The organism is Pseudonocardia kunmingensis, assembly GCF_006716445.1.
Taxonomy (GTDB): domain Bacteria; phylum Actinomycetota; class Actinomycetes; order Mycobacteriales; family Pseudonocardiaceae; genus Pseudonocardia; species Pseudonocardia kunmingensis.
The window spans coordinates 2,950,042-3,004,604 of sequence record NZ_VFPA01000001.1 but is presented as its reverse complement, the minus strand read 5'-3'; the positions used below and the strand labels follow the sequence as shown (position 1 = coordinate 3,004,604).

At 73.5% G+C, this 54,563-nt stretch carries 61 protein-coding genes (1 of these 61 running past the window's edge); 36 read left to right on the top strand and 25 right to left on the bottom strand.

What is annotated here, in order from left to right; all coding sequences use genetic code 11:
* The first annotated feature begins 172 nt into the window (after nt 1–172).
* The 5 genes from rpsF (at nt 173) to dnaB (ending at nt 3,756) form a co-directional block, all read left to right on the top strand.
* The gene (gene rpsF / locus FB558_RS14345; protein ID WP_142052887.1) at nt 173–514 is read left to right on the top strand and encodes a 30S ribosomal protein S6; all 342 of its coding nucleotides are present in this window, start codon (nt 173–175) and stop codon (nt 512–514) included.
* Between the two features lie 13 nt (nt 515–527).
* The gene (locus FB558_RS14340; RefSeq protein WP_142052884.1) at nt 528–1,058 is read left to right on the top strand and encodes a single-stranded DNA-binding protein; all 531 of its coding nucleotides are present in this window, start codon (nt 528–530) and stop codon (nt 1,056–1,058) included.
* A 57-nt stretch (nt 1,059–1,115) separates the two neighbouring features.
* On the top strand, nt 1,116–1,352 hold the full coding sequence (gene rpsR, locus FB558_RS14335) for a 30S ribosomal protein S18 (RefSeq protein ID WP_094923024.1): 237 nt from the start codon (nt 1,116–1,118) through the stop codon (nt 1,350–1,352).
* Nucleotides 1,353–1,366: 14 nt separating this feature from the next.
* Nucleotides 1,367–1,816 carry a 50S ribosomal protein L9 gene (rplI, locus tag FB558_RS14330; protein WP_142052881.1) on the top strand — a complete coding sequence of 150 codons (450 nt, stop codon included), beginning with the start codon at nt 1,367–1,369 and terminating at the stop codon, nt 1,814–1,816.
* A gap of 536 nt (nt 1,817–2,352) precedes the next feature.
* Nucleotides 2,353–3,756 carry a replicative DNA helicase gene (gene dnaB / locus FB558_RS14325; RefSeq protein ID WP_142052878.1) on the top strand — a complete coding sequence of 468 codons (1,404 nt, stop codon included), beginning with the start codon at nt 2,353–2,355 and terminating at the stop codon, nt 3,754–3,756.
* A 95-nt stretch (nt 3,757–3,851) separates the two neighbouring features.
* On the opposite strand, the gene FB558_RS14320 is transcribed toward dnaB, so the two are convergent.
* Nucleotides 3,852–4,238 (bottom strand): hypothetical protein, encoded by a 387-nt coding sequence (locus tag FB558_RS14320; RefSeq protein ID WP_142052875.1) that lies wholly within the window; start codon nt 4,236–4,238, stop codon nt 3,852–3,854.
* A 101-nt stretch (nt 4,239–4,339) separates the two neighbouring features.
* Here FB558_RS14320 and FB558_RS14315 point away from each other — a divergent pair, with 101 nt between their 5' ends.
* Nucleotides 4,340–4,768 (top strand): MarR family winged helix-turn-helix transcriptional regulator, encoded by a 429-nt coding sequence (locus FB558_RS14315; RefSeq protein WP_142054204.1) that lies wholly within the window; start codon nt 4,340–4,342, stop codon nt 4,766–4,768.
* Here FB558_RS14315 and FB558_RS14310 read toward each other — a convergent pair.
* Together FB558_RS14310 and FB558_RS14305 are read right to left on the bottom strand one after the other, a co-directional pair.
* A complete protein-coding gene (locus FB558_RS14310) occupies nt 4,734–5,339 on the bottom strand; it encodes a maleylpyruvate isomerase family mycothiol-dependent enzyme (protein ID WP_142052872.1) in 606 nt (201 codons plus the stop codon). The two genes, FB558_RS14315 and FB558_RS14310, sit on opposite strands and share 35 nt — an antisense overlap.
* A 57-nt stretch (nt 5,340–5,396) precedes the next feature.
* Nucleotides 5,397–6,431 (bottom strand): RNA polymerase subunit sigma-70, encoded by a 1,035-nt coding sequence (locus FB558_RS14305; protein WP_246106424.1) that lies wholly within the window; start codon nt 6,429–6,431, stop codon nt 5,397–5,399.
* A gap of 206 nt (nt 6,432–6,637) precedes the next feature.
* Here FB558_RS14305 and FB558_RS14300 point away from each other — a divergent pair, with 206 nt between their 5' ends.
* Nucleotides 6,638–8,596 (top strand): elongation factor G, encoded by a 1,959-nt coding sequence (locus FB558_RS14300; protein ID WP_142052869.1) that lies wholly within the window; start codon nt 6,638–6,640, stop codon nt 8,594–8,596.
* Here the strand turns inward: FB558_RS14300 and pcaD are convergent.
* Genes pcaD through FB558_RS14285 form a run of 3 tightly spaced genes read right to left on the bottom strand, consistent with a single transcriptional unit; the run spans nt 8,562 to nt 10,929 of the window.
* A complete protein-coding gene (pcaD, locus tag FB558_RS14295) occupies nt 8,562–9,326 on the bottom strand; it encodes a 3-oxoadipate enol-lactonase (protein WP_142052866.1) in 765 nt (254 codons plus the stop codon). The two genes, FB558_RS14300 and pcaD, sit on opposite strands and share 35 nt — an antisense overlap.
* The gene (locus FB558_RS14290) at nt 9,323–10,126 is read right to left on the bottom strand and encodes a CoA-transferase subunit beta (RefSeq protein ID WP_142052863.1); all 804 of its coding nucleotides are present in this window, start codon (nt 10,124–10,126) and stop codon (nt 9,323–9,325) included. Before FB558_RS14290 ends, pcaD begins: the two co-directional genes overlap by 4 nt.
* The gene (locus FB558_RS14285; RefSeq protein WP_142052860.1) at nt 10,123–10,929 is read right to left on the bottom strand and encodes a CoA transferase subunit A; all 807 of its coding nucleotides are present in this window, start codon (nt 10,927–10,929) and stop codon (nt 10,123–10,125) included. Before FB558_RS14285 ends, FB558_RS14290 begins: the two co-directional genes overlap by 4 nt.
* A gap of 91 nt (nt 10,930–11,020) precedes the next feature.
* Here FB558_RS14285 and FB558_RS14280 point away from each other — a divergent pair, with 91 nt between their 5' ends.
* Both FB558_RS14280 and FB558_RS14275 read left to right on the top strand, forming a co-directional pair.
* Nucleotides 11,021–11,962: an aldo/keto reductase gene (locus FB558_RS14280; protein WP_142052857.1), complete on the top strand. Its 942-nt coding sequence runs from the start codon at nt 11,021–11,023 to the stop codon at nt 11,960–11,962.
* A gap of 464 nt (nt 11,963–12,426) precedes the next feature.
* The gene (locus FB558_RS14275; protein WP_142052854.1) at nt 12,427–12,792 is read left to right on the top strand and encodes a hypothetical protein; all 366 of its coding nucleotides are present in this window, start codon (nt 12,427–12,429) and stop codon (nt 12,790–12,792) included.
* A gap of 34 nt (nt 12,793–12,826) precedes the next feature.
* On the opposite strand, the gene FB558_RS14270 is transcribed toward FB558_RS14275, so the two are convergent.
* Complete coding sequence (locus tag FB558_RS14270) at nt 12,827–14,143, bottom strand: amidohydrolase family protein (RefSeq protein ID WP_142052851.1); 1,317 nt, start codon at nt 14,141–14,143, stop codon at nt 12,827–12,829.
* Nucleotides 14,140–14,778, bottom strand: coding sequence for an NYN domain-containing protein (locus FB558_RS14265; RefSeq protein ID WP_142052848.1), 639 nt, complete (start codon nt 14,776–14,778; stop codon nt 14,140–14,142). Before FB558_RS14265 ends, FB558_RS14270 begins: the two co-directional genes overlap by 4 nt.
* Before the next feature lie 32 nt (nt 14,779–14,810).
* Between FB558_RS14265 and FB558_RS14260 the strand changes: the two genes are divergently transcribed.
* On the top strand, nt 14,811–15,239 hold the full coding sequence (locus FB558_RS14260; RefSeq protein WP_142052845.1) for a DUF4440 domain-containing protein: 429 nt from the start codon (nt 14,811–14,813) through the stop codon (nt 15,237–15,239).
* 34 nt (nt 15,240–15,273) lie between these two features.
* A complete protein-coding gene (gene paaI / locus FB558_RS14255) occupies nt 15,274–15,657 on the top strand; it encodes a hydroxyphenylacetyl-CoA thioesterase PaaI (RefSeq protein ID WP_142054200.1) in 384 nt (127 codons plus the stop codon).
* A 50-nt stretch (nt 15,658–15,707) separates the two neighbouring features.
* Here the strand turns inward: paaI and trmB are convergent, their stop codons facing one another.
* From trmB to FB558_RS14240, 3 genes are all read right to left on the bottom strand, one after another.
* Nucleotides 15,708–16,388 carry a tRNA (guanosine(46)-N7)-methyltransferase TrmB gene (gene trmB, locus FB558_RS14250; protein ID WP_246106531.1) on the bottom strand — a complete coding sequence of 227 codons (681 nt, stop codon included), beginning with the start codon at nt 16,386–16,388 and terminating at the stop codon, nt 15,708–15,710.
* Between the two features lie 118 nt (nt 16,389–16,506).
* Complete coding sequence (locus FB558_RS14245; protein WP_142052839.1) at nt 16,507–17,526, bottom strand: glycosyltransferase family 2 protein; 1,020 nt, start codon at nt 17,524–17,526, stop codon at nt 16,507–16,509.
* Nucleotides 17,527–17,560: 34 nt separating this feature from the next.
* The gene (locus tag FB558_RS14240; RefSeq protein ID WP_246106423.1) at nt 17,561–18,442 is read right to left on the bottom strand and encodes a glycosyltransferase family 2 protein; all 882 of its coding nucleotides are present in this window, start codon (nt 18,440–18,442) and stop codon (nt 17,561–17,563) included.
* A 585-nt stretch (nt 18,443–19,027) separates the two neighbouring features.
* On the opposite strand from FB558_RS14240, the gene FB558_RS14235 reads away from it, so the two are divergent.
* The 5 genes from FB558_RS14235 to FB558_RS14215 all read left to right on the top strand — a co-directional run bounded on the left by FB558_RS14235 (nt 19,028) and on the right by FB558_RS14215 (nt 23,484).
* Nucleotides 19,028–19,813: a hypothetical protein gene (locus FB558_RS14235; RefSeq protein ID WP_142052833.1), complete on the top strand. Its 786-nt coding sequence runs from the start codon at nt 19,028–19,030 to the stop codon at nt 19,811–19,813.
* A complete protein-coding gene (locus tag FB558_RS14230) occupies nt 19,806–20,054 on the top strand; it encodes a hypothetical protein (protein ID WP_142052830.1) in 249 nt (82 codons plus the stop codon). The genes FB558_RS14235 and FB558_RS14230 overlap by 8 nt, the downstream gene beginning before the upstream one ends.
* Before the next feature lie 9 nt (nt 20,055–20,063).
* Nucleotides 20,064–21,575 carry a TldD/PmbA family protein gene (locus FB558_RS14225; protein WP_142052827.1) on the top strand — a complete coding sequence of 504 codons (1,512 nt, stop codon included), beginning with the start codon at nt 20,064–20,066 and terminating at the stop codon, nt 21,573–21,575.
* On the top strand, nt 21,572–22,960 hold the full coding sequence (locus FB558_RS14220) for a metallopeptidase TldD-related protein (RefSeq protein ID WP_142052824.1): 1,389 nt from the start codon (nt 21,572–21,574) through the stop codon (nt 22,958–22,960). Before FB558_RS14225 ends, FB558_RS14220 begins: the two co-directional genes overlap by 4 nt.
* Before the next feature lie 242 nt (nt 22,961–23,202).
* Entirely contained in the window at nt 23,203–23,484 is a 282-nt protein-coding gene (locus tag FB558_RS14215) for a hypothetical protein (RefSeq protein ID WP_246106422.1), read from the top strand.
* A gap of 11 nt (nt 23,485–23,495) precedes the next feature.
* Here the strand turns inward: FB558_RS14215 and FB558_RS14210 are convergent, their stop codons facing one another.
* Nucleotides 23,496–24,287: a class I SAM-dependent methyltransferase gene (locus FB558_RS14210; protein WP_142052818.1), complete on the bottom strand. Its 792-nt coding sequence runs from the start codon at nt 24,285–24,287 to the stop codon at nt 23,496–23,498.
* Between the two features lie 66 nt (nt 24,288–24,353).
* On the opposite strand from FB558_RS14210, the gene FB558_RS14205 reads away from it, so the two are divergent.
* A complete protein-coding gene (locus FB558_RS14205; protein WP_170231301.1) occupies nt 24,354–25,238 on the top strand; it encodes an aminoglycoside phosphotransferase family protein in 885 nt (294 codons plus the stop codon).
* 12 nt (nt 25,239–25,250) lie between these two features.
* Here FB558_RS14205 and FB558_RS14200 read toward each other — a convergent pair whose 3' ends face one another.
* The 3 genes from FB558_RS14200 to FB558_RS45185 form a co-directional block, all read right to left on the bottom strand.
* Nucleotides 25,251–25,709 carry a carboxymuconolactone decarboxylase family protein gene (locus FB558_RS14200; protein WP_170231300.1) on the bottom strand — a complete coding sequence of 153 codons (459 nt, stop codon included), beginning with the start codon at nt 25,707–25,709 and terminating at the stop codon, nt 25,251–25,253.
* Nucleotides 25,706–26,614 carry an RNA polymerase sigma factor SigJ gene (gene sigJ, locus FB558_RS14195; protein WP_211366394.1) on the bottom strand — a complete coding sequence of 303 codons (909 nt, stop codon included), beginning with the start codon at nt 26,612–26,614 and terminating at the stop codon, nt 25,706–25,708. The genes FB558_RS14200 and sigJ overlap by 4 nt, the downstream gene beginning before the upstream one ends.
* A 150-nt stretch (nt 26,615–26,764) precedes the next feature.
* Complete coding sequence (locus FB558_RS45185) at nt 26,765–27,319, bottom strand: TetR/AcrR family transcriptional regulator (RefSeq protein ID WP_281288598.1); 555 nt, start codon at nt 27,317–27,319, stop codon at nt 26,765–26,767.
* A gap of 95 nt (nt 27,320–27,414) precedes the next feature.
* Between FB558_RS45185 and FB558_RS14185 the strand changes: the two genes are divergently transcribed.
* On the top strand, nt 27,415–28,956 hold the full coding sequence (locus FB558_RS14185; protein ID WP_211366392.1) for an MFS transporter: 1,542 nt from the start codon (nt 27,415–27,417) through the stop codon (nt 28,954–28,956).
* 87 nt (nt 28,957–29,043) lie between these two features.
* On the opposite strand, the gene FB558_RS14180 is transcribed toward FB558_RS14185, so the two are convergent.
* Together FB558_RS14180 and FB558_RS14175 are read right to left on the bottom strand one after the other, a co-directional pair.
* A complete protein-coding gene (locus FB558_RS14180; protein ID WP_142052809.1) occupies nt 29,044–29,700 on the bottom strand; it encodes a TetR/AcrR family transcriptional regulator in 657 nt (218 codons plus the stop codon).
* A gap of 49 nt (nt 29,701–29,749) precedes the next feature.
* On the bottom strand, nt 29,750–30,217 hold the full coding sequence (locus FB558_RS14175; protein ID WP_211366390.1) for a hypothetical protein: 468 nt from the start codon (nt 30,215–30,217) through the stop codon (nt 29,750–29,752).
* A 355-nt stretch (nt 30,218–30,572) separates the two neighbouring features.
* Between FB558_RS14175 and FB558_RS14170 the strand changes: the two genes are divergently transcribed.
* The 3 genes from FB558_RS14170 (at nt 30,573) to FB558_RS14160 (ending at nt 34,821) form a co-directional block, all read left to right on the top strand.
* A complete protein-coding gene (locus FB558_RS14170) occupies nt 30,573–32,396 on the top strand; it encodes a phosphoenolpyruvate carboxykinase (GTP) (RefSeq protein ID WP_142052806.1) in 1,824 nt (607 codons plus the stop codon).
* Nucleotides 32,397–32,497: 101 nt separating this feature from the next.
* Complete coding sequence (locus FB558_RS14165; RefSeq protein ID WP_142052803.1) at nt 32,498–32,680, top strand: DUF3311 domain-containing protein; 183 nt, start codon at nt 32,498–32,500, stop codon at nt 32,678–32,680.
* A 263-nt stretch (nt 32,681–32,943) separates the two neighbouring features.
* Nucleotides 32,944–34,821 carry a hypothetical protein gene (locus FB558_RS14160; RefSeq protein WP_142052800.1) on the top strand — a complete coding sequence of 626 codons (1,878 nt, stop codon included), beginning with the start codon at nt 32,944–32,946 and terminating at the stop codon, nt 34,819–34,821.
* Nucleotides 34,822–34,938: 117 nt separating this feature from the next.
* Here the strand turns inward: FB558_RS14160 and FB558_RS14155 are convergent, their stop codons facing one another.
* Nucleotides 34,939–35,238, bottom strand: coding sequence for a DUF3024 domain-containing protein (locus FB558_RS14155; RefSeq protein WP_142052797.1), 300 nt, complete (start codon nt 35,236–35,238; stop codon nt 34,939–34,941).
* Nucleotides 35,239–35,343: 105 nt separating this feature from the next.
* The gene (locus tag FB558_RS14150; RefSeq protein ID WP_142052794.1) at nt 35,344–35,532 is read right to left on the bottom strand and encodes a MerR family DNA-binding transcriptional regulator; all 189 of its coding nucleotides are present in this window, start codon (nt 35,530–35,532) and stop codon (nt 35,344–35,346) included.
* Between the two features lie 88 nt (nt 35,533–35,620).
* On the opposite strand from FB558_RS14150, the gene FB558_RS14145 reads away from it, so the two are divergent.
* From FB558_RS14145 to FB558_RS14125, 5 genes are all read left to right on the top strand, one after another.
* Complete coding sequence (locus FB558_RS14145; RefSeq protein ID WP_142052791.1) at nt 35,621–35,908, top strand: hypothetical protein; 288 nt, start codon at nt 35,621–35,623, stop codon at nt 35,906–35,908.
* A gap of 70 nt (nt 35,909–35,978) precedes the next feature.
* The gene (locus FB558_RS14140) at nt 35,979–36,566 is read left to right on the top strand and encodes a peroxidase-related enzyme (protein ID WP_142052788.1); all 588 of its coding nucleotides are present in this window, start codon (nt 35,979–35,981) and stop codon (nt 36,564–36,566) included.
* Between the two features lie 63 nt (nt 36,567–36,629).
* Nucleotides 36,630–37,748: a glycosyltransferase gene (locus tag FB558_RS14135; RefSeq protein ID WP_170231299.1), complete on the top strand. Its 1,119-nt coding sequence runs from the start codon at nt 36,630–36,632 to the stop codon at nt 37,746–37,748.
* Nucleotides 37,727–38,224 carry an acyltransferase gene (locus FB558_RS14130; RefSeq protein WP_142052782.1) on the top strand — a complete coding sequence of 166 codons (498 nt, stop codon included), beginning with the start codon at nt 37,727–37,729 and terminating at the stop codon, nt 38,222–38,224. Before FB558_RS14135 ends, FB558_RS14130 begins: the two co-directional genes overlap by 22 nt.
* A complete protein-coding gene (locus FB558_RS14125; RefSeq protein ID WP_170231298.1) occupies nt 38,221–38,727 on the top strand; it encodes a class I SAM-dependent methyltransferase in 507 nt (168 codons plus the stop codon). Before FB558_RS14130 ends, FB558_RS14125 begins: the two co-directional genes overlap by 4 nt.
* 57 nt (nt 38,728–38,784) lie before the next feature.
* Here FB558_RS14125 and FB558_RS14120 read toward each other — a convergent pair whose 3' ends face one another.
* Entirely contained in the window at nt 38,785–40,053 is a 1,269-nt protein-coding gene (locus tag FB558_RS14120; protein WP_142052776.1) for an FAD-dependent oxidoreductase, read from the bottom strand.
* Here FB558_RS14120 and FB558_RS14115 point away from each other — a divergent pair.
* Both FB558_RS14115 and FB558_RS14110 read left to right on the top strand, forming a co-directional pair.
* On the top strand, nt 40,013–40,531 hold the full coding sequence (locus FB558_RS14115) for a MarR family winged helix-turn-helix transcriptional regulator (RefSeq protein ID WP_170231297.1): 519 nt from the start codon (nt 40,013–40,015) through the stop codon (nt 40,529–40,531). The genes FB558_RS14120 and FB558_RS14115 overlap by 41 nt on opposite strands.
* A 75-nt stretch (nt 40,532–40,606) precedes the next feature.
* Nucleotides 40,607–42,133 (top strand): multicopper oxidase family protein, encoded by a 1,527-nt coding sequence (locus tag FB558_RS14110; RefSeq protein WP_246106421.1) that lies wholly within the window; start codon nt 40,607–40,609, stop codon nt 42,131–42,133.
* A gap of 67 nt (nt 42,134–42,200) precedes the next feature.
* Here FB558_RS14110 and FB558_RS14105 read toward each other — a convergent pair whose 3' ends face one another.
* Both FB558_RS14105 and FB558_RS14100 read right to left on the bottom strand, forming a co-directional pair.
* Complete coding sequence (locus FB558_RS14105; protein ID WP_142052767.1) at nt 42,201–42,956, bottom strand: SDR family NAD(P)-dependent oxidoreductase; 756 nt, start codon at nt 42,954–42,956, stop codon at nt 42,201–42,203.
* Nucleotides 42,956–43,813, bottom strand: coding sequence for a fumarylacetoacetate hydrolase family protein (locus tag FB558_RS14100; RefSeq protein ID WP_142052763.1), 858 nt, complete (start codon nt 43,811–43,813; stop codon nt 42,956–42,958). The genes FB558_RS14105 and FB558_RS14100 overlap by 1 nt, the downstream gene beginning before the upstream one ends.
* A 287-nt stretch (nt 43,814–44,100) precedes the next feature.
* Between FB558_RS14100 and FB558_RS14095 the strand changes: the two genes are divergently transcribed.
* Genes FB558_RS14095 through FB558_RS14065 form a run of 7 tightly spaced genes read left to right on the top strand, consistent with a single transcriptional unit; the run spans nt 44,101 to nt 51,125 of the window.
* Nucleotides 44,101–45,387, top strand: a complete 1,287-nt coding sequence (locus tag FB558_RS14095; RefSeq protein WP_142052760.1) for an L-fuconate dehydratase — start codon at nt 44,101–44,103, stop codon at nt 45,385–45,387.
* Nucleotides 45,380–46,330 (top strand): aldo/keto reductase, encoded by a 951-nt coding sequence (locus FB558_RS14090; protein ID WP_142052757.1) that lies wholly within the window; start codon nt 45,380–45,382, stop codon nt 46,328–46,330. Before FB558_RS14095 ends, FB558_RS14090 begins: the two co-directional genes overlap by 8 nt.
* Entirely contained in the window at nt 46,327–47,214 is an 888-nt protein-coding gene (locus FB558_RS14085) for an amidohydrolase family protein (protein ID WP_142052754.1), read from the top strand. Before FB558_RS14090 ends, FB558_RS14085 begins: the two co-directional genes overlap by 4 nt.
* Entirely contained in the window at nt 47,187–47,588 is a 402-nt protein-coding gene (locus FB558_RS14080) for an RbsD/FucU family protein (RefSeq protein WP_142052751.1), read from the top strand. The genes FB558_RS14085 and FB558_RS14080 overlap by 28 nt, the downstream gene beginning before the upstream one ends.
* Nucleotides 47,585–49,111, top strand: a complete 1,527-nt coding sequence (locus FB558_RS14075; RefSeq protein WP_246106420.1) for a sugar ABC transporter ATP-binding protein — start codon at nt 47,585–47,587, stop codon at nt 49,109–49,111. The genes FB558_RS14080 and FB558_RS14075 overlap by 4 nt, the downstream gene beginning before the upstream one ends.
* Nucleotides 49,108–50,115 carry an ABC transporter permease gene (locus FB558_RS14070; RefSeq protein WP_142052748.1) on the top strand — a complete coding sequence of 336 codons (1,008 nt, stop codon included), beginning with the start codon at nt 49,108–49,110 and terminating at the stop codon, nt 50,113–50,115. Before FB558_RS14075 ends, FB558_RS14070 begins: the two co-directional genes overlap by 4 nt.
* 32 nt (nt 50,116–50,147) lie before the next feature.
* Nucleotides 50,148–51,125, top strand: coding sequence for an ABC transporter substrate-binding protein (locus FB558_RS14065; RefSeq protein ID WP_142052745.1), 978 nt, complete (start codon nt 50,148–50,150; stop codon nt 51,123–51,125).
* 90 nt (nt 51,126–51,215) lie between these two features.
* On the opposite strand, the gene FB558_RS14060 is transcribed toward FB558_RS14065, so the two are convergent.
* Nucleotides 51,216–51,890 carry a FadR/GntR family transcriptional regulator gene (locus FB558_RS14060; RefSeq protein WP_142052743.1) on the bottom strand — a complete coding sequence of 225 codons (675 nt, stop codon included), beginning with the start codon at nt 51,888–51,890 and terminating at the stop codon, nt 51,216–51,218.
* 53 nt (nt 51,891–51,943) lie between these two features.
* Here FB558_RS14060 and FB558_RS14055 point away from each other — a divergent pair, with 53 nt between their 5' ends.
* Entirely contained in the window at nt 51,944–53,095 is a 1,152-nt protein-coding gene (locus FB558_RS14055) for an AAA family ATPase (protein WP_142052741.1), read from the top strand.
* Nucleotides 53,096–53,180: 85 nt separating this feature from the next.
* On the opposite strand, the gene FB558_RS14050 is transcribed toward FB558_RS14055, so the two are convergent.
* Nucleotides 53,181–53,933 (bottom strand): amino acid ABC transporter ATP-binding protein, encoded by a 753-nt coding sequence (locus FB558_RS14050; protein ID WP_142052738.1) that lies wholly within the window; start codon nt 53,931–53,933, stop codon nt 53,181–53,183.
* Nucleotides 53,930–54,563, bottom strand: partial view of an amino acid ABC transporter permease gene (locus tag FB558_RS14045; protein ID WP_142052735.1) — the 3' portion only. It continues 173 nt past the right edge of the window; the window shows 634 of its 807 coding nt (coding positions 174–807); the start codon falls outside the window, past its right edge — the gene reads right to left on this strand; it ends in the stop codon at nt 53,930–53,932. The genes FB558_RS14050 and FB558_RS14045 overlap by 4 nt, the downstream gene beginning before the upstream one ends.

Here is a 54,563-nt window from a genome sequence, read left to right as displayed (position 1 = left end):
CCCGCGCGCGGTCGGCGGTGTTCCCGCTGGTAACCTCGTTGCCAGGTCCGACCGGTGCTCGCCGAGCGCCGCCCGGGGTCGCCGATGGCGACCGTTCTGTCGGGGCCTACTGAGAACCTCCTGTCGCGGATGGACCGCGACCGTTCCAGTCCATAGGAGGTGAGTGGTTCTCATGCGTCATTACGAGCTGATGGTCATCCTCGACCCCAGCCTGGACGAGCGCACAGTGACGCCGTCCCTGGAGACGTTCCTCAACGTCGTGAAGACCGACAAGGGCACCGTCGAGAAGATCGAGGTCTGGGGCAAGCGCCGTCTCGCCTTCGAGATCGCGAAGCACGCCGAGGGCATCTACGCGGTCCTCGAGGTCACCTGCGAGCCGGCCACCGTCGCCGAGCTCGACCGGCAGCTGGGCCTGAACGAGTCCGTGCTGCGGACCAAGGTCCTGCGCCGCGAGCCGAAGAAGGCCGTCGCCGCCGAGCCGAAGCGGGCCGCCGCGCCCGCCAGCACGGGCTGAGGGCCCGGGCACGATGGCCGGCGAGACCGTCATCACGGTGATCGGCAACCTCACCGCCGACCCGGAGCTGCGTTTCACGCCGTCCGGAGCGGCCGTCGCCAACTTCACGGTGGCGTCCACCCCGCGCACCTTCGACCGCCAGTCCGGTGAGTGGAAGGACGGCGACGCGCTGTTCCTGCGCTGCAACGTGTGGCGGCAGGCGGCGGAGAACGTCGCCGAGACGCTCACCCGCGGCATGCGCGTGATGGTGCAGGGCCGCCTGCGGCAGCGCAGCTTCGAGACCCGCGAGGGCGAGAAGCGCACCGTCGTCGAGCTCGAGGTCGACGAGGTCGGCCCGTCCCTGCGCTACGCCACAGCCAAGGTCAACAAGGTCAGCCGTGGCAGTGGCGGCGGTGGCTTCGGCGGCGGCGGTGGCGGCGGAGGCGGGTACGGCGGCGGCTCCGGCGGTGGCGGTGGGGGCGGAGGTGCCCCGATGGACGACCCGTGGGGTTCCGCACCGCCCGCAGGCAGCGGCCCGAGCGCCGACGACGAGCCCCCGTTCTAGCCAGAGACCACTCCCCGCCCCCGTGGCGGGTATCGAGCAACGACCAGGAGCACCACCATGGCCAAGCCCGTCCTGCGCAAGCCGAAGAAGAAGGTGTGCGCGTTCTGCAAGGACAAGGCCCAGGACATCGACTACAAGGACACCGGCCTGCTGCGGAAGTTCATCTCCGACCGCGGCAAGATCCGGGCTCGCCGGGTCACCGGCAACTGCCGTCAGCACCAGCGTGACGTCGCGGTCGCGGTCAAGAACTCCCGCGAGGTCGCGCTGCTGCCCTACACCTCGACCGCGCGCTGAGGAGGAGACCACCCGTGAAGCTCATCCTCACCGCCGACGTGCCCAACCTGGGCGCGCCCGGCGACATCGTGGAGGTCAAGGACGGCTACGGCCGCAACTACCTGCTCCCCCGCTCGATGGCCATCGTGGCCACCCGCGGGGCCGAGAAGCAGGTGGCGGCCATCCAGCGCGCGCAGCGGGCCCGGCAGATCCGGGACCTCGGCCACGCCAAGGAGGTCGCGGGCCAGCTCGGCGGCCTCTCGGTCACGGTCAAGGCCAAGGCTGCCGGCGACTCGGGCCGCCTCTTCGGCTCGGTCACGGCCGCCGACGTCGTCGACGCCGTCCGCGCTGCGGGCGGCCCGGCGCTGGACCGGCGGTCCGTCGACGTGCCGGGGCAGATCAAGACGGTCGGCACGCACCAGGTCACCGTCCGGCTGCACCCTGAGGTCACCACCGACCTCGACGTCGCTGTGGTCGGCGCCTGACCGGCAGCTGATTTCGTCACGCACCGTGAACGGGGCGGGGCTCGGGCAACACGCCCGGGTCCCGCCCCGTTCACTGTTGTGGCCCGCCCCGCGACGGCCGGGTGCCACCCGTCCAGGTGGCGCGCCGCGAAGTGACGGTGACGTCGCCCAGTGACCGCTCGGACGCGCCCAGTGGGGGCTTCCCCGGCGGCGGCGACACGCCGAACGGGCGGGCAGCGGCGTGTCGCAGCGAAAAGTTGTCCACACCCTGTGACAAGCTGCTGACCAGAGAATACGCCGGAAACTCGGCGGTTGTCCCCACACTGTCCACAGGACGGTCCCTACGCGGTCCTGCACCGGGGGGAATCCCTCCCCATTCGGTCCACAGGGCAGCGCACAGGACGGTTTGGAGGCGTCGGCGCGGACGCTTAGCCTCACGCCCGGGGTGCGAGGACTCGACCACGCCGACCCCTTCCGTTTCCCGGGGGGCCATCCGGAGGTCGTCGAGCGCATCGAACCTTTGTTCGATAGAATGGCGACAGGGGGTGACGCTGCGTATGGCACTGGCTGATGACCGTGGAACGGGAAGGCCGCGTCCGGTCCGCGCGGCGAACGACGGCGCGGACCCGAACGGCACCTTCGACCGCCAACCCCCCCAGGACCTCACCGCCGAGCAGTCGGTGCTCGGCGGCATGCTGCTGTCGAAGGACGCCATCGCCGACGTCGTGGAGGTCCTGCGGCCCGACGACTTCTACCGGCCCAACCACCAGACCGTCTATGACTGCATCCTCGACCTCTACGGCCGGGGCGAGCCCGCCGACGCCGTCACCGTGTCCGCGGAGCTGCAGCGCCGGGGCGAGCTGATCCGCCTCGGCGGCGCGCCGTACCTGCACACGCTGATCGCCACGGTGCCCACGGCCGCCAACGCCGCCTACTACGCCGAGATCGTCGCGGAGAAGGCCATCCTCCGCCGCCTCGTCGAGGCCGGCACGCGGATCGTGCAGCTCGGCTACCACGGTTCCGAAGGTGCCGAGGTCAACGACGTCGTCGACCGCGCCCAGGCCGCCATCTACGAGGTCACCGAGCGCAGCACCAGCGAGGACTACGTCGCCCTCGAGGAGCTGCTGCAGCCCACGATGGACGAGATCGACGCCATCGCCTCCCGCGGTGGTGTCGCGCTGGGCGTGCCCACCGGCTTCGCCGACCTCGACGCGGCCACCAACGGCCTGCACCCGGGGCAGATGATCGTCGTAGCGGCGCGGCCTGGGCTCGGCAAAAGCACGCTAGGACTGGATTTCGCCCGCTCCTGCTCGGTCAAGCACGGTCTGACCAGCGCCGTCTTCTCGCTGGAGATGAGCAAGTCCGAGATCGTCATGCGGCTGCTGTCCGCCGAGGCGCGCATCCGGCTGGCCGACATGCGCGCCGGCCGGATGAGCGACGACGACTGGACGCGCATGGCACGCCGGATGAGCGAGATCAGCGAGGCGCCGCTGTTCGTCGACGACTCGCCGAACCTCACGCTGATGGAGATCCGGGCCAAGGCCCGCCGCCTCAAGCAGCGCAACGACCTCAAGCTGATCATCCTCGACTACCTGCAGCTGATGACGTCGGGCCGCAAGGTCGAGTCGCGCCAGCAGGAGGTGTCGGAGTTCTCCCGGCAGATCAAGCTGCTGGCCAAGGAGCTCGAGGTGCCGGTGGTGGCGATCAGCCAGCTGAACCGCGGGCCGGAGCAGCGCACCGACAAGCGCCCGATGCTGTCGGACCTGCGCGAGTCGGGATCGATCGAGCAGGACGCCGACATGGTCATCCTGCTGCACCGCCCCGACGCCTTCGAGCGCGACGACCCGCGGGCCGGTGAGGCCGACCTGATCCTGGCCAAGCACCGCAACGGGCCCACCAACACGATCACGGTGGCCCACCAGCTGCACTACAGCCGCTTCTCCGACCTGGCCCACGGCTGACGAACGGCACTTTCGTCGGTACCTAACCGACGAGCGTGCCGTTCGTCGTGCGAATCCTGTTCCGGGACGCGAGCCGGCCGGCCCAGCCACCACGCCTAGGTCAGCACCACCTCGCCGCCGATGCCGCTGCGGCCCGCGGGCGTTCCCACCAGCTCCACGGTCGTGCCGGCGCGGACCTGCTCGCCGAACACCGCGACCAGCGCGTCGGTCACGCCGGCGACCAGCCGCGCCACGATCTCGTCCGCGTCCGGGCGGGAGAACGCGGCGTCCTTGATGCCGAACGTCACCCGGGGCGCGGGCGCGGCCGCCGCCCGGCCACCGATCCCCCAGCGACCGGGTGGGAGCCCGACGAGCTGCACGACCGCGATCTCGCGCGCCCACTCGCCGTAGACGGCGACGACGGCGTCGGTCAGCGCGGCGATCACCTCGGCTTCCCGGCCGGTCAGGTCGGGCTCGCTGGCGTACACGATCAGATGGGGCATACCGTCCTCCGGAGCACCGTAGAAACCTTTGATTCCAAAGCTACTGGCGAGAGTGGGACGTGTCCACACCGGAAGCCGCCGACGGTGCGGTGCGCGAGCTCATGCTCGTGTTCCCGCGCCTGGTCGGGCGGATCAAGAAGCTGCCCCCGCCCGCGGCCCTGCGGTCGCTGGAGCTGACGCCGCGCCACCTGTCGCTGCTGTCGATGCTGCTCCTCGACGGCCCGCTCACCGTGTCCGAGCTGGCGGAGCGGCTCCACGTCGCGCCGACCACGGTGAGCCTGCTCGTGAGTGAGCTGAGCGGCAAGGAGGTCCTGCACCGCCGTGCCGACCCCGAGGACCGGCGCAGGCGGATCGTCGACCTGCACGACGACGTGCGCCCCGCCGTCTCCCGGTGGCTCGCCCCCGGCGCACGGGCGTGGCGGGAGGCCCTGGGCCCGCTGACGCCCGCGGAGCGCAGGCTCGTGGTCGACACCCTGCTCGCCTACGAGGCCGCGGTCACGAGGACGATCGGCGAGGGTCCCGGTCCGTGAGCGCGCGGCGCCCGGTGACGACGAGCAGGACGTCCTTCACCGGCATCCGCACGGGGCTCCCGTCGCCGACCGACACGTCGGCGTCGGTGGCCACGAGCTGTGTCCCGTGCAGGCGCACGCCGAAGTAGTCGAGGTTGCGCGGGCCTGCGCCCCGCAGGACGGTCGCGATCCGCTCGGCGGGCGGCGCCGGCAGGCCCAGCGGCTCGCTGATGTCGAGCCCGTGGATCACGTCGTGGCTCAGCGCACCGACCTCGCCGCCACCCGGGGGTCGCCAGTCGTGCCGGACGTTGTCCCGCAGCTGCGCGAGCAGCTCGTCGTCGCTCATCGCCGCCGCGTCCGCGCGGGCCGCCCGGTCGGCGAACCGGTCGAAGGAGAAGCGCGCCCGCACCATGCCGGTCGCGAACCGCAGCGGTGTCGTCCGGAACGGCATCGTCATGTGCGCGACGACCTCGCGCGTCCGCCAGCCGGCGCACAGGGAGCGGCTGCTCCACTGCTCGGGGTCGAGCTGCTCCAGGAGCGCGAGCAGCCGGGCGCGCTCCGCGCAGGTCTCGTCGAAGATCTCGGATCGCATCGGGTTCCTCCGGGTCGGCCGTGGTGTCGAGGTGGATACGACCGGCCGCCCGGGAACTCATCGCGGTGCTCGCTCCGGAAGCCCGAACTCGGCGAATCGGCCCGCGGTCCCGAGGAACGTGACGATGTGGGCCACGCGGCCGCCCCGCAGCTCCAGAAGGATCAGCGCGAACGGGCGCAGCTCGCCGTCCGGGCCGGGGCGGTACTGCCCGAAGCCGGGTGAGCCGTTGATCGCGGTCGGGACCAGGCGGTCGCCCGCGCACGCGTCGCTCGCCGCCATCACCGCGGTGATCCGGGACGCGCCGGAGAGCCACCACGCGAACGGCGGCATCGACGACATCGCGTCCTCCCGCAGCAGGCGGGCCAGCCCGGCGACGTCGTGCGCCTCGAACGCCGCGACGTAGCGGTCGAGCAGGTTCCGCTGCGCCGCGTTCTCGGGGTCGAGGACGTCGGCGGGCCCCGGGGGGTCGGCGGCGAGCGCGGCCCTGGCCCGTTGCAGCGCGCTGTTCACCGACGCCACGCTGGTGCCGAGGACCTCCGCCGTCTCCTGCGCGGAGAAGGCCATGACGTCCCGGAGCACGAGCGCGGCCCGCTGCCGTGCGGAGAGCCGTTGCAGGGCCGCGAGGAACGCCAGCCGGACGGTCTCGCGCCCGACCACGCGCTCGGCGGGATCGGTCACGCCGAACAGCCGGGAGTCCGGCATCGGCTCCACGAACCGGTCCGCGGGCAGCGGGGTGCCGAGCTCGCCGTCCCGGGCGGCGGGCCCCATGTCGATCGCCAACGCCCGCCGGCGCGCGCCGCGGAGCATGTCGATGCACACGTTGCCGGCGATGCGGTACAGCCAGGTGGTCAGCCGCCCGCGCGCCGGGTCGAAGCTCGCAAGGTTCCGGTACGCGCGGACGAGCGTCTCCTGCACGGCGTCGTCGGAGTCGGCCGCGGACCCGAGCATGCGGTAGCAGAAGCCGGTCAGCGGGACGCGCTGCGCTTCGAGGTCCTCGATCCCGAGGTCCGCCCCGGTCATGGCCCCGGTGGCCCGGCGGAGATCATCCTCGGTCCCACGCTTCCGGCACTCGACCTCCAGGTTCTCGCCCACGGCAATGATGGCGGATACCCCGCCGTGCCGCGATCTTCGCCGATCCGCGACGCGGCTCGGGCGCGGCGAACTCGGTTGCGCCGTCCACTGCCGCCCGTCCACGCTCTCCCCGACCCATCGGCCGTCGGCGGGAGCCCCTTCCATGCGCGAACTCCTCGGAACACCCCAGCGTCCCCATCGCTCCGCGGTTCCCGAGGTCCTCGCCCATGCCCGTCCCCCGCACCCTGAACATCGGCATCCTCGCCCACGTCGACGCCGGTAAGACCAGCCTGACCGAGCGCCTGCTCTACGAGACCGGCGCCATCTCCCGCCTCGGCAGCGTCGACGGCGGGGACACGCAGACCGACACCGGCGCGATCGAGCGCGAGCGCGGGATCACCGTCCGCTCCGCGGTCGTGGCGTTCACCGTCGGCGCCACCCAGGTCAACCTGATCGACACCCCCGGCCACCCGGACTTCATCGCCGAGGTCGAACGCGCCCTCGCCGTGCTCGACGGCGTCGTCCTGGTGCTGTCGGCGGTCGAGGGCGTCCAGGCGCAGACCCGGGTGCTGGTGCGGACGCTGCGCGCCCTCCGGTTGCCGACCGTGCTGTTCGTCAACAAGATCGATCGGTCCGGTGCCCGGCACGAGGACCTGCTCGCCGAGGTCGGGCGCATCCTCGCACCGCACGTCGTCGACATGACGAGAACCCACGCGCTGGGCACGCGGACCGCTCGCGCGATCCCCCGTTCGCTCGACGAGGCGGGGTTCCGCGCCCGGGTCGCCGAGGTGCTGGCCGAGACGGACGACGACCTGCTCGCCCGCGTCGTCGACGGACCACCCCTCGACGCCCGGGAGGTGGAGTCCGCGCTGGCGGCGGCCACCGCGGCGGGCCGGGCGCATCCCGCGTTCTTCGGCTCCGCCCTCACCGGGGAGGGCGTCGCGGCGCTCGTCGACGGGGTCGTGCGGCTGCTGCCGTCCGCACCGGCGGCGGGCGGTGAGCCGCGAGGCACCGTCTTCGCCGTCGAGCGGGGCCCGTCCGGGGAGAAGGCCGCGTACCTGCGCCTGTTCGCCGGGGAGGTCGTCGCGCGGCAGCGGCTGACGCTGCACCGCCGCGGCGCCGACGGTGCGCCGGAGGAGAGCACGGGCCAGGTCACCTCCCTGCAGGTCGTCGGAGAGCCCGGCTCGTCGCGCCTGGTGGCCGGGCGCATCGCGCGGATCCGCGGGCTGCCCGGCGTCCGCGTCGGGGACCGCCTCGGCGGGGACGCCGACGGGGACGAGGGCGGCGCCCGCACGCCGCACTTCGCCCGGCCGACCCTGCGCACCGAGGCGAGCCCGGAGGATCCGGCGGACGGGGCGCGCCTGCACGCGGCGCTGCTGGACCTCGCCGAGCAGGACCCGCTGATCCACGCGGAGGTGCTGCCCGGCGGCACCACGGAGGTGCTGCTCTACGGCGAGGTCCAGAAGGAGGTCATCGCGCAGACGCTCGCCACCGAGTACGGCGTGCGAGCCCGCTTCGCGCCCAGCCGGATCGTCTGCGTCGAGCGGCCGGTCGGCGTGGGCGAGGCCGCCGAGGAGATCGGCCGGCGCGGCCCGGCCCTCGGCCGGTTCTGGGCGACGGTCGGGCTCCGCGTCGAGCCGTCCGCCCGCGACAGCGGCGTGACGTTCCGGTACGAGACCGAGCTGGGCGCGCTACCGCGGGCCTTCCACACCGCCATCGAGGAGACCGTGCACCTGGCGAGCCGGCGGGGACCGCACGGGTGGGCGGTGACGGACTGCCGCGTCACCCTCGTCCGGTCCGGGTTCAGCGCGCCGGTGAGCGTGGCCGCCGACTTCCGGGGCCTCACCCCGCTGGTGCTGGCCCGCGCGCTCGACCGCGCCGGCACCCGCGTGTACGAGCCCCACCACGCCTTCGAGCTGGAGATCCCGTCGGGCGTGCTGAGCGACGTCGCGTCCCGGCTCACGGCACTGGGCGCCCGGATCGAGGAGACCGCGGGCACCGCGGCGGCGTGGCGGCTCGCCGGCACGGTCCCGGTCCGCCGGCTCGACGTCGTGGAACGCCGGCTGCCGGGCCTCACCCGCGGGGAGGCCGTGTGGTCGTCCCGGCCCGCGGCCGACCAGCCGGTGGGGGGCACCCCGCCGGCCGGGCGGGTCAGGGCGTCGAGATCTCCGCGATCAGTGCGGTGACCTCGTCGGCGGCCTCGACCGAGGCGAGGTGCGCGGCGTCGAGCACCTCGAGGCGCGCACCCGGGATGCCCTCGGCGAGCGTCCGCGCGTGCGGCTCCACGGGCGTGGCCAGGTCGCCGGAACCGGCGATCACGAGCGTCGGCGCCGAGATCGCACCGAGCCGGTCGCGGTGGTCCCACGCCTCGATCGCCTGGCAGCAGGCGAGGTAGCCGTCGTCGGGGGTGCCGGCCACCATCGCCTCGGCCTCGGCGACGACGTCCGCGTGCGCCGCGGCCCAGCCGGGGGTGAACCAGCGCGCCACCACACCCTGCGCGAGCGGCCCGGTGCCACCCGACGAGACGGCCGCGATGCGCTCCTCCCATGGCGTCGGGTCCGGGAAGTGCGCGGTGGTGCAGCACAGGGTGAGCCGCGAGATGCGCTCCGGGGCCTCGGAGGCCAGGTGCATGCCGACCATGCCGCCCAGCGAGAGCCCGCACCACGCCACCCGGTCGAGGCCGAGCCGGTCGAGCAGGGCCAGGACGTCACCGGCCAGGTCCGCGATCCGGTACGGGCCGGGTGGCACCGCTGAGCCGCCGTGGCCGCGGTGGTCCACCCGGATCACGCGGAACCGCTCGGTCAGCGCCGCCACCTGCGGGCGCCACATCTCCAGGGTCGACCCGAGCGAGCCGGACAGCACGAGCGGCGGGGCGTCGCGCGGCCCCTCGTCGAGGTGGTGCAGGTCCACCGTCATGCCGCACCGCCCGATCCGACCGTGCGCATCGCCCGCAACGTCCCCAGCTCCTCGGTGGTCGGTGGAGCGGTGAACATCAGGTCGGCCGCGACCTGCAGCGGCCAGCCCGTCTCCGCCCGCGCCTGCTCGACCGCGATCCCCTGGTGCAGCGCGGTGAGCACGAGCTCGCCCGTCTCCGGGTCCGGTTCCAGCACGCCGAGGTCGGTGATCACGCGCACCGGGCCCGCGCCGCGCAACCCGAGCCGCTCGCGGTCCCCGCGACCGCTGCCGTGACCGACGGACGTCACGAAGTCGACCTGCTCCACGAAGGCCCGCAGGCGGTGGCGCATCACCACGATCACCTCGCGGCACGACGCGGCGATCTCCGGGGCGCCCCCGGAGCCGGGCAGGCGCACGTCGGGCTCGTCGTACTCGCCGATCACCGTGGTGTTGATGTTGCCGAGCCGGTCGATCTGGGCGCCGGAGAGGAACCCGACGTCGATCCGGCCGGGCTGCAGCCAGTAGTTGAACACCTCGGGCACCCCGACGACGCTGAGCGCCGCGTCGGCCAGTATCCCGTCGCCGATCGACAGCGGGAGCTCGTCGGGGCGCGTGTCGAGGGTGCCGGACTCGTAGATCAGCACCAGCCGCGGGGCGTGCAGCCTGCGTGCGAGGTTGGCCGCGGTCGAGGGCAGCCCGATCCCGACGAAGCAGGCCTGCCCTTCGCGCAGGGCGCGGGCGGCGGCGATGCTCATCATCTCGTCGGCGGTCCAGGTCGCCGTCGGCTCGGTGCCGGCCACCGGCTCCACCGTCCCGGTCATGCCGCCTCCTCGATGCTGCGCAGCCAGCGCGTGAACGCGTCGCGGTCCCGGCTGACGGCGTCCCAGTCGCGGTAGGCGGCGTTGTCCCGGTCGTAGTAGCCGTGGGCGTAGGACGGGGCCGCCCCGCCCGGCGCGACCGCCACGGCGTCGAGCACCCAGCGGGGCAGCACCACGGCGCCCGGCACCGGCGTCAGCTCGTCGACCACCTCCTCGACGGTGACGAGCGCGCGGCGCGCGGCCAGCACGGCCTCCTTCTGCACGCCGGTGATGCCCCACAGCTGGACGTTGCCGTCGCGGTCGGCCCGCTGGGCGTGCACGATCGTGACGTCCGGGTTGAGCGCCGCGACCGCGGCCAGCTGCTCCCCGGTGAACGGGCACTGCACGGTGGAGATCGTGTCGGTGTGGGCGGGCAGGTCGGTGCCGCTGTAGCCGCGCAGCACGGCGAACGGCAGCCCGGAGGCACCCGCGACGTAGCGGTTGGCCATCCCGGCGTGGCTGTGCTCCTCGATCTCCAGGGGTACGGGCCACCCGGTGGCCAGCGCGTCGCGCATGCGGTGCAGCGACCCGACGCCCGGGTTGCCGCCCCAGGAGAACACGAGCCGCGACGCGCAGCCGGCGCCGATCATCTGGTCGTAGACCAGGTCCGGGGTCATCCGCACCAGCGTCAGGTCCCGCCGCTGCTGCCGGATGACCTCGTGGGCCGCCGCGAACGGGATGAGGTGCGTGAACCCCTCCAGCGCGACGGTGTCCCCGTCGTGGACGAGCTCCGACACCGCTTGCGGCAACGGCACGATCTTGGCCACGGCCGAACGGTAGTGCGCGACATCCGACCCGGCAATCGATGGCGCCGATCGGGGTGGATCGCCTCCCCGTGTCACGGCGGTGTGACATGGCATGACGCAGGGCGAGGCGCCCGTCACGTTCTGCGGCGACGCCCTCGGACCCGGTGCGATCGTGGGCGAGGTGAGCACACTTCCCGACACGCGCCCCGCCGCCGCGTCCGGACGCTTCCCGCTCGGTGGTTCCCACGGCGGCGTGCACCGGCTCGGCTTCGGCACGATGCAGCTCACCGGGCCCGGGGTGTGGGGTCCACCCGCCGACCCCGCCGCCGCGGTCGCCCTGCTGCGCCGCGCCGCCGACCTCGGCGTCGACCTGTTCGACACGGCCGACTCCTACGGCCCGGAGGTGGCCGAGGAGCTCGTGCGCGAGGCGCTGCACCCCTACGACGGGATCACGATCGCCACGAAGGCCGGCCTCGTGCGCACCGGCCCCGACGAGTGGCAGGCCTACGGCCGGCCGGAGTACCTGCGCCAGCAGTGCGAGCAGAGCCTGCGCCGGCTGGGGGTCGAGCGGATCGACCTGTTCCAGTTGCACCGGGTCGACCCGCAGGTCCCCGCCGACGAGCAGTTCGGCGCGCTCGCCGAGCTGCAGGCGGCGGGGAAGGTGGCCGCCGTGGGGCTGTCGGAGGTGGGCGTCGACCAGATCGAGCAGGCGCGCACCGTCGTCGACGTCTCGTCGGTGCAGAACCACTACAACCTCGCCGACCGCGGCAGCGACGACGTCCTGCGCTACTGCACGGAGCAGGGGATCGGCTTCATCCCGTGGGCCCCGATCGCGTCCGGCCGGCTCGCGCAGCCCGGTGGGGTCCTCGCGCGGGTCGGCGAGCGGATCGGGGCGACGCCCTCGCAGGTCGCGCTGGCGTGGTTGCTGCAGCGCTCCTCGGTGATGCTCCCGATCCCGGGCACCGCGAACGTGGAGCACCTCGAGGAGAACGTGCGTGCGGCCGAGCTCGCGCTGGACCTGGCGAGCGTCGACGAGCTCGACTCCGCGACCTGACCGGACGACTGCGCTGCGTCGCGCACCGCGCGTTCCCCGCCGTGGCGGGAAACGCTGCGTGGAATGACACCCGTGTGATTGACCGCTGACCGTGGTCTCGCTGGCCCGCTCAGGTGAGGAACGGTCACGCTGCGATTGCGGATGCGCGTTCCTCGCCACCTCGTCGGCCCAATCCCGCGCGAATCGCGCGCACGGAAGCCCGCGGGACGACCGCGACGTGGTGCGGGCCCGCTCGAGGGCATCCCGAAAGGGTCGCGCTGCGCCGCGGACGAATACGCACGAGAGCGGTGCGACACGCCGGATCCACCCGAACGAGGGGAATCGGCCCGCAGGCCTGTAACGGTCTCGTCGCGGCCGTTTCCACGCCCGAGTGTCCCCGTTGTGGGTGGCAGAGTGCGCCGAACGGCTCAGCAGGAAGAGAGCCGGACGCAGCAGCGGCGCACGGTCGATCACGGAGGTGACGCGTGTCCGAGCTTGTGACGGACCTGGACTGGCTGGCAGCCACCCGCTACCCGAACGCCGACGACGACTGGGGCCCGGTGACCGGCCGGCACTCCTACAGCGAGGAGGCCGCCCTGACACCGATCTTCCACGCGCTCAGCCGCAGCGGCTGGCGCAGCCGTCAGCACGACCCCGTCGTCCCGCAGGCCCGCCCGGCGCAGCGCAGCGCCGCCGATCCCGTCGACGCCTTCCGCCGCGACCCGCTGACGGCGCCGATCCCGGTGCAGGCCCTCGCGCCCGGCACCGCGACGACCCCGCGCGGCCGCCGCGTCCCGCACGAGAGCGGACGCCACCACCGCTCCTACGAGGGCTCCCACGGCCGCTGGTGACGCCGGCCGGCCCCGGCCGATCGGTCGGGGCCGTTCAGGCGCGCAGCCGGGCCGCCGCCGCGCGCAGGGCGACGGTGGCGGCCCGCCGGTCCACGCGCGTCGGCTCGCCGCCCGCGAGCACCTGCTCGCCGGCGACCCACACGTCGCGGACGAGGCGGGAGCCGCCCGCCCACACCAGGTTGGACAGGAGTTGCGCGTCGTCCTCGGGCGCGACGAACACCGGGTCGTCGAGGTCGACGTGCACCAGGTCGGCCCAGCAGCCGGGGGCGACCGCCCCGAGGTCGTCCCGGCCGATCGCGGCGGCGCCGTCGCGGGTGGCCATCAGCAGCAGCTCGGCGGCGGTCAGCGCGGCGGCGTCCCCGCTGCTCACGCGGGCGAGCAGCCCGGCGAGCCGGGCCTCGGCCCACAGGTCGAGGTCGTCGCCGGACGCCGGCCCGTCGGTCCCGAGACCCACGCGCACCCCGGCCCGGCGCAGGGCGGTGACCCGCGCGATGCCGGCCGCGAGCTTCGCGTTCGAGCCCGGGCAGTGGGCGACCGCCGCGCCCCGCGCCGCGAGCAGCGCGATGTCGGCGTCGGAGAGGTGCACGCCGTGCGCGGCGAGGACCCGCCCGCCGAGCGCGCCGACGTCGTCCAGCAGGGCGGGCACCGTGCCGTGCGACGCGCGCTGCGCGCGGTCCTCGTCGGGCGCCTCGGCGACGTGGATGTGCAGCAGGGCGTCGCGGGCGCGGGCGTGCTCGGCCACCGAGGCGAGCGCCTCCGGCGGGAGCGTGTACGCGGCGTGCGGGCCGTAGCCGAGCTCGATGCGGTCCCCCGGCCCCGAACGCAGGCCGTTCGCGTCGATGCGCGCGGACACGTCGTCACGCATCTGCTCCCACGTGCCGATCCGGTCCCAGCCCGGTGCGGCGATCACGCCGGGGGTGAGGACGACGCGGGAGCCGACGGCCGTCACGGCGTCGATCACCGCGTCGGTGAAGAAGTACATCTCCACGCTGGTGGTGCAGCCGGTGCGCAGCAGCTCGACGCACCCGGACGTCATCGCCACCCGGACGTCGCCCGCCTCGAGCCGCCCCTCGGCCGGCCACATGACGTCCTGCAGCCACGGCAGCAGCGGCAGGTCGCCACCCATGCCGCGCAGCGCGATCATCGGCGTGTGCGCGTGGCTGTTGACCAGCCCGGGCAGGAGCGCCCCCGGCAGTTCGGTGACGGGCGCGGTGCTCGGCGGCGCCGTCGCCCGCGGCCCGACGTGCGCGATCCGGCCGTCCGCGTCGACGTCCACCACCGCGTCCCGCAGGACGGAGCACCCCGGGTCGCACGGCAGCACGACCGGCGCGGCGAGCCGGATCGGTGTCACCGCCGCGGCTCCAGCAGCGACCGGAGCGAGCGGAACGGCGGGAGCCAGGCGCCGGTCTCGGGCAGCGAGTCGAGGGTGATGCGCGGGAGCGGCTCGCGGAACACCCCGTCGATGTCCTCGAGGTCGACGAACTCGATCACCTCGGAGTTGAGCGCGAAGGTCGCGTGCTCCCGGAACCCGATGACCGTGACGCCGGTACCGGCCGCGTCGAGGTCCTCGAGCGGCTCGCGGAACGCGCGCCCGTCCCCGGACGCCACCACGACGTGCTGCAGGCCGCCCTCCGCGGCGCGCAGCGCGATGTGGGCGAGCATGTCGTCGTCGACGTCGGAGTCGTCGCTGAGCTTCGGCTTGGCGAACACCGCGAAACCGACGTTGCGCAGCGCCTCGACCCAGGGGCGGACGACCTCGGTGCTGCCGGGAGCGACGTTGGTGAAGACCGTGGCCTCGGCGACGGCCTCCGGGCCGGCGAGCTCGAGCAGCCACCGGCCGACGGCGTCGAACCGTGGCCGGAACGCGGCCGTGGGGCGCGCCCCGAGCAGCGAGCCGAGGCTCATGTCCATGTTGGGCGCGTCCCACACGAGGAGCACGCGCGGCGCCGGGGGCACCGTCGCGGTAGGGGTCGCGGTCGGGATCATCGTGCGACCCTATCCGGCTACGCTGCACGACGATGGACGAGAGCGCCGACGCCCTGCGGGACCGCTGCGCGGCACAGGTCGAGGACCTGCACCGGGTGATCGAGGACTGGCTCACCGGGCGGGCCCCGCGCACGCCCGCGTCGTACGCCGCCTTCGCCGAGGCGCACACCCCCGACTTCACGATGGTCACCCCCGACGGCGTCCTGATGCACCGCGACGAGCTGCTCCCCGGGTTCGAGGGCGCGCACGGCGGGGCACCGGGGCTGTCGATCCGCATCGCGGACGTCGCCGTCGTGCACGCCGACACCGGCGGGGTCCTCGTCACCTACGAAGAGCACCAGGACGGCCCCGCAGGCCCCTCCGTCCGGCGCAGCACCGTGCTGCTGGCCCGCGACGCAGCTGCTCCGCACGGCCTGCGCGCCCGGCACCTGCACGAGACGTGGGTCGCGCGTGACCGGTGACGAGGTCGACGTCGCCCGGCGCACCGCGGCCGCGATGGAGCGCGCCGACGCCGCGGGGCGGGGCGCCGGGGTGCGCCTGCTCGACGTCGGGCCCGGGAGGGCGCGCGTCGCGATGACGGTCGAGGCGCGGCACGTCAACGGGCACGGCATCTGCCACGGCGGATACCTGTTCCTGCTCGCCGACGCCGCGCTCGCCTACGCGTCCAACAGCCACGGCACCTCGGCCGTCGCCTCGGGTGCAGACATCGCGTTCCTGCGTCCGGTCGCGCTCGGGGCCGAGCTGGTGGCCGAGGCCGTCGAGCGCGCCATGACCGGGCGGTCGGGCCTCTACGACGTCACGGTCCGGGACGGTGACGCGGCGGTGGCGGAGTTCCGGGGCCGCACCCGTCAGGTCCCGGGCCTCGCACCTCCGAGCTGATCGTCGGCCCGAACGGGAGACTCGCCCTGTCAGGACGGGAGACTCGCGGGTCAGGTGCGGCGGTAGATCAGGTCGTGCACCTCGCGGCCTTCGTGGTGGGCCCGCTGCTCGAACTTCGTGACGGGCCGCCAGTCCGGTCGGGGGGTCCAGCCGCCGGGCTGGTCCGCCGCGGTGTTCCGCAGCGCGGGCTCCGCGTCGCACACGGACCGCATCTGCGTGGCGTAGTCGTCCCAGTCGGTGGCGAGGTGCAGGGTGCCGCCGGGCGCCAGTCGCGAGGCGGCCAGCGCCACGAACTCCGGCTGGACCAGCCGGCGCTTGCGGTGGCGCCGCTTGGGCCACGGGTCCGGGAAGAAGATCCGGATGCCGGCCAGCGACGCGGGCGGCACCCGCTCGCGCAGCAGGGCCACGGCGTCACCGCGCAGCAGCACGACGTTCGTGAGGCCCAGCTCGGCGATCCGCATCAGCAGCTGGGCGAGCCCGGGCTCGTAGACCTCCACCGCGATGTGGTCGACGTCCGGCGCGGCGGCCGCGAGCGCCGCCGTCGACTCCCCCATGCCGGACCCGATCTCCAGCACGAGCGGTGCGGTGCGCCCGAACCAGGACGGCGGGTCGTACGGTTGCGCCCCGCCGAGCAGGTCGGCCACGTCCCGGCCGCGCTCGGGCCACCAGCGGTCCCATGCGTGCTGCTGGCCCTCGGTCAGCCGGCTGCGGTGGTGGACGAAGCTGGTGATCGGGCGGTGCGGCGCCTCAGAATGTGTGTGAGAAGCCCGGACGTGGGCCGCGGCTGTCGGCGATGCAGCAAGGTCCCGCTGTCCTGGGCGGCCCGCTCCGCGCTTCTCACACACATTCTCAGCCACCACTGTGCGGGCGGGTGCTCGCGGCCTGCGCGGCGGGCAGCCGGACGCCGGCGGTGGCGCCGGGGAGCCTGCCCCTCGCGTACCCGGCCGCGGTGCAGGCCAGGGCCGTGACGACGGCGGCCGCCGACGACACGCGGCCCTCCTTGAGCTCGCGCAGCACGGCGGCGGGCAGCACCTTGGCGACGTAGCTGCGTTCGGTGGACAGGGCGTCCTCGCTGCCGACCAGCTTGGAGACGGCGGCCTTCGACAGGCCCTCCGCCCACGAGCGCCGCCGCAGGTAGGCCCATTCGACGCGGTCGGCGCTGACCCGGTGGTCGACGACCGCGGCGGGCTCGAACACGATCCGGATCTTCTCACCCGCCCGCTGGTAGGCCTGCCGGGCGCGGATGCAGAGCTCGGTCTCCTCGCAGCCCAGCGGGTTCTTCCCGATGCGCCCGATGTCCTCGGCGAAGCCGCCTACCCGGGCGAACACTTCGCGTCGGAACGACATGTTGCAGCCCATGAGGTTGCGCACCTCGGTCCGGAACTCCGGCTGCCCGGTGTAGGTGCAGCCGACGATCCAGTCGAGCTCGCCCGTGGCGTTCGGGTCGTAGGGAGCCGCGCCGGGGAGCACCCGGGGGCGGTTGGTGGGCCAGCGCGGGTGCGCCACGCCCCCGACGGCCGCGACCGTCGGGTCGCTGTAGGGGGCGAGCAGCGCGGCGAGCCACCCGGGCCGCGCCTGCGCGTCGTCGTCGAGGAAGACGACCACGTCGCCCGCCGCTTCCGCGATGGCGGTGTTGCGGGCTCCCGACAACCCCTGCTTGTGTGCGTTCGGCAGGACCCGCACCCCGTGGGGCCCGAACTCCTGCTGCGCGCGCGAGAGCAGCACCGGGTTGTGGTCGACGATGACCAGGGTCTCCGCCGCCCGCACGTCCTGGGCGGCGACCGAGCGCACGGCCGCGACGATGTCGTCCCACCGCTTCTCGGTGTAGACGCAGATCACGACGGTCGCGGTGACGACCGGACTGCTCACGGGTGGTCTCCTCCCACCGGGCGACCGCCCGCTCTCACAAGCGGCGGTCGCGCGCGGCGCTGATGTTCGAGCGGCGGTCGGCCCGCCGGTGCTCGGCGAGAAGGGTACGCAGCACCCGGGCGCCGTCGGCGAAGGTGCGCAGGTTGGTGTCCCCGAACACCCGCTGGCGCTCGATCGACGGCACCTCGGTGATCTTCAGACCGGCGGCGGCGATCCGGCAGTTCAGCACGGTCTCGATCTCGAAGCCGTCGCCCCAGAGCATGCCCTCGGCGGGAGCGGGCGCGTCGATCGGCGGCAGCTCGAGCAGCGGGAGCAGGTCGGCCCAGAACGCGTTGTAGCCGTAGCAGAGGTCGGTGTACGACGTGCCGAACAGCGCGTTGGCGACGCCGTTGAGCCCGGCGTTGCCGGACTTGCGCAGCAGGGTGATGTCGTCGCTGCCGCCGCCGGGGGTGAACCGGCTGCCCTTGGCGAAGTCGGCGCCTGCCACCAGCGCCGACACGAACGCGGGGATCTCCGCCGGGTCCGCCGAGCCGTCGGCGTCGAACATCACGACGACGTCGCCCGTGGCCGCGGCGAACCCGCACGCCATGGCGTTGCCCTTGCCCTTGCGCGTCTGCCGGACGATCTTCACCCATGGCAGGACCCGCTGTGCGGTCTCCACGGTGCCGTCGGTCGAGTTCCCGTCGACGACGATGATCTCGTGGACGGTCGGGCGCACCGCGGCGATGGCGGGCAGCACGATCTCGAGGTTCCGCGCCTCGTTGCGGGTCGGCACGATCACCGAGACCGTCGGGAACGGCGTCCGGCTCGGCTGCGGCTGCGGGCGCGGCCTGCGGGTCGGCCGGTGCGCGTGGGTAGGCGCGGCCGGGGCCGGGCCCCCGTACACGGCGGCACGGGCGGATGAAACGGCGCTCACACATCCTCCAGACGGGTCCGCTCCACCGGGACAACGAAGATGCCCGGGAGGGGTTGCGGGTCGGGGCGATGGCATCGCCCGTACGGGGTTGCGCTGTGGGGGCGCAGGACCGTCGTCACACCATGGATGACGCACGAACCCGCAGAGTGGTTGCCCCCGGCTCGCAGATCCCCCGGTGGGGTGGCGCGGTCCGCGCCCCCGTCACCCCGCCCGTACCCTGCGCCACCAGGTCGAAAAGCGGCGCGTGATCCTCGTGACCGATCCGTGATCTGATCCGGGTACCTCTACGGACCCCTCTGGCCCCACCGCACCGGCAAGCTCGTCAACGGCAGCCGCGGCAGACCGCCGGGCGTTGCGGGGAGCGAGGGGTTCCCCGCAGCACCCCCGACGACCGCGGCAGCGGGTGGGCAGGCGCGGCCCGCCCACGCGGACCTCGGGGGCGTCCGCGTGCACCCCCCGGTTCCCGGGAGTGGGGGGCCCGGGAACCGGGGACCACCCCCGGCTTTGCGGGCCGGACCGTTCACAGGTGCACACGTTCTCCGCGGTTCCGCCCCCGACCGGGCCCGCGGGTGCGAGCCTGGCGCCATGCCGGATCGCTACGCCGATGCCGTGCGCGCCCGCCGTGCCGAGCTGCGGGAGCTGCGTGCCCGGCTCGCGGGCGGCCACCGCGCGGAGCTGCGCAGCTGCCTCGCCCTCGGGCGGCTGGCCGCCGCCGGTGAGGCGGCCGCCGCGCTCGCCGCGCTGCGCCGGGAGGTGGCCGCGCACGTCCGGTGCGGCGACCGGCACGTCCACGAGATGTTGCCGATCCGCCTCCAGGGCGCCGTCGTCGCGGTGGCGGCGGCGGTCGTCTCCTCGTGGGGCGAGGGGGTGCGCCCGCCGCTGCGCCGCATCGCCACCGAGCGGGGGCTGGAGGTGGAGCCGGGGTGGCCGCCGCTGCCGGCTCCGCGCGCCGTGCGCGTCCCACCGGCCACGGAGCCGATCGAGCCGCTCCCCTCGTTCCTCACCGGGGTGGCCGAGGGGGCGGCCCTGTGGCGGCTGGCGCTGCTCCCGCTGGCGGTGCTGCCGCTGCTCGGGTTGCCCGCGCTGGGCGGCCCCGCGCTCACGCCCCTCGCGGTGGGGGCCGGGGGCGCCGCGGTCGTCCTGGCGGCGGTGGCCCGGCGCACGGCCGCGCGGCGGGCCCGGCTGCACCGCACGGCCGAGCAGGTCCTCGCCGCGGCGGCGGCGGCCATCGACGCCGACCTGGACCGCAGGACGATCGAGCTGGAACGCGCGGCCGCTGCGGCGCTCGACACCGCGGTGCTGTGCCGCCGCGCCGCGGTCGACCGCGAGCTGGCCCGGCTGGCCGCCGGTTCGGGGGCGGCGGATGGGTGAGCCCGGGCACGTCCCCGACATCGACGTCGGCTGCGGGTTCGACACCGACGGCGACGGCAGGCCCGACACGGTGCTGGAGCCCGACGGCGTCGACCTCGTGGTGGCCGTCGACCTCGACGGCGACCGGTTCGCCGACCAGGTGCTGCGGATCGGCCCCGACGCGGTCGTGCGCCTCGTCGGGCCGGAGCCGCCCGACGCGGGCCCGGTGGACGCCCCGGTGGACGGCTTCGGTGATCAGTAGGTTGGGGGCATGGCCGCACACCGGATCGACCCGGAGTTCCGCGCGCTCCCGCTCGACGCGCTGGCCGACGCCGCGCTGGGCCGGGCGCGTGCGCTCGGCGCCCAGCACGCGGACGTGCGCGTCGAGCGGATCCTGTCGCAGGGCATCGACCTGCGGGACGGGTCGGTCACCGCCGTCAGCGACACCACCACCGTCGGCCTCGCGGTACGCGTGATCGTCGACGGGGTGTGGGGGTTCGCCTCGCACGTCGAGCTCACCCGCGAGCGGGCGGCGGCCACGGCCGAGCGCGCGGTCGCGGTGGCGCGCACGCTCGCGCCGGTGGCGGTCGAGCGCGTCGAGCGGGCCGACGAGCCGGTGCACGCGGGTGCCGAGTGGGTCTCCCCGTACGAGGTCGACCCGTTCGCCGTGCCCACCCGGGAGAAGATCGCGCTGCTCACGGAGTGGTCGCAGCGGCTGCTGGCCGCCGACGGGGTCGACCACGCGCGGGTGGGGGTGGCGCAGGTGCGGGAGCACAAGTTCTACGCCGACACCGCGGGCACCCGCACCGTCCAGCAGCGGGTGCGGATCGAGCCGTCGATCACCGCCACCGCGGTCGACCGCGCGGCGGGCGGCTTCGAGACGATGAGCTCGATCGCCCCGCCGGTCGGGCGCGGCTGGGAGTACCTCACCGGGACGGGCTGGAACTTCGACGACGAGCTCGCCGCGATCCCGGAGCTCCTCGCGGAGAAGACGAAGGCGCCCTCGGTGCAGGCGGGCGCCTACGACCTGGTGATCGATCCCAGCAACCTGTGGCTCACGATCCACGAGTCGGTCGGGCACGCCACCGAGTACGACCGCGCCATCGGCTACGAGGCCGCGTACGCCGGCACCAGCTTCGCCACGCCCGACCGGCTGGGCACGCTGCGCTACGGCTCCGAGCACATGCACGTCACCGGCGACCGCACGGTGCCGCACGGGCTCGCCAGCATCGGTTTCGACGACGACGGCGTCGCCACAGGCGAATGGGACCTCGTCCGGGACGGCGTGCTGGTCGGCTACCAGCTGGACCGCACCTTCGCGCCCCGGCTGGGCCTGGACCGCAGCAACGGGTGCGCCTTCGCCGACTCCCCGCACCACGTGCCCATCCAGCGGATGGCCAACGTGTCGCTGCGGCCCGACCCCGCGCGCGACACCACCACCGACGAGCTGATCGGCGGGGTCGAGCGCGGCATCTACGTCGTCGGCGACAAGTCCTGGTCGATCGACATGCAGCGCTACAACTTCCAGTTCACCGGCCAGCGGTTCTACCGGATCGAGGGCGGGCGGCTCGCCGGCCAGCTGCGCGACGTGGCCTACCAGGCCACCACCACCGACTTCTGGGGATCGATGGACGCCGTCGGCGGGCCCTCGACGTGGCAGCTGCACGGCGCGATGAACTGCGGCAAGGCGCAGCCGGGGCAGATCGCCGCGGTGAGCCACGGCTGCCCCGCGGCCCGGTTCCGGGGCGTGAACGTGCTGAACACGCAGGAGGAGGCCCGATGACCGGTGTCATCCGTCCGCAGGAGGTCGTCGAGCGCACCCTCGCGGCGGCGGGGCACCTGCACGGCTGCGCCGTGCTCGTGCGGGAGTCGAGCGAGGCCGTGCTCCGCTGGGCCAACTCGACGATGACGACGAACGGGCACACGACGTCGCGGCGCACCACCGTGATCGCCTTCGTGGCGCTGGAAGGGGGCGTCGGGGCCGGCGTGGTGGGCTCGAGCGTCGCCGTCACCGACGTCGCCCAGCTCGAGCAGCTCGTCCGCGCGGCGGAGGCGGCGGCCCGGGACGCCGGTCCGGCGGACGACGCGGCCCCGCTGCTGGAGCCCGCGGCGGCCGACCCGGCCTGGGACGAGCCGGCGGCCGAGACCTCGATCGGGGTCTTCGGCGGGTTCGCCGAGGGGCTGGCCGAGGTGCTGACCGGCCCGCACCGGCAGTACGGGTTCGCCAGCCACGAGCTCTCCACGGTGTGGCTGGGCACGTCCACCGGCATCCGCGGGCGCTGGGTGCAGCCCACCGGGTCGGTCGAGCTGAACGCCAAGACCCCGGACCTCGCGAGCTCCGCGTGGACGGGCGCGTCCACCGCCGACTTCACCGACGTCGACGTGGTGGCGCTCGCCGCCGAGGCGGGCCGGCGGCTGGACTGGGGGCAGCGGCGCGTCACGCTGCCCGCGGGCCGCTACGAGACGCTGTTGCCGCCCTCGGCCGTGTCCGACCTGATGGTCTACCTCGCGTGGTCGATGGAGGGGCGGCCTGCGCAGGAGGGCCGCAGCGCACTGGCCGGGCCGGACGGCGTGCGCGTCGGGGAGGAGCTCACGAAGCTCCCGCTCACGCTGGCCAGCGACCCGGCCGCGCCCGGGCTGGAGTACGAGCCGTTCCTGACCGCCACCCGGTCCGGCGACGGCATCTCGGTCTTCGACAACGGCGCCCCCACCCGCCGGGTCGAGTGGATCGCCGACGGCGCGATCGGCGAGCTGGTCTACTCGCGCGCCGAGGCCGCCGAGTTCGGCACCCGGTTCACCCCGGCGGGCGACAACCTGCTGCTCACGGGCGGCTCGGCGGCGTCCACCGCCGATCTGGTGGCGCGCACCGAACGCGGCCTGCTGCTGACCTGCCTCTGGTACATCCGCGAGGTCGACCCCACCACCCTGCTGCTCACCGGGCTGACCCGCGACGGCGTGTACCTGGTGGAGGGCGGCGAGGTGGTCGGCGAGGTCGACCACAACTTCCGCTTCAACCACTCCCCGCTGGACGTCCTGCGCCGGGCCACCGAGGTCGGGGCCACGGAGCGCACGATCCCGCGGGAGTGGAAGGACTGGTTCACCCGCGCCGCCATGCCGCCGGTCCGGGTCCCGGACTTCAACATGTCCTCGGTCTCGCTCGGGCGTTAGCGCGAGGCCTCGTCCGAGTGGGAGGGTGCAGCGGCGAACGGCTCTATGCATGATCGGCTGGGTGGGCGTGTCCTGCGTCACTGCCGATGCGGCCGTTCGACGCCGGTCGGCGCACCGGTCGGCGCGTCGTCGCCCCAACGGGCACCCGACTGTGTTGCTTTGCCGTTGACTACCCCGACAGAGCGCCGACGTCGTCGCCAGGTCGTGGGACCGGGAAGGGGCGAGGAGTGTCGTTCGAGGTAGTGAGCGCCTACACCCTGCTCGTCGGAGATGCGGACGAGCCCGCCACCGTGAGCGTGCACAGCACCGCCGAGGACGCGTGGCGTGCACTGGACCGGGAGGTGCGCCGCCGTTGCGGCATGCGGCCGCGTCCACGCCGCCGCACGGACGCGGACGCCACCGCCCGATTCGCCAACGCGTGGCGGGCCGGTGATCCCGAGACCCGGTACTGGAACGTCACGGTCCACCGGCTGCCCATCCCGCTGCCGGTGATCGCCCGGGAGACGGTGGTCTCCGGCCGCTGACGTGCGGCCCGTCAGGTGCGGGCCACGCCGAGCAGGTGCAGGCTCGCGGCCGCGAGGGCCTGGTCCTCGTCCTCGTCGGCCAGCCGCGCGGCGCACAGCGCCGCCGGGAACCGCTCGGTGCCGGGTTCGAGCGCCAGGACCACCGACGCCAGCGGGCCCTCGACGCCGTGCACCCGCACCTCGCGCAGCCCGGCCTCGTGCATCTCGGCGGTCAGCTCGTCGACCCGGTGCAGGTAGGCGGTGGTGAAACCGAGGCGCGGGTCGTGCCGTCCGGTCGCGAGGATCTGCCGCAGCACGGGCCCGGTCGCGTCGTCGATCTGGTCGCGCGCCCCCATCTCCAGCAGCGGGGCGTGCCGGCTGATCGCGGCGGCGGCGACGAGCCCGCCCGGGACGGTGGCGCGCGCGGCCTCGCGCAGGGCGCGCACGCGGTCGGCCCGGTCCACCAGGTGGTAGAGCGGCCCGAGCAGCAGCGTGGCGTCGGCGTGCGCATCGGGCTCGGCGAGCTGCCGGGCGTCCCCGACGGCGGCCGTGACCCCGGGCAGGGCCGCGGCGACGGCGACGTGCTCGGGCACCAGGTCGACGACGTGCACCACGTACCCGTCCGCGGCGAGCCGGCGCGCGTGCACACCGGTGGCGCCGCCGACGTCGAGCACCCGGGCGGGTGGGGTCGGCAGGTACCGGCGCAGCAGCTCCTGCGTCCGCTCGTACTCCAGCCGGCCGTGCGCGGTGGCGTGCAGCCGGTCGTCCTCGACGAAGTGCTCGGCGTAGTAGGCGTGGATGTCGCGGACGGGCGGGCGCAGCATGCGGGGATGGTGGCGAGCGGCGCGCCGCCGGGGCAAACCGATTGGCGGCGTCGGCAGGATGGGGGCGTGGCGTCCTTCCCGTTGCCCACCTTGCTGGCCGAGTCCGTTGCGGAGGAGGGGTCGCCGGAGCGCACGGAGTGGCTCGGCGGACTGCCGCAGATCGTCGGGGCGCTCGCGGAGCGGTGGTCGCTCACGGTCGGGCCACCGTTCCAGCCCGGAGGCTCGGCGTCGTGGGTGGCGCCCGCGCGCGACGACGCAGGCCGCGACCTCGTGCTGAAGGTCGGCTGGACCCACTACGAGAGCCGGGACGAGGCCCACGGGTTGCGGTTCTGGGACGGGCGCGGCGCGGTGCGGGTCCACGCCGCCCACGTGGACGGGCCCACCACCGCCCTGCTGCTGGAGCGCTGCCGGCCCGGCACCACGCTGAAGCAGGCGCGGGCGGAGCCCGCGCAGGACGAGGTGGTGGCGGACCTGCTGCGGCAGCTGTGGTGCGAGCCGCCGCACGCCCACCCGTTCCGCCCGCTCACCTCGATGTGCGACGAGTGGGCGGCCGGGTTCGACCGCGCCCACGCCGCCGAGCCGGGCGCCCTCGACCCGGGTCTCGCGCGCGCCGGCATGGAGCTGTTCCGCGGCCTGCCCCGTGACGACGTTCCACAGCGGCTGCTGGTCACCGACCTGCACGCGGACAACGTGCTCGCCGCGGAGCGGGCGCCGTGGCTGGTGATCGACCCCAAGCCCTACGTCGGCGACCCGGCCTACGACGTGCTGCAGCACATGCTGAACTGCCGTGACCGGCTGCTGGCCGACCCGCGCGGGCTCGCCCGCCGGATGGCCGACCTCGCCGGCCTGGACGCCGGGCGCGTCGAGCTGTGGCTCTTCGCCCGCGTCGTGCAGGAGTGCCTCGACCTGCCGTGGCTGCGCCCGGCGGTGCCGCTACTGGCCCCGAGGTAGCGCCCGCAGCTCCTACGCGGCCGCCCTGCGCAAGAGGCCCGGCCTCGTCCGCAGGGCCACGTTGAGGACGTTCCACGCGGTGATCGCGGCGACCGCCGTGACCAGCGCGGCGAGGGCGGGCGGGTCGTAGTGCTGCTCCGCCTCGGCCCACGTCGCGTCCGAGACGCCGTCCGGTCCCATCCTGGTGGCCTCCTCGGCGAGCGCCAGCGCCGCGCGCTCGGCCGGGGTGAACCACGGCGCCTCCCGCCAGGTCACCACGGAGAACAGCCGCTCGTCGGTCTCCCCCTCGTCCTTCAGCTCGAACGCGTGCATGTCGGTGCAGAACGCGCAGCCGTTGATCTGGCTGACGCGCAGCTTGAGCAGGTGCAGGACCTGCTGTGGCACCGGGCACTCGGCCAGGTACCTCTCCAGCCCGAGCATGGCCTTGTACGCCTCGGGCTGGACCTCGGTGATGCGCAGTCGCGTGGTCACGGGTTCTCCTTCCACGGCGCGCCGGTGCGCGCCAGCTTGTCGGGGTTGATCACCATGTCGACGCGGGCGACCCGCCCGTCGACGACGGTGAGCGAGACGGCCGCGACGGGCCTGCCGTCCCGGTCGAGCACGACGCCGGGGCCGGCGTTGATCCGCGCGGGCCACAGCCGGTAGCTCCGCTTGCGCTGGATGCCGGCCAGGAAGCGGGCCACGCGGTCGGCGCCGTGCACGGGGTTGCGCGCCGCCCGCACGCGTCCACCGCCGTCGCTGTGCAGCACGACGTCGGGATCGAGCAGGCGCAGCAGCCCCTCGACGTCACCGTTCTCCAGCGCCGTGGTGAAGGCGTCGACGACCGCGCGGTGCCGCCGCGGGTCGGTGTCGGCGCGCGGGGCGCCCTCCCGCACGTGCTTGCGGGCGCGGGCGGCCAGCTGCCGGACCGCGGCCGGTGTGCGCCCCACGATCTCGGCGACCTCGCCGAAAGGCAGGCCGAACACGTCGTGCAGCACGAACGCCGTGCGCTCGGCGGGCGTCAACGTCTCGAGCACCACGAGGACCGCGGTGCTGACCGATTCGGCCAGGGTGACGCGGTCCGCCGGATCGACCGGGGCGGGCGCGCCGACGTGGTCGAACGTGACGATCGGTTCCGGCAGCCAGGGCCCCACGTAGTTCTCGCGGCGCCTGCGGGCCGAGCCCACGGCGTCGAGGGCGAGGCGCGAGGTGGTGACGACCAGCCAGCCGGTCACCGACCCGATCGGGTCCGTGCTCCGCCGCAGCCGCAGCCACGCCTCCTGCACGACGTCCTCGGCCTCGCCGAGGTCGCCCAGGATGCCGTGGGCGATGCCGACGAGCCGGCCCCGCGCCTGCTGGTACTCCTGGAGGAGCCTCGCCTCCGACGACTGCCGCACGCTGCTAGGACGATCCGGGACACCGCGCTGTGACATCCCGGGGCGGGCGCCCGAGGTGTCCTCGATCACGCTCACACACCGACTCGGCCGCTCGCGCACCGACTGCAGTCGGTGTGGCAGTGCAGGAATCGGTGTCCGAGCGTCGTGCCGTCAGGTCTGCGGGTCGGTGGGCCGCGGCGCGTACTGGCGCATCCGCTCCAGCAGCTCCTCCACGCCCAGGTCGGGCGGCAGCGGGGTGCCGGTGAGCGTGCGCAGGTAGAGCCCGTCGCCGACGAGCTGCGCCAGCCAGGCGAGCACCGGGTCGTGCAGCTCGTCGCGCAGGGCCGCGTAGCCGTCGGCGTCCACCACCGCGAGGGCGTCGCGGACGGCCTGGCCGGCCGCGGTGCCGTCGGCGAGCCGGAGCACGGCGAGGTAGGTGCGGGTGAGGCCGCCGGGTGTGGCGCCACCGGGCGCGGAGGTTCGCACGTAGTAGGCGACGGCGCCTTCGGGTGCGGAGCGGATGGCCTCGGCGTCGGCGGCGCTGCGCTCGCGCAGCCGGTCGAGCAACCCGGTGGCGAGGGCCTCCTTCGAGGCGAAGTGGTAGAGCAGGCCGCCCTTCGAGACCCCGGCCGCGGCGGCGACGGCGTCGAGCGTGATGGCCGCGCCGCCGTGGTCGATCAGCAGCGTCTCGTACGCGTCGAGCACGCGGTCACGGGCGTTGGGCACCCGGCGAGTCTAGGTGGCGCTCGCCACCACCAGGAATGACCTGCGAGTCTGTACCGTCTAGACGGTACAGTTCCCGCTCCCGACCGAGGTGCCCCGTGACCGTCACCGCCCGCCACCCCGCCTCGCCCGCCCCTGCGCGCGCCGGCCGCCGCGAGTGGGCCGGGCTCGCCGCGCTGCTCCTGCCGACGCTGCTCGTCACGATCGACAACACCGTGCTGGGGTTCGCGCTGCCGGCGATCAGCGCGGCGCTCTCGCCGTCGGCGGCGCAGCTGCTGTGGCTGGTCGACGTCTACCCCCTCGTGCTGGCCGGGCTGCTGGTCACCATGGGCACGCTCGGCGATCGCATCGGCCGCCGCCGCACGCTGCTGATCGGCACCGCCGGCTTCGGTGCGGTCTCGCTCGCCGCGTCCTTCGCCACCGACGGCGCGCACCTCGTGGCCGCGCGCGCCCTGCTCGGCTTCTTCGGCGCGATGCTGATGCCGGCCACCCTCGCGCTGCTGCGCACCCTCTTCCGGGACCGCGACCAGCGCAGGTTCGCCGTCGCGATCTGGGCCACGGGCTTCGCCGCGGGCTCCGCGCTCGGCCCCATCGTGGGCGGGCTGCTGCTCCAGCACTTCTGGTGGGGCTCGGTGTTCCTGGTCAACGTGCCGGTGATGCTGGTGATGCTCGTGCTCGTGCCGGTGGTGCTGCCCGAGTCCCGCCGGCCGGACCCGGGCCGGTTCGACCCGCTCGGCGTGCTGCTGTCGTTGCTGACGATGGCGCCTGCGGTGCTGGCCGTGAAGCTCGTCGCGCACGACGGCCTGACGGCGTCGGCCGTGCTGGCACTGATCGTCGCGGTCGCCGCGGGCGTGCTGTTCGTGCGCCGGGCCCGTACCCGGCGCGCCGCGGGCGAGGAGCCGCTGCTCGACGTGACGCTGTTCGCCTCGCCGGTGCTGCGGCTCTCCGCGCTGGCCAACGCCGGCACGATGTTCGCGCTCACCGGGCTGCTGTTCTTCTCCGCGCAGCACCTCGTGCTCGTGCGGGGCCTCGCGCCGCTGGACGCCGGGCTCGTGCTGGTGCCGGGGTTCGTGGTGACGATGCTCGCCGGGCTGGCCGCCGCGCAGCTGGGCAGGCGGTTCCCGCTGCGGGTGCTCGTGCCGGCGGGCCTGCTGTTCGCCGCGTCCGGGTACCTGCTCTGCACCCTCCTGGGCGCCGGGTCCGACGTCGCCGTGCTGATGGTCGCGACGGTGCTGGTCGGAGCCGGGATCGGGTTGTCGGAGACGATCACGAACGACGCCATCCTCGCCGCCGCCCCGGCCGACCGGGCAGGCTCGGCGTCCGCGGTGTCCGAGACGGCATACGAGATCGGCGCGGTGCTCGGCACGGCCGTGCTCGGCAGCGTGCTGTCGGCCGCGTACCGCGGCGCCGTGGAGGTGCCGCGCAGCGTCGGACCGGCCTACGCCACCGATGCCCGCGAGACGCTCGGCGGCGCCGTCGACACCGCGCAGCGCCTGACCGGCGCGCCGGCGGCGGAACTGCTGGATTCGGCCCGCACGGCCTTCACGGGCGCGGTCGGAACGACAGCCTGGGTGGGCGCGGCGACGCTGGTCCTGGTCGCCCTGGCGGTGGTGGCAGGCCTACGCAGCACGCACCCCTGACCGCCTCTCCACCCCGCACCTTGGAGCCATACTGCTGCTCAGAGCGCCGAAATAGAGCAGTACGGCTCCAAGGTGCGGGTGTTGGGCTCAGGCGCGCAGCTCTTGGAGGAGTGTGACCGCTTGGTGGCTCAGCGGGCGCAGCACCGGCAGCTTCGAGAGCCGCACCAGCCGGGCGAGCATCGGGGCCGTGCGGTCCACGAGCAGCTCGGTGCGAGCCGCTCCGGGCGAGGTGTCGTGCACCCAGAACAGGACGACGCCGAGGTGGTAGAGCCACAGCAGCTCGGGCAGCTCGCGCGCGAGATCCGGGTCGACCGGGGTGCGGGACCCGGCGAGCACCTCGCGGTAGAGGTCCACCGCGGCGCCGCGGGCCGGACCGGCCTCGGCGCTGAACGGCGAGAGCGGGTTTCCCGGCTGCGCGGCCACCGCGAAGAAGCGGCCGGCGAACTCCCGGTACGGCTCGGCGACGGTGAGCCAGGCGCGCAGAGCGGTGCCGAGCCGGTCGGCCAGGTCCCGCCGTCCGTCCAGCTCGGGTAGCGCGAGCGCCCGGTGCTCCGCGACGAGCTGGTCGTAGAAGCCCTGGACCAGCTCGTCCTTCGAGGAGAAGTAGTAGTAGGCGTTGCCGACGGAGACACCGGCGCGGTCGGCGACCGCGCGCATCGTGGTGCCCTCGAACCCGTGCTCCCGGAACAGCTCCAGCGCGGCGCTGACGATCGCCTCGCGGGTCTTCCCCCGAGCCGAGGTCACGGTGCCGATGCCACGGTGCCGATGTCCTTGCGCCGCCGTCACGCCGTCGTTACTGCGGCCCGGGCTCGCTGCCCCGCTGCGGTCGGCCGGGGGGCGGCGCCACCGCGGGCGGCGTGGACTGCGAAGGCCCGGTGCTGATGCCGCGCTCGGCGAGGCGCTCCTGGACGTTCTCGGAGATCTGGGCGGCGCGGCGGCGCTCGCGCACCCGGATCAGGACCAGCATCGAGATGCCGTACGCGACCCCGAGCGTCAGCAGCACGACGCCCAGCTTGACGACGAACGTCTGCAGCGCGTTGTCGCCGGACACGGAGCTCACCGAGATGATGGCCAGGACGCCGAGCGTGATCAGGTGGAACAGCACCGAGAGCAGCAGGTTGACCGAGCGGGTGACCTTGCGGTCCTGGAACACCTCCTGCAGGAACGGCTCGCCCGCCCGGATGAGGAGCTGGCCCACCAGGAACGTCAGGCCGATCGACACCGCCAGCAGCACGACGTACTGGGTCATCTCGGCTTCCATGGAGCCCCTCCCCCGGTTTTGAACGTGTTCAAAACCCTACGCGCCCCGGGCTGTCCGGTCCACGGTGTGCTGCACCCGCGACGGGCACGGGTGCCGAGGGGGAGTACCCGCCCGGGGGCTCCGCTACCCCCACCCGGAGTGCGTCACGGACCGCAATCGACGGAAAGCGCTTCCTATTCATCTGAATCGATTACCTGATCGGTCCTGTGAGTGAGTCGACATCGGCCAGCGGTGGGGGAATCCCGCATCCGCAGGTACCGTCGGGTCCCATCTCTCACCAGCACACCCGTTCCGATTCGGGCGGGTGCGCGCAGCATTTCCGGGGGCCGGGAAGCCGGCGAGGAGCGAGGACGATATGACTGCGATGACCGTGTCGGGGATCGACGGAGCGCCCACGACCAACGCTCGGCTGGTGTCCTGGGTGCGCGAAGTCGCGGAGCTCACCACGCCCGACCGGGTGGTGTGGTGCGACGGGTCCGACGAGGAGTGGGACCGGATGACGGCGCAGCTCGTCGAGGCGGGCACGTTCGTCAAGCTGAACGAGGCGAAGAAACCGAATTCATTCTGGGCCGCCTCGGACCCCGATGACGTCGCCCGCGTGGAGGAGCGCACCTTCATCTGCACGGCCGAGGAGGTCGGCGCGGGGCCGACCAACAACTGGGTCGATCCGGCCGAGATGAAGAACACGATGAAGGAGCTGTACCGCGGGTGCATGCGCGGGCGCACCATGTACGTGATCCCGTTCTGCATGGGCCCGGCCGACGCGGATCCCCCGATGCTCGGCGTCGAGATCACCGACTCCGAGTACGTCGTCACCTCCATGAAGATCATGACCCGGATGGGTGCGGCTGTGCTGCCGCTCTTCGCCGACCGCGGCGACTCCTTCGTCAAGTGCCTGCACTCGGTCGGCGCGCCGCTCCAGCCCGGCCAGCAGGACGTGCCCTGGCCGTGCAACGACACGAAGTACATCAGCCACTTCCCCGAGACCCGGGAGATCTGGAGCTTCGGCTCCGGCTACGGCGGCAACGCCCTGCTGGGCAAGAAGTGCTACGCGCTGCGGATCGCCTCGGCGATCGCCCACGACGAGGGCTGGCTGGCCGAGCACATGCTGATCCTCAAGCTGATCTCGCCGGAGGAGAAGGCCTACTACGTGGCCGCGGCCTTCCCGTCCGCGTGCGGCAAGACGAACCTCGCGATGCTGCAGCCCACGGTGCCGGGCTGGCGCGCCGAGACCATCGGTGACGACATCGCGTGGATGCGCTTCGGCGAGGACGGCCGGCTCTACGCGGTGAACCCGGAGTTCGGCTTCTTCGGCGTGGCCCCCGGCACGAACTGGAAGACCAACCCCAACGCGATGCGCACCATCGAGAAGGGGAACTCGCTGTTCACCAACGTCGCACTCACCGATGACGGCGACGTCTGGTGGGAGGGGCTCGAGGGCGACCCGCAGCATCTGACGTCGTGGCTCGGCGAGGACTGGACGCCGGACTCGGACAAGCCCGCCGCCCACCCCAACTCCCGCTACACCACCCCGATCGCGCAGTGCCCGGTCGTGGCGCCGGAGTGGGACGACCCGAAGGGCGTGCCGATCTCGGCCATCCTCTTCGGCGGCCGGCGCAAGACGACGGTCCCGCTGGTCACGGAGTCGCGGGACTGGCAGCACGGCACGTTCATGGGCGCCACGATGTCCAGCGAGAAGACCGCGGCCGCTGCGGGCGGGCTCGGCCAGGTGCGCCGCGACCCCATGGCGATGCTGCCGTTCCTGGGCTACAACGCCGGCGAGTACTTCCAGCACTGGGTGAACGTCGGCAAGGGTGCCGACGCCGACAAGCTGCCGAAGATCTTCTACGTCAACTGGTTCCGCCGCGGCGAGGACGGGCGCTTCCTGTGGCCGGGCTTCGGCGAGAACTCGCGCGTCCTCAAGTGGGCCGTCGAGCGGATCGAGGGCACGGCGGCGGCCACCGAGACCGCCATCGGCTACGTCCCGACCGCCGACGAGCTCGACCTGGACGGGCTCGACGCGCCGCGTGCGGACATCGAGGCGGCCCTCGAGGTGGACATCGAGGAGTGGAAGGCGGAGATCCCGCTCATCGAGGAGTGGTTCGCCAAGATCGGCGACCGCCTGCCCACGTCGATGCGCGACGAGCTGGAGGCGTTGAAGCTCCGCCTGGGCGCGTAAGGGCTTAGAGCACCCCTGAGCACCTTGGAGCCGTACTGCTGTTTCGCGGGCCGCAGAACAGCAGTACGGCTCCAAGGTGCACTCGGCCTTACGATCGGCGCGTGGTCGAGCGGGCTCGCGCGTGGCACCTGTTGCTGCTGGTCCCGTTCCTCGCCCTCGTCACGCCGTGGTTCAACGTGGTGGAGCCACGGCTGTTCGGCATGCCGTTCTTCTACTGGAGCCAGTTCGCCTGGATCCCGGTGACCGCGGGCTGCCTCGCAGTGGTGTACCTCCGCACCCGTTGATCACTGAGGGTGATCACAAGCGGCGACCGCTCACCGCTTCGAGACGACCGTTCGTCGAGCGATGCCGCATCGTCCACGCGTCGTAACCGTTTACGGCCCCGCGGCACTCGTCCGAGGCCCGCTCGCCCCGATCGGGAGCGCCGGACGCCGCTCGGTGGCCGGCAACGGCTGTCCGCGCCCGGGCTTCGCGTGCAACATTCGATCGGCGCCCACGATACGAAGGGTGACCATCGTCGGACGGCGGTGGCAGCGGAGGTGACCCAGTGCTCGAAGTCGGACCGGACCAGGACGGCGAGGACGACGCCGACCTCGCCGTCTTCGTCGACCGCCTCGCGGCCGCGGGATCGGACCAGCCCACCACGGACGCGCAGACGCAGATCCGGCGCGCGATCGCGGCGGGCGCGTCGCCGCCCGGGCTGCGCCGTCTCGCCGAGGCCCTCGCCGCGTCCGTCGCCGAGCTCCCGCCCCCGCCGCGGCGCCCGGCCGAGGACCCGGCCTCCGTCGTCGCCGCGATGCGCGACAACGCGCTCGTGGTCCTCGAGGACTTCGACACCGCCGCGGCCGCGGCCGCCGTCGCCGCGCTGCTCGCCGACGGACGACGGGTGATCGTCACGGGTGCCACGCCCGCCGAGGTCGCGGCCGTCCGCGCGGCCCTCCCGCCGGAGGCGGCCGACCGGGCGCTCCCGCACCTGCCGACGCTCACCCCCGCCGAGCTGCGCGAGCTGCGCAGGCTCCTCGCCACCTCCACGCCCGAGCGCAGGGCGCGCGGCGCCCAGGAGCTGCCCCCGGAGAACGCGCTGCCCGACCCGGCCGACGTTGCGGCGCTGTGCGCCGAGGTGGCCAGGCACACCGGCGAGGACACCGGCGCGTGGATGGTGCCCACGTTGCTCGCCGACCTCGACGAGGGCCGCCGCGCCGCCGTCACGTCCGTCGCCCGGTGCGTGCACCGCTCGCTCGGGTCGATGCCGGGGCACGCCGGGAGCGAGTGGACCTGGCGGCTGCTGTCGGAGCTGATCTACGGCCGCCGCCGCGCGGAGTTCGACCAGCTGGTCGAGGACACCTCGCGGGTGAGCGCAGCGCTCGACCGCACGCGGTCGGACCCGCCGGTGTCGTTCTCCGCGGCTCCCCCGCCCGACACCGTGGCGGTGCTCCTGCGCTACCGGGAGTTCCTCGCCGGCGGCGGCCGGACGCGCGCGTACTTCCGCTCCGCGGCGCAGCGCGAGGTGCAGCCGGTGCTCGAGAAGGTGCGGGTCGGCGACCGGCACCCGGAGACAGAGGCCGACGTCGACCGCGTGCTCGAGTACCTCGAGCTCGTGGACCGCCAGGCGCAGGTCGACGCCGCGTGCGCGGAGCTCGGCGTCCCCGTGCCGCGCGACGCGGACGAGCTGGCCGAGGTCTCCGACGGCCTGGCCAAGGTCGCCGCCGCCGCGCGTTCGGTGGGGGCGCTGCGCCACGACGTCCTGTTCCTCGCGCCCGACTCCCCGCTGGCGGTCCCCGACCTGGAGACCGCCGAGGAGATCGCGCTCGCGATCATCGAGTACGCCGACCACGGCTCGGCCGTCGCCGCCGCACGCAGGCTCGACGCGCTGGCCGATGCGCTGGCCCAGCGCAGCCCGGTGCCGGCGACGGCTCCCGAGCTGGAGCAGGCCGTCACCGCGCTCCGCGACCGGGACGCCGAGGGCTACGCGGCCGCGGTCGAGGCACTCGGCGCCGCGCGCCGCGAGGTGCGCGACGAGACGCAGTGCGCGGAGCTGCTGGAACGCCTGCGGAACGGCGCCCCGCGCCTCGCGGAGGCCTGGTCGGCGCTGGCCGAGCGCGATCCCACGGCGCTGGGTCTCGCCTCGTTCGTGCCGGTGGCGCCGCTGCTCTCCGCGCTCCCCGCGCCCGACAGCGCCGACATCGTGCTCGTGCTGGGCGCGCGCGGGCTCGGCGTCGAGCGGCTGCTGCTCGCGGCCGTCGCGCCCCGGCTGGTCGCCGTGGTGGGCCCCGGCGACGAGCGCGACGACCCGCCGAGCATGGTCGACGTGCTCCAGCGCGCATCGGCGCTGGTGATCCGTGGCCGGGCGACGCGTGGCCGGGTGCTGCCGTTCAACGGCAGCCCGCCGCGCTCGGCCGCTCCGGTGGGCCAGGCCGGCGCCTAGCACCACAGCCGGCCCACGGGTGCTCCGGAGGTGGGCTCTCCCAGCCGGACGAACGGCACTTTCGTCGGTACCTAGCCGACGAAAGTGCCGTTCGTCATGCGAATCCCGCTTCCGCGCTCAGACCGTCACGCGGTCCAGCAGCTCGATGGGGTCGCTGCCGTCGGCGTCGTGCTGCCACTCGCCGGGGCCGACGGGCCGGTCGAGCAGCCACCCGCTCTCGCGGCGGCGCAGTCGGGCCATCGGCGTGGCCGACCAGGCCGACCCGAGCTCCGGGTACGCGGGAGGTCGGCGCTCCAGGATCGTGACCTCGTCGCCCTGGATGGTGTAGGCGATCTGACGTTGCGCGCGCTCGGATTCGGGGATGCGGCCGGCGCACCACCGCGACAACCGCGTGCGTATCTCCTCGGGCACCGCCATGTACGGCATGGTCCCGGCTCGGCGGTCCACCGTCGAGCGTTATGGTGAGACTTCGCGGTGCTCGCGTCTCAGCGAGCCTGACCGCCTCGACGCGGAAGGGCAGCTCTAGTGCGCCTTCGGGCGGAGCTGCCGTAGCTGCTCGATCACGTCATCGAGGCTCCACCGCGCGTGCCCGCCGGTGGTGACGAACACCGGGGTCAGTAGCCCCTCGCGTTGGTACCGCTGGATGGTCTGCCGGGACAAGCCGACCGCGCGGGCCACCTCGCCCGTGCTGACCAGCCGGTCCCTCTCCATGGCCCGACGCTAGGTCGCTCTCTGAGCGCCTGCTACCGCACTGAGGCGCTTCTAACGGTATGAGTCGTTTTCGACTACTCTCCTGCGCATGGCGTTCTGGATGACGGAGCTACCGGGAGGCGGCATGGCCATGGGTGAGGCGGCAGACGAAGCGGAGGCACGACTCATGATCGAGTCGCAGCAACGCGGCAGCGTCAGCTTCCACGAGCGCACCGGCCGGTACCGCTGGACGGTTGTTCTGGAGGGTGGGAAGTCGAGCCACGGATGGGCCGACACGGAGGTGGACGCCTGGTGGCACGTCCGCGAGGCGGTCAACCGGCCCCATCGCGGCACCCGTTACCGGGGCCCGCGCTGCCTGTGGGTCCGTGAGCCGTGACTGCTGTGCGGCTCGTGGGCGAGTCCCCGCAGCGGTACCGGCAACGGTCTGCACGATCTAGCCTGCCGCTATGAGCGCAGCGAAACACCAGGTGAGCCGCTTCGGCCACGTGGAGCTGGAGGACATGCCCGACGACCTGCGCACGCGGATCGGTGCGATCGCCGAGAAGTCCGGCTTCGTGCCCAACGTGTTCCGGGCGCTGGCACGCAGGCCGGCCGAGCTGCGGGCCTTCCTGGACTACCACGACGCGCTGATGGACTCCGACGACGGTCTGAGCCGCGCCGAGCGCGAGCTCGTCGTCGTCGCGACGTCGGGGGCGAACCACTGCACCTACTGCGTGGTCGCCCACGGGGCGATCCTGCGGGTCCGCACGAAGGACCCCGAGATCGCCGACCGGGTCGCCAGCAACCCGTGGGGCGTGGAGTTGAGCGCGCGGGAGCGCGCGATCGTCGACCTCGCGCTGCTCGTCGCCACCGACTCCGCGGCGCTGACCGATGCGGAGCTCGACGACGCCCGCGCGGCCGGCCTGTCCGACGACGAGATCTGGGACGTCGGGGCGATCACGGCGCTGTTCGCGATGTCCAACCGGCTCGCCCACCTGACCGCCCTGCGGCCGAACCCGGAGTTCTTCCTGATGGGCAGGCTGCCCCGGTCCTGACACCGCACCGGCGCGCAACCGCGCGTACACGTGCCCGTGACGGAGGACGGAGACGATCGGATGATGTCGGAGTTCTCCGGGAAGCGGGCGGCGATCGTCTCCTACCGCCTGGGCACGGCCGACGGGGTGTCGGTCACCGCCGCGCAGTGGGCCACGGCCCTGCACCGGCTCGGGATGCAGGTGCGCACGGTCGCCGGTGACGGGAACCCGGACGTGCGCGTGCCCGACCTCGCGCTCGACGCCCGGCGACCACCGACGCGGCGTGCCCTGGCCGGGGCGCTCGACGACGCCGACGTCGTGATCGCCGACAACGTGTGCTCGCTGCCGATGAACCAGGCGGCAGGCGACGCGGTGGCGGACTACCTGCGGGGCCGGCCCGCGGTCCTGCGCCACCACGACCTGCCCTGGGAACGCGAGCGCTACGCCGCCGTCACCACCTGGCCGCCGGACGACGCGGCGTGGCGGCACGTCACCGTCAACGAGCTCGCCCGGCGCGCACTCGCCGCGCGCCGCGGCATCGCGGCCGCCACCGTCTACCACGGGTTCTCCGAGCAGCCCCGCCCCCAGGAGCGCCACGCGGTGCGCTCCCGGCTGGAGGTGGGGGACGGGCTCCTCGTCCTGCAGCCCACCCGCGCCATCCCGCGCAAGAACGTCGACGTCGGGCTGGAGATCGCGGAAGCGCTCGGGGCGACGTTCTGGCTCACCGGCCCGGCCGAGGACGGCTACGCCGACGCGCTGGCGCGGCTGCTGGCGGGCGCCCGGGTGCCGGTGCGCCGCAGGCTGCCGGCGGGGGTCGACATGGCGGCGGCGTACGCGGCGTGCGACGCGGTGGTGCTGCCCTCGTCGTGGGAGGGCTTCGGGCTGCCGCTGGTGGAGGCGGCGCTGCACCGCAAACCGATCGCGGTGGGTGGGTTCCCGGTGGCGCGCGAGCTCGCCGCGTTCGGGTTCCGCTGGTTCCCCGCCGACGACCCGGCGCGCCTCGGCGCGTGGCTCGCCGACCCCGACCCCGACCTGCTCGACCACAACCAGCGGATCGCGGAGAGCCGCTTCGGCATCGACGCGCTCGCCCGCAGGCTCGAACGGCTGCTGTCCGGCGCTCCGGTGTGCCACCATGCTGGCACTGCCGGTGACGACGCCGCCGGTCACGACGGAGGCCAGCGATGCGACTGCGGGACAGCCTGATCACCCGAGTCCTGCGGGGCCCGCTCGAGGCGCTGGTCGCCGAGCAGGTGGCCCGGCAGGTGCAGGAGCTCAAGCTCGACGCCCTGTACTCCTACCGCTGGCACGGCGAGCGCTCCCGCCTGCACGTCCCGGACACCGCCGTGGTCAACAACGCCCTGTTCAACATGTCCGGCGGCACGATCACCCTGGGTGAGCACGTGTTCTTCGGCCACGACGTCGCCGTCCTCACCGGCACGCACGACGTCACGAAGTTCGGCCGCGACCGGCAGCTCGCCTTCCCCCGCTCGGGGCGCGACGTCGTGATCGGCGAGGGCGTCTGGCTGGCCAGCCACGTCCTCGTGCTGGGCCCGGTCACGATCGGCGAGCACGCCGTCGTCGCGGGCGGCTCGCTCGTGCGCGAGGACGTGGAGCCCTACACGGTGGTGGCGGGGCGCCCGGCCAAGCCCGTCAAGAAGATCGCCCGTCCCGGCTCGTGAAGCTCGAGATCGGCGCCGGGGAGAAGCCGCACCCCGACTACGACCTGCACGTCGACGTACTGGCGCTGCCGGGGATCGCCGTGCGCTGCGCGGTCGACGCCCTGCCGTTCGCCACCGGGTCGCTGGACGCGCTGCGCGCCAACCACGTGCTGGAGCACCAGAGCTACGAGCTGGTGGCGCAGACCCTGCGGGAGTGGGCCCGGGTGCTGCGCCCCGGCGCGCGGGTCGACATCGGCGTGCCGGACGCGAAGTTCGTGGCCGCGCAGTGGGTGCGCGGCGAGGTCGACACGGCCGAGGCGAACCACTGGATCCTCGGCGGGCACTCCGAACGCGCCGCCCACCGGGGCACCGACGGGCGCGGCGTGCCGCTGTGGATCTGGAACGCCCACCACACGCTGTTCGACGCGGAGTCGCTGCGCGCGGCCGTCGAGGAGTGCTTCGTGGTGGAGGAGCTGTTCACCTACGACATCCGCAACCTGCGCTGCTACGCCCGCACGCCCTGAGCTCGGTCGATGCGGGCATCCGTCGCGCGATCGTCGAGCCGACGGACCCGGATCTCGTCAGCCGACGCCGTGGGCGAGCGGATCGACCTCGTCGACGCGATACGAGTACTGCTCGTGCGTGGCGCTCGCGCCCATGCGCAGGAACAGCGGCAGCGAGAGGTCGCGGAAGCGGCTCCCCGCGGCCGAGGACGCCTTCCGGGTGCCGATCCGGCGACCCATGGCGACGATCTGCTCGACCCGGCCGCGGCGGGTGTTGGTGAAGTTCGCGAGCGCGATCGCCGTGTTCGGGCTGTCCCGCAACGCTCGGGGCAGGATGACGGCGTCCTCGAGGCAGAGGCTGGCGCCTTGGCCGGCACTGGGATTGGTGGCGTGCGCGGCGTCGCCGACCAGGCAGACGCGCGCCGTCTGCCAGGTGGCCAGCGATGGCAAGTCGTAGATCGGCCATGCCCCGAGGGATGTGGTGGCCGCGTCGAGCACGCGGCGCACTGCGGCAGGATCGTCCGCGTGAAGCTCGCGCACACGCTCCAGCCACGCAGCGGGATCGATCTTCGCCAGGGTACCGCGCGCCGGCTCGGGAGCAGGCACGTTGCTGAACCAGTAGGCGGTGCCTCGGTGCACGACGAACCCGAAGAACGCGCGCCGACCGAAGTACATCTGCTGGGCTCGGCTGTCCGGCAAGTCGATCGGGACCCAACCCCCGCAGTCGATGACCCCGCCATAGGCGGGACGCGGGGCGTCCGGCCACACCGACGCGCGGACCTGGGACCAGATCCCGTCCGCCCCGACAACGACGTCGGCGCCGAGCTCCCGTCCGTCCTCCAGGACGACGGTCGCCTCGCCGGGTGTCTCCCGCACCGCGGCGACGCGCGCGCCGTGCTCCACTGCGATCCCGGCCTCGCGCACCGCGACGAGCAACTGCTCGCGCAGCAGCCCTCGACGGACCAGGTGGCTCGTCGCTCCGTACCGCGCCCGATCCCCGGTGCCGTCGAGCCTGGCGATCCGGCGACCGGCAGCGTTGCGGAACTCGATACCCGAGACCGCGGCACCGCGGGCCGCCTCCACGAGGCCCGGTTGTCCCAGGGCCGCGAGCGCGATCATCCCGTTCGGCGCGATGGTCAGGAACGCACCCTCCTCCGGTCCGGCGGAGCTCCGGGCCTCGATCAGGCGGCTGTCGATGCCCACCCGATGCAGCCCCAGCGCCAGCGCACACCCGGCGATCCCGGCACCACAGATCAGCACGTCCACGACGCCTCCGCGAGTGATTAGTTCGATCGAAGGAAATACTATGGGCGGCGACGAACCCGCGTCAAACGGATGGAACGACATGGACTCGGACGAACTCGACCGAGATGCGGTCCTGGCTCGACTGTCGATGGCGGGGCGACGGCAGAGCACGGCGATGGTGCTGTTCCACGCCAACCTCGCCGCGCGACTCGGACTGGGGGCCACCGATGAGAAGGTGCTCGAACTGGTGAGTCGCCACGGGGCGCTCACTCCGAAGGAGCTCGCCCGGCGCACCGGCCTCGCGCCGGCGTCGATCAGCGCGGTCCTCGACCGCCTGGAGGCCAAGCACTTCCTGCGTCGGCAACGCAGCTCCGACGATCGGCGCAGCTTCCGGGTGGTTCCGGATCCCGAGCACACGCGGGCGGTCGGTGCTCTGTTCACCGGGCTGATGACCGAGCTCGCGGCGCTGCACGCGAGCTATTCGACCGAGGACCTGCGCACCGTCCTCGGCTTCATCGAGGCCACCACGCGGATCCAGGAGCGGGCGGCACGAGAGCTGGGCGGCCCATCGGAGGACTGACCATGCGCACGGTTTGACGAGGCGGCCCCGCCTCCATATCGTTAGTTCGATCGAACGAACGAAATGGAGACCGAGGTGCCCCCCGACCTTCCACCCCTCGCCCACGGCCGGCCTCTGGCCCGACGGCGGTTCCTCGTGCTCGGAGGGGCTGCCGGCCTGACCGCTCTCGCCGCAGCCTGCTCGTTCGTCCCCCGCGATCCGATCGTCGTGCCGCTGTCCGGGGACCCACGCCCGCTCCACGTCCCGCCGCTCGCGCGATCGGAGCTCGACCACCGCGGCCGGCGGGTCTTCGACCTGGCCGCTGCTGCCGCATCGACGCGTTTCGTCGCCGGAACGACGACTCCGACCTGGGGCTTCAACGGCACCTACCTGGGCCCGACGCTGCGGGCCTCGCGCGGGGAGGAGGTGCTCATGCGCGTCACGAACGCGCTCGACGAGGCGACCACCGTCCACTGGCACGGCATGCACCTGCCCGCCGTCGCCGACGGGGGACCGCACCAGGTCATCGAACCCGGCGGGACCTGGGAACCGACCTGGCGGATCGACCAGCCCGCAGCCACCCTCTGGTACCACCCGCACTCGCACGGCGAGACCGAGAGCCAGGTCAACCGCGGACTCGCCGGGATGTTCCTGATCGACGACGACGCCGAGGCCGCGCTCGCCCTGCCCCGCCACTACGGCGTCGACGACATCCCCGCCATCGTGCAGGACCGCACGTTCGCCGCGGACGGAACGTTCGTCGACGACGGGCACAACGACGCCGGGCTGCTGGGCGACACGCTGCTCGTCAACGGCACCATCGCCCCCTACCTCGATGTCTCCACCGAACGTGTCCGGCTGCGGCTCCTCAACGCCTCCAGCGCCCGCTCCTACCGCTTCGCCCTCGACAGCGATCAGCCGTTCGCCCTCGTCGCCACCGACGGCGGGCTGCTCCCGGCCCCGCGAACGGTCGACTCGGTCCAGCTCACCCCCGGCGAGCGCGCCGAGGTCGTCGTCGCCCTGCGGTCCGCAGAGCGGATCGTGCTGCGCTCGCTGCCCCAGGACCTGCAGGCCGGCTCCGGACGTAGTCGGGACTGGGGTGCCGAGGACACCTTCGACGTCCTCGAGCTCCGCGCAGCGTCGGCTCTCACCGCGTCCCCCGACCTCCCGTCGACGCTCGTGGAGTTCTCACCGCTCGACCCAGCCGACGCGGTCCGGACCCGTTCGTTCCGCCTCAGCGGGGACTCGATCAACGGGGAGGAGATGGACATGAGTCGCATCGACTTCGCCGTCACGGCCGGCTCCACCGAGGTCTGGGAGGTCACCAACGGGCACAGCCAGCCGCACAACTTCCACGTGCACGACGTCCGTTTCCAGGTCCTCGACACCGACGGCGTCCCCCGCGAGGCCGAGCGCGAATCGTGGAAGGACACCGTCTACCTACCACCGGACACCACCACCCGCATCGTGATGCGCTTCGGCCACCACACGGACGTGGACGTTCCGTACATGTACCACTGCCACCTGCTCTACCACGAGGACAACGGCATGATGGGGCAGTTCGTCATCGTCGAGCCCGGCGGTGGCCAGGGCGCGGTCGCGCACCCCGGCCACGGACATTGACCGTCGGCGAGCCGGTACGGCGTTCGCGCTGCTACGCCCGCGAGGCCGGGCGCGGCTCGGATCCGCTCTATCCCTTCGGCCGCAGCCTCAGCTCCTGCATCCCGCCGTCCACGGCGAGCACGACGCCGGTCGTGGACGTCGAGCGCGGGTTCGCCAGGTACGCGACCGCGTCGGCCACCTCGTCCGCCGACACGAGCCGCCCGTGCGGCTGGCGGGCCTCGAGCGCGGCGCGCTCGGCGGCCGGGTCCTCGGCGCTGTCCAGGAGGCGGCCGACCCACGGCGTGTCCGCGGTGCCGGGGGCGACGGCGCACACCCGGATGCCCTCGGCGAGGTGGTCGGCCGCCATCGCGCGCGTCAGCGCGTGCACCGCGCCCTTGCTGGCGCTGTAAGCGGCGCGCTGCGGGATGCCGGCCGTGGCGGCGATCGAGCCGGTGTTGACGACCGCCGCGGACGGGGAGCGGCGCAGCGCCGGCAGCGCAGCCCGGGTGGTGCGCACCATCCCGAGCAGGTTGACGTCCAGCACCCGGTGCCACTCGTCGTCGGAGTTGTCGGCGACGGTGCCCTGCGAGCCCACCCCGGCGTTGTTGACCAGGACGTCGAGCCGGTCCCACTCCTGCAGCACGCGGTCGACCGCGGCGCGCACCGACGCGTCGTCGGTGACGTCGGCCTGCACCGCGAGCGCGCCCTCGGGCGGGCTGGTCACGTCCCGGTCCAGGACCGCGACGCGCGCGCCGGCCGCCATCAGCCGGCGCGCGATCGCGGCGCCGATCCCGGACGCGCCGCCGGTGACGGCCGCGACCAGCCCGTCGAACTCGCCCGCCATCAGCGGGTCCCGTCGACGAACGCGTGCCGCTGCCGGCCGAGGCCCTCGATCTCGATCTCGACGACGTCACCCGCCGTCAGGAACGGGAAGCGGCCCGACAGCGCGACACCCTGCGGCGTCCCGGTGATCACCAGGTCGCCCGGCTCCAGGGTCATGTACTGCGACAGGTGCCAGACCAGGAACTCGACGTCGAAGATCATGTCCTTCGTGGAGGAGTCCTGGCGCGGGTCGCCGTTCACCCAGCTGCGCAGGCGCAGGTTGCGGTGGTCGACCTCGTCCGGGGTGACCAGCCAGGGGCCCGTCGGGCAGAAGCCGGGCGCGCACTTGCCCTTGCTCCACTGCCCGCCGGAGACCTCGATCTGGGCGTGGCGCTCGGACAGGTCGTCGGCCACCACGAAGCCTGCGATGTGCGAGAGGCTCTGCTCCGGGGAGTCGAGGTAGGCCGCGGTCGAGCCGATCACGATGCCCAGCTCGACCTCCCAGTCGACCTTGGCCTGGGCGCTGCGCGGCATCGCGACGTCGTCGTCCGGGCCGCCGACGGTGTTCGGCGTCTTGAAGAAGACGACGGGGTTCTCCGGCGGCGCGGCGCCCGACTCGGCGGCGTGGGCCGCGTAGTTCATCCCGATGCAGATCACGGCGCCGGGACGCGCGACGGGCGAGCCGACGCGCAGGTCGGCCGCGCCGTCCAGGGCGGGGAGCGAGCCGGCGTCGGCGGCGGCGCGCACCTCGGCGACCCCGCCGCGGGCGAGGAAGCCGCCGTCGATGTCGCGGGCGAGGCCGCGCAGGTCGTAGGTCCCGGTGTCGGTGACCAGGGCGGGGATCTCGGCTCCGACAGGTCCGAGGCGGGCGAGCTTCATCGGCGGCTCCTCACCGGTCGAGGTGGTCGAAAGATCTGATGTCCGAGGGGGAACCTACCGGCCGCGCGGCCCAGGATCGACCGTGCGGGTCCGGTCCGGCCCGTGATCTCGAGTATCGGTTGCTCATTGTCGTCGCGACAGCAATGAACAACCGATACCGCGGATCTTCCGGTCGCGCCGGGGTCGCGGACGGGCGGGAAGTCGCGACCGAACCGCTATCTGATCGTTGTTGACCGGCATACATCGGATGTCTACCGTGGGCCGCGCATCGGCAGAAGGGACTGCGCGTGAGCCGCATCACCGCTCTGGAGACCGCGGACGTGCGGTTCCCGACCTCGCTCGAGCTCGACGGGTCGGACGCGATGAACCCCGACCCGGACTACTCCGCGGCCTACGTCCGGATCGTCACCGACGCCGCGGACGGCCTCACCGGGCACGGCTTCGTCTTCACGATCGGCCGGGGCAACGACGTGCAGGTCGCGGCGATCGAGGCGCTCGCCGGGCACCTCGTCGGCCGGGACGCCGAGGAGCTCCTCGCCGACATGGGCGGCACCTGGCGCGCGCTCGTGCACGACTCGCAGCTGCGCTGGCTGGGCCCGGAGAAGGGCGTCATGCACATGGCGATCGGCGCGGTCGTCAACGCGCTGTGGGACCTGCGCGCCAAGCGCGAGGGCCGCCCGCTGTGGCAGGTCCTCGCGGCGATGACGCCCGAGCAGCTGGTCGACCTCGTCGACTTCCGCTACCTCACCGACGCGCTCACCCGCGAGCAGGCGCTGGAGATCCTGCGGGCGGCGCAGCCCGGCCGCGCCGAGCGGGAGGCGCGGCTGCTGCGCGAGGGCTATCCCGCCTACACGACCACGCCCGGGTGGCTCGGTTACGACGACGAGAAGCTCGACCGGCTCTGCCGGGAGGCGGTCGCCGAGGGGTTCGACCAGATCAAGCTCAAGGTCGGCGGCGACCTCGCCGACGACGTGCGGCGGTTGCGGATCGCCCGCGACGCCGTCGGTCCGGACGTGCGGATCGCGGTGGACGCCAACCAGCGCTGGGACGTCGCCGAGGCGATCTCCTGGATCGGGGAGCTGGCGGGCTTCGACCTCGCCTGGGTGGAGGAGCCCACCAGTCCCGACGACGTGCTCGGGCACGCCGCGATCGCGCGCGGCATCGCCCCGATCCCGGTGGCGACCGGCGAGCACATGGCCAACCGGGTGCTGGCCAAGCAGTTCCTCGCCGCCGACGCGGTGGCGGTGCTGCAGATCGACGCCACGCGCGTGGCGGGCGTCAACGAGAACCTCGCGATGCTGCTGCTCGCGGCGCGGTTCGGGGTGCGGGTCTGTCCGCACGCCGGCGGCGTCGGGCTCTGCGAGGCGGTGCAGCACCTGGCGATGCTCGACTACGTCGCCGTGTCCGGCCGGATCGACGGACGCATGATCGAGTTCGTCGACCACCTGCACGAGCACTTCGTCACGCCGGTCCGCGTCGCCGGTGGGCGCTACCGGACGCCCACCGAGCCCGGAGCGGGCACGGAGATGCACGCCGCCTCGCTGGCGGGGCATACGGTGTCGCGCGATGCGTGAAATCGATTCCCTCGGGTTCGGCGGCGCGAACCTCGGCAACCTGTTCACCGCCATGACCGACGAGCAGGCGCACGCCGTGCTCGCGTCGGCGTGGGACTGCGGCATCCGCTACTTCGACACCGCCCCGCACTACGGCCTCGGGTTCGCCGAGCGCCGGCTCGGCGCGTTCCTCGCGGACAAGCCCCGCGACGATTTCGTCATCTCGACGAAAGCCGGCCGGCTGCTCCGGCCCAGCCCGGAAACATCAGACGAGTCGGACGAGGAAGGCGGGTTCGTCGTCCCGGCCGACCTGCGCCGCGTGTGGGACCCGTCGCCCGACGGCGTGCGCCGCAGCCTCGACGAGTCGCTGGAGCGGCTCGGCCTCGACCGGGTCGACGTGCTGTTCCTGCACGACCCCGACGAGTACGACGACATGGAGGGATCGGTCCGCTCGGCCGTCCCGGGCCTGGTCGCGCTGCGCGACGAGGGCCTCGTGCGGGCGGTGGGGATCGGGTCGAAGTCCGTGGCCGCGCACCTCGCCGGTGTGCGGGAGGGCGGGCTCGACCTGCTCATGGTGGCGGGCCGCTACACGCTGCTCGAGCAGCCCGCCGCCGCCGAGCTGCTGCCGGAGTGCCGGGAGCGCGGGATCGGCGTCGTGCTGGCGGGCGCGTTCAACTCCGGGCTGCTCTCGACCTCGCACCCCGCCGCCGGGGCTCGCTACGAGTACGGCGACGCGCCCGCCGAGGTCATCGCACGCGCGCAGCGGCTCGCGGCCGTCTGCGCCGAGCACGGCGTCGAGCTGCCGGCCGCCGCGCTGCAGTTCCCGCTGCGGGAGCCGGCCGTCCGGTCGGTCGTGCTGGGGGCCACCGAGCCCGCGCACGTGCGGCAGAACGTGGAGCGGGCCGCGGCGCCGATCCCGGACGCGCTGTGGGAGCACCTCGCCGCCGACGGGCTCGTGCCGTGATCCCGAACGCGATCGACGCCCACCTGCACCTCTGGGACCTGCAGCGCAGCGCCTACTCCTGGATCACCCCGGAGCACGGCCCGCTGCACACCACGATCACGCCCACGCGCGCCGAGGGCGAGCTGCGCGCGTCGGGCGTCGGGCGCGCGGTGCTCGTGCAGGCGGAGGACTCGGTCACCGACACCGAGCTCATGCTGGAGGTCGCCGCCGCGCACCCCTGGGTGGCCGGCGTCGTCGGCTGGGTGCAGCTGGACGCCCCGGACGTCGCGGCCGCCCAGCTCGACCGGTTCACGGTCGACCCGGCGTTCTGCGGGGTGCGCCACCTCGTGCACGACGACCCGCGCGACGACTTCCTCGCACTGCCGTCCGTGCGCACGTCGCTGGGCCTGCTCGCCGAGCGCGGCCTGCCCTTCGACGTGCCGGACGCCTGGCCGCGCCACCTCACGGCCACGGCCGAGCTGGCCGCCGCGCTGCCCGGGCTCACGGTGGTGCTCGACCACCTCGGCAAGCCCCCGCACGGGAAGCCCGGCTTCGCGCAGTGGCGGGAGGCGTTCGCCGCCGTCGCCGCGCGCCCGAACACCGTCACCAAGGTGTCCGGGTTGCAGGTGGCGGGCGAGCCGTTCACCGTCGCCGGCATCCGGCCCGCGTGGGATGCGGCGCTGGACCTGTTCGGCCCGGACCGGCTGCTGTGGGGCAGCGACTGGCCGATGACGCTGCTCACCGCGGGCTACGCCGGCACCTGGGAGGTCGTGTCCCAGCTGGTCGGGGAGCTGACCGCCGAGGAGCAGGACAAGATCCTCGCGGCCACGGCGCAGCGCGTCTACCGTCTCGATCCGAACACCCCTGAGGAGGCAGCGTGCTCTCGGGCATCCACCCGCTCCTGACCGGGCAGTTGCTCGCCCACCTCGACGCGATGGGGCATTCCGACACGGTCGTGCTGGCCGACGCGCACTTCCCCGCGCACCGGCTCGGCACCCGCGTGCTCGACATGCCAGGCGTCACGACGCCGGACCTCATGGCCGCGATCCGGACGGTGGTGCCGCTGGACGACGCGCCCGCCGTCGACCTCATGGCCACCCCGGACGGCGAGCGGCTGCCCGTGCAGGAGGAGCTGGTCACCGCGGCAGGCACCCCGGACGTGCGGTTCCTCGACCGGTTCGGGTTCTACGAGGCCGCCGCGCCCGCGTACCTGATCGTGCGCACCGGTGAGACCCGGGTCTACGGCAACGCGATCCTGCGGAAGGGGGTCGTGACGTGAGCGAGCGGAGCGCGGGGCTGCTCCTCGAGGCCCGCGGCGTCGGGAAGAGCTTCCCCGGCGTACGGGCGCTGCAGGACATGCACCTGGAGCTGCGCCGCGGCGAGGTGCTCGCCCTCGTCGGCGAGAACGGCGCCGGCAAGTCGACGTTGATGAAGCTGCTGTCGGGCATCTACACCGCCGACGAGGGCGAGTTCCTCCTCGACGGGAAGCCGCTGCAGGTCAGCGGCCCGCGCGACGCGCTGGAGCAGGGCATCAGCATCATCCACCAGGAGTTCAACCTGATGCCCGACCTCACGGTCGCGCAGAACATCTTCATCGGCCGCGAGCCGCGCGCCGGGCGGGTGTTCCTGGCCGACCGCGCGCTGGAGGCGAAGGCGGCCGAGCTGCTGGACCGGCTGCACCTGCCACTGCGCCCCGGCCAGCGGGTGGGGGACCTGACGGTCGCGAAGCAGCAGATGGTCGAGATCGCCAAGGCGCTCTCCTACGACGCCCGCATCCTGATCATGGACGAGCCCACGGCGGCGCTGAACGACGCCGAGGTGCGGGTGCTGCACGACCTGATCCGGCGCTTCCGGACGCCGGACACCGCCGTCATCTACATCTCGCACCGGATGGACGAGCTGAAGGCGATCAGCGACCGGATCACGGTGATCCGCGACGGGCGCTACGTCGAGACGCTCGACACGGCCACCACGACCATGCCCGAGGTCATCTCCCGGATGGTGGGGCGGGAGATCGCGGGCGGCGCCGGGCCGGAGGGCGTGCGCGACGACCGGCCCGTCGTGCTCTCGGTCGACCGCCTCAGCACCAAGGACCTGCTGAACGAGGTCTCGTTCGAGCTGCGCGAGGGCGAGATCCTCGGCTTCGCCGGGTTGATGGGCGCCGGGCGCACCGAGGTCGCCCGCGCGCTCGTGGGTGCCGACCCGGTCGCCTCCGGCACGGTGTCCCTGCGCGGGAAGCCCGTGCGCATCACCAGCCCGGCCGAGGCCGCCAAGCACCGCATCGGCTACCTGTCCGAGGACCGCAAGCAGCTCGGGCTGCTGCTCGAGCAGGACGTCAACGCCAACATCGGGCTGAGCTCGGTGAAGGAGCGGTTCCAGTCCTTCGGGTTCGTGCGCGCGAAGGCCATGCGGGCGCGGTCGCGCGAGCTGGTGGACGCCCTGCGCATCCGCACCCCGTCGGTCGACCAGACGGCCAAGTTCCTCTCCGGCGGCAACCAGCAGAAGGTCGTCATCGCGAAGTGGCTGGTCAAGGACTGCGACGTCCTGATCTTCGACGAGCCGACGCGCGGGATCGACGTGGGCGCCAAGGAAGAGATCTACCGGCTGCTCAACGACCTCGCCGCCCAGGGGAAGTCGATCATCATGATCTCCTCCGAGCTGCCGGAGGTGCTGCGGATGTCGCACCGCATCGTCGTCATGAGCGAGGGGCGGGTCACCGGGCAGCTCGCCGCCGCCGAAGCCACCCAGGAGAGCGTCATGCACCTCGCCACCCTGCGTCCGGAGACGGAGACCGTCCGATGACCACCCCCACCGCCACCGAGGAGGCGCAGCGCAAGGAGGCACCCGCCGGGGTGCGCCACACGCTGCGGGCCGGGCTGCAGCAGTTCCTCGCCTTCGCGAGCCTGCTGGTCATCTTCGCGATCTTCTCGATCGTCAGCCCGAACTTCTTCAACTACGGCAACATCACCAACATCCTGTTCTCGACCGTCGTGATCGGGACGCTGGCGCTGGGCACCACGTTCGTGATCATCACCGGCGGCATCGACCTGTCGATCGGCACCGGGATGGCGCTCTGCGCCGTGATGTCGGGCGTGCTCATCGTGAACGCCGGGGTGCCGATGCCGCTCGGCGTGCTCGGCGCGATCCTCTTCGGCGGGCTGATCGGCCTGGTCAACGGGCTCAACGTGGCCGTGCTCGGGCTGCCGCCGTTCATCGCGACGCTCGCGATGATGATGGTGGCGCAGGGGCTCGCCCTCGTCCTCTCCGACAGCACCCCGATCTACTTCGACCAGACGCCCGCCTACATCGACATCTCGATCGGCAGCCTGATCCCGGGCACCGACTTCCCCAACGCGGTGATCATCCTCGCGCTGGCCGCGGTGCTCGCAGGCGTGCTGCTCAACAAGACGGTGCTCGGCCGCTACACGTACTCGATCGGCAGCAACGAGGAGGCCACGGCCCTCTCGGGCATCGACGTGCGGCGCTGGAAGATCCTCATCTACACCCTCGCCGGCCTGTTCACCGGGCTCGCGGGCGTGATGATCTCGGCACGCCTCGGGTCCGCGCAGCCCGCCACCGGCATGGGCTACGAGCTGCAGGCGATCGCGGCCGTCGTCATCGGCGGTACCTCCCTGTCGGGGGGCAAGGGCTCGATCATCGGTACGGTCATCGGCGCCCTGATCATCTCCGTGCTCAACAACGGGCTGCAGATCATGCTGATCCCGCAGGAGTGGCAGAACGTCATCCTCGGCTGCGTGATCCTGCTCGCCGTCTACGCCGACCGCGCGCGCAAGCGCGCTTCCTGACAACCCGTTCGACCAAGGGAGTTCGATCGACCATGCGGATCCACCGGATCGGAGCGGCCGTCGCGGCGGCCGCCTTCGCCCTGACCGCCGCGGCCTGCGGCGGCGGGTCGGACGCGGGCGGCGGCGGGGGCGGCGAGGCCGACCAGCCCTACGTCGCCATCGTGTCCAAGGGCTTCCAGCACCAGTTCTGGCAGGCCGTGAAGCAGGGCGCGGAGCAGGAGGCCGCCCGCCAGGGCGTGCGGATCAGCTTCGAGGGCCCGGCCACCGAGGCCGACATCGAGGCCCAGGTGACGATGCTGACGAACGCGCTGGGCCGCCAGCCCGACGTCATCGGCTTCGCCGCCCTCGACTCCCGGGCCGCGGCGCCGCTGCTGCAGCAGGCCCAGAGCCGCGACATCCCGGTCATCGCCTTCGACTCGGGCGTCGACAGCGACATCCCGCTCACCACCGCCGCCACCGACAACAAGGCGGCCGCGGCGGAGGCCGCGAAGCACATGGCCGAGGCGCTCGGCGGCACCGGCAAGGTCGCGCTCGTCGTGCACGACCAGACCAGCAAGTCCGGCACCGACCGCCGCGACGGCTTCGTCGAGTGGATGCAGGCCAACGCGCCCGGCATCCAGCTGCTCGAGCCGCAGTACGGCGGCGGCGACCAGGCCAAGTCCGCCGACATCACGAAGGCGATCATCGCGGCCAACCCGGACCTGCGCGGCATCTACGGCTCGAACGAGGGCTCCGCGATCGGGGTCGTCCGCGGCGTGCAGGAGAGCGGCGTGCAGGGCCTCACCGTCGTCGGCTTCGACTCCGGCGCGGCGCAGGTCGAGGCGATCCGCAACGGCACGATGCTCGGCGCGATCACCCAGAACCCGGTCGGCATGGGCGAGCAGCTCGTCGACGCGGCGGTGAAGGCCACCCGCGGCGAGCAGCTGCCGCCCGTGATCGACACCGGCTTCTTCTGGTACGACCAGAGCAACATCGACAGCCCAGAGATCCAGGAAGTCCTCTACCAGTAGGCCCCGCCCGCTCCGCGGAAGTTCAGGAAAGCCACATTCATGTCCTGCAGGTTCATGAATGTGGCTTTCCTGTACTCCGGGCCGGAGGCCTCAGCCCAGCGCCCGCCGCACCCACTCCGCCACGCCGTTGATGTGCACCGTCGCGTGCGCCGCCGCAAGGGTCGCGTCGCCCCTCGCCAGCGCATCGACGATCGCGCGGTGCTCCGTGAGGGTGCGCGTCACCGCGCCCTCCTCGGACAGGCCGCGCCAGATGCGCGCCCGCAGGGTGCTGCTGGACAGCGTCTCCAGCAGGCTGGTCAGGTAGGCGTTGCCGGCGAGATCGGTGATGTAGCGGTGGAAGACGCCGTCGTGGGCCACGAGGTCGTCCACCGACGTCGTGGCGTGCACCTGAGAGAGCAGGCCCTGCAGGTGCTCGACGTCGCCCGCCGAGGCGCGCGCGGCCGCCAGGCCGGTGGCGGCCGGCTCCAGGATCCGGCGCACCTCGAACAGCTCGAGCACCGACGCGTCCTGGTGGATGTCCACCACGAACGACATCGCGTCGAGCAGGAGGTCGGGCGTCAGGCTGGTGACGTAGGTGCCGTCGCCGCGCCGCACGTCCAGCACCCTGATGACCTCGAGCGCCTTGACCGCCTCGCGCAGCGAGCTGCGGGAGAGCCCCAGCGCCTCGGAGAGCTCCTTCTCCGGTGGCAGCCGGTCGCCGGGGCGCAGCTCACCGGACCGGATCATCGCCTTGATCTTCAGGATCGCCTCGTCGGTGACGGCCACCCGTCGAGTCTGCCAGGCGGCCCGCTGTCGGTGTCCCCGGTTAGCGTGCCCGCGTGCTGACCACGCTGGCCGTCGAGAACTACCGCTCGTTGCGCGATCTCGTGCTGCCGCTCTCCCGGCTCACGGTGGTCACCGGGGCGAACGGGAGCGGCAAGTCCAGCCTGTACAAGGCGCTGCGGCTGCTCGCCGACGCCGCGCGCGACGGCGCGGTGGCCGCGCTCGCGCGGGAGGGCGGGCTGCCGTCGGCGCTGTGGGCGGGGCCGGAGACCGTGGGCCGGGGGCCGGTGCAGGGCACCCGCCGCACGAAGCCGGTGGGGCTGCGGCTCGGGTTCTCCGGCGACGAGTTCGGCTACGCGCTCGACCTCGGCATGCCGGTCCCGACGCAGACCGCGTTCCACCGCGATCCGGAGTTCAAGCGCGAGTGCGTGTGGCGCGGGCCGGTGCTGCGGCCGGCCGCGCTGCTCGCCGACCGCGACGGCCCGGTGGTGCGGGGGCGCGAGCCCAGTGGCGCCTGGGGCCGGGAGTCCCACCGGATCGGGCTGACCGACAGCATGCTCACGGCGTTCGCCGACCCGCGGGTCTCCCCCGAGGTGCTGCTGGTGCGCGAACGCATCCGGTCGTGGCGGTTCTACGACCACTTCCGCACCGACGCCGACGCGCCGGCGCGCCAGGCCCGGGTGGGCACCCGCAGCCCCGTGCTCGACCACGACGGCGCCGACCTGGCGGCCGCGCTGCAGACCATCCAGGAGGTCGGCGACCCGGCGGAGCTCGCCGCGGCCGTCGACGACGCCTTCCCCGGTTCGCGGATCGGGGTGGCAGCGGGCGAGGACGGCCGGTTCGCGCTGCGGTTCCACCAGCACGGCCTGCTGCGCCCGCTGAGCGCGGCAGAGCTGTCCGACGGCACGCTGCGCTACCTGCTGTGGGTGGCGGCGCTGCTGAGCCCGCGCCCGCCCGAGCTGCTCGTGCTCAACGAGCCGGAGACCAGCCTGCACCCGGACCTGCTGCCGCCACTGGCCGCGTTGATCGCGGCCGCCGCGGCGCGCACGCAGGTCGTGGTGGTCACGCACGCCCTGCCGCTGGTGCGCGCCCTCGAGGCGGTCGGCGACGACACGGCGCTTCTGGAGCTGGAGAAGGAGCACGGCGCCACGGTGCTGGCCGGCCAGGACCTGCTGGACCGCCCGTCGTGGCACTGGCCGAAGCGCTGACTGCGAGCTCGCACACCGACATCTGCGCTGCCGCACCGACTGCAGTCGGTGTGGCAGCACCGGAATCGGTGTGCGAGCGTCGGGGTCAGACCTCGGCCGTGCCGTGCAGCACCCGGGCGAGGAACGTGCGCGTCCGCTCCTGGCGGGGGGCTCCGATCACGTCGGCAGGCGCGCCCTCCTCCACGATCACGCCGCCGTCGATGAACAGCACGCGGTCGGCCACCTCGCGGGCGAACTGGATCTCGTGGGTCACCACGAGCATGGTCATGCCCTCCCGGGCGAGGCCGCGCATGACGTCGAGGACGTCGCCGACCAGCTCAGGGTCGAGCGACGACGTGGGCTCGTCGAACAGCATGACCGTCGGGTCCATGGACAGCGCGCGGGCGATCGCGACGCGCTGCTGCTGGCCGCCGGAGAGCTGGCGGGGCATCGCGTTCTCCCGGTTCGCGAGCCCCACCCGCTCGAGGTTGGCCCGGGCCACCCGCTCGGCGTCCTGCTGGCTGCGCCCGAGCACCCGACGCTGGGCGATGGTGAGGTTCTTCAGCACCGAGAGGTGCGCGAACAGGTTGAACTGCTGGAACACCATGCCGGTGGTGCGCCGCGCGGCGTCGATGTCGACGTCCGGGTCGGTCATCTCGTGGTCGCCCACGACGACGGTGCCGCCGGTGGGCACCTCGAGCAGGTTCACGCAGCGCAGCAGCGTGGACTTGCCCGACCCGGACGGCCCGATGATGCAGACCACCTCACCGCGCGCGACCTCGAGGTCGATCCCGCGCAGCACGTGGTTGCTGCCGAAGGACTTGTGCAGGTCCGTGACGCGGACCACGGTGTCGGTCATACCTCGGCACCCTTCGGCATGCCCGCGCTGCCGAACCGGCGTTCCAGGCGGCGCGCGAGGTACGACAGCGGGATCGTGATGATCAGGTAGCAGAGCCCGACGACGAGGATCGGCGTGAGGCTGCGCACCTCGTTCAGCGCGGCCCGGCCGAACTGGGCGAGCTCCTGTTGCGTCAGGGTGGTGCCGAGCAGGAACGCCAGCGAGGAGTCCTTCGTCAGCAGGATCAGCTCGTTGGTGAGCGGCGGCAGGACGATGCGGAACGCCTGCGGGATCACGATGAACACCATCGTGCGCGCGGGCGACATGCCGAGCGAGCGGGCCGCCTCGACCTGGCCGGGCGGCACCGCCTGGATCCCGGCGCGGATGGTTTCGGCGATGTAGGCCGAGCCGACGATGCCGAGGGCGAGGGTGATGGAGAGCGTGCGGTCCAGGATGGTCCCGAAGGCCAGCGGGATGCCGAACCCGATGGCGATCACCACCAGCAGGGCGGGCAGCCCGCGGAAGAACTCCACGTAGGCACCCGCGACCACGCGGTAGACCGCCACCGACGACAGCCGCATGAGGGCCAGGAGGAGGCCGAGGGCGAGCGCGAGGAGGAAGCCCAGCGCGGTGAAGACCACCGTGTTGCGC

Excerpts from the sequence above, each read along its gene's own strand:
- rpsF (WP_142052887.1), top strand. The coding sequence starts at position 173 with ATGCGTCATTACGAGCTGATGGTCATCCTCGACCCCAGCCTGGACGAG.
- FB558_RS14340 (WP_142052884.1), top strand. The coding sequence starts at position 528 with ATGGCCGGCGAGACCGTCATCACGGTGATCGGCAACCTCACCGCCGAC.
- rpsR (WP_094923024.1), top strand. The coding sequence starts at position 1,116 with ATGGCCAAGCCCGTCCTGCGCAAGCCGAAGAAGAAGGTGTGCGCGTTC.
- dnaB (WP_142052878.1), top strand. The coding sequence starts at position 2,353 with ATGGCACTGGCTGATGACCGTGGAACGGGAAGGCCGCGTCCGGTCCGC.
- FB558_RS14320 (WP_142052875.1), bottom strand. The coding sequence starts at position 4,238 with ATGCCCCATCTGATCGTGTACGCCAGCGAGCCCGACCTGACCGGCCGG.
- FB558_RS14315 (WP_142054204.1), top strand. The coding sequence starts at position 4,340 with ATGCTCGTGTTCCCGCGCCTGGTCGGGCGGATCAAGAAGCTGCCCCCG.
- FB558_RS14310 (WP_142052872.1), bottom strand. The coding sequence starts at position 5,339 with ATGCGATCCGAGATCTTCGACGAGACCTGCGCGGAGCGCGCCCGGCTG.
- FB558_RS14300 (WP_142052869.1), top strand. The coding sequence starts at position 6,638 with ATGCCCGTCCCCCGCACCCTGAACATCGGCATCCTCGCCCACGTCGAC.
- pcaD (WP_142052866.1), bottom strand. The coding sequence starts at position 9,326 with ATGACGGTGGACCTGCACCACCTCGACGAGGGGCCGCGCGACGCCCCG.
- FB558_RS14290 (WP_142052863.1), bottom strand. The coding sequence starts at position 10,126 with ATGACCGGGACGGTGGAGCCGGTGGCCGGCACCGAGCCGACGGCGACC.
- FB558_RS14280 (WP_142052857.1), top strand. The coding sequence starts at position 11,021 with ATGACGCAGGGCGAGGCGCCCGTCACGTTCTGCGGCGACGCCCTCGGA.
- FB558_RS14265 (WP_142052848.1), bottom strand. The coding sequence starts at position 14,778 with ATGATCCCGACCGCGACCCCTACCGCGACGGTGCCCCCGGCGCCGCGC.
- FB558_RS14260 (WP_142052845.1), top strand. The coding sequence starts at position 14,811 with ATGGACGAGAGCGCCGACGCCCTGCGGGACCGCTGCGCGGCACAGGTC.
- paaI (WP_142054200.1), top strand. The coding sequence starts at position 15,274 with ATGGAGCGCGCCGACGCCGCGGGGCGGGGCGCCGGGGTGCGCCTGCTC.
- FB558_RS14235 (WP_142052833.1), top strand. The coding sequence starts at position 19,028 with ATGCCGGATCGCTACGCCGATGCCGTGCGCGCCCGCCGTGCCGAGCTG.
- FB558_RS14230 (WP_142052830.1), top strand. The coding sequence starts at position 19,806 with ATGGGTGAGCCCGGGCACGTCCCCGACATCGACGTCGGCTGCGGGTTC.
- FB558_RS14225 (WP_142052827.1), top strand. The coding sequence starts at position 20,064 with ATGGCCGCACACCGGATCGACCCGGAGTTCCGCGCGCTCCCGCTCGAC.
- FB558_RS14220 (WP_142052824.1), top strand. The coding sequence starts at position 21,572 with ATGACCGGTGTCATCCGTCCGCAGGAGGTCGTCGAGCGCACCCTCGCG.
- FB558_RS14210 (WP_142052818.1), bottom strand. The coding sequence starts at position 24,287 with ATGCTGCGCCCGCCCGTCCGCGACATCCACGCCTACTACGCCGAGCAC.
- FB558_RS14175 (WP_211366390.1), bottom strand. The coding sequence starts at position 30,217 with ATGGAAGCCGAGATGACCCAGTACGTCGTGCTGCTGGCGGTGTCGATC.
- FB558_RS14170 (WP_142052806.1), top strand. The coding sequence starts at position 30,573 with ATGACTGCGATGACCGTGTCGGGGATCGACGGAGCGCCCACGACCAAC.
- FB558_RS14155 (WP_142052797.1), bottom strand. The coding sequence starts at position 35,238 with ATGGCGGTGCCCGAGGAGATACGCACGCGGTTGTCGCGGTGGTGCGCC.
- FB558_RS14150 (WP_142052794.1), bottom strand. The coding sequence starts at position 35,532 with ATGGAGAGGGACCGGCTGGTCAGCACGGGCGAGGTGGCCCGCGCGGTC.
- FB558_RS14145 (WP_142052791.1), top strand. The coding sequence starts at position 35,621 with ATGGCGTTCTGGATGACGGAGCTACCGGGAGGCGGCATGGCCATGGGT.
- FB558_RS14140 (WP_142052788.1), top strand. The coding sequence starts at position 35,979 with ATGAGCGCAGCGAAACACCAGGTGAGCCGCTTCGGCCACGTGGAGCTG.
- FB558_RS14135 (WP_170231299.1), top strand. The coding sequence starts at position 36,630 with ATGTCGGAGTTCTCCGGGAAGCGGGCGGCGATCGTCTCCTACCGCCTG.
- FB558_RS14130 (WP_142052782.1), top strand. The coding sequence starts at position 37,727 with ATGCGACTGCGGGACAGCCTGATCACCCGAGTCCTGCGGGGCCCGCTC.
- FB558_RS14115 (WP_170231297.1), top strand. The coding sequence starts at position 40,013 with ATGGGCGGCGACGAACCCGCGTCAAACGGATGGAACGACATGGACTCG.
- FB558_RS14120 (WP_142052776.1), bottom strand. The coding sequence starts at position 40,053 with ATGTCGTTCCATCCGTTTGACGCGGGTTCGTCGCCGCCCATAGTATTT.
- FB558_RS14105 (WP_142052767.1), bottom strand. The coding sequence starts at position 42,956 with ATGGCGGGCGAGTTCGACGGGCTGGTCGCGGCCGTCACCGGCGGCGCG.
- FB558_RS14100 (WP_142052763.1), bottom strand. The coding sequence starts at position 43,813 with ATGAAGCTCGCCCGCCTCGGACCTGTCGGAGCCGAGATCCCCGCCCTG.
- FB558_RS14090 (WP_142052757.1), top strand. The coding sequence starts at position 45,380 with ATGCGTGAAATCGATTCCCTCGGGTTCGGCGGCGCGAACCTCGGCAAC.
- FB558_RS14070 (WP_142052748.1), top strand. The coding sequence starts at position 49,108 with ATGACCACCCCCACCGCCACCGAGGAGGCGCAGCGCAAGGAGGCACCC.
- FB558_RS14065 (WP_142052745.1), top strand. The coding sequence starts at position 50,148 with ATGCGGATCCACCGGATCGGAGCGGCCGTCGCGGCGGCCGCCTTCGCC.
- FB558_RS14050 (WP_142052738.1), bottom strand. The coding sequence starts at position 53,933 with ATGACCGACACCGTGGTCCGCGTCACGGACCTGCACAAGTCCTTCGGC.